This is a genomic window from Zunongwangia atlantica 22II14-10F7 (assembly GCF_002094855.1).
GTDB classification, from domain to species: Bacteria; Bacteroidota; Bacteroidia; order Flavobacteriales; family Flavobacteriaceae; genus Zunongwangia; species Zunongwangia atlantica.
On the sequence record NZ_ARYN01000024.1, the window covers coordinates 1 to 43,333 of the forward strand.

A 43,333-nucleotide genomic window follows, 5' to 3' on the forward strand; every position below is an offset into this window, starting at 1 on the left:
GTTCACTTTGACCGGCTCATCCACTCGATGGCTAGCTGACTGCGTTCTTCTCTGTTGTAGACAATTTTTGTTAAAGAATGATCTTGATTTTTTAAACTTGGTTGATAGTAATAACCTGCAACAGAATTGGCATTATAAATTTCGGGTCTATAAATCTTCTGGAAGCTTTCCATTGTGCTAATGGTACTGATTAACTCAAGGTTCGAATAATCAGCTAGTAAGTCACCAAAGAAAAAAAATGCTAAGGGTGCAACACTCTGGACAGGCATAAAATACCGAACCTGTAAGCCCATCTTTTTGAAATATTGCTCGGTTAAAGAGGCTTTGTCTGGCTTGTATTCAAAACCTAATATTGGATGATGGTTTCCAGTACGATGATAGATTTTATTATCGGAAACACTCAAACATATAACAGGTGGTTTGCTAAAATGTTCTTTGTACGTTTCTGAGTTCACAAAACATTTGAATATATTACCATGTAATTCACCAAAGTTTTCAGGAACGCTGAAGCTGTCTTTAGCTTTATTATGTTCTAAAAGCAGTACGCTAAAATCGTAATCACGTAGATAAGAAGAAAAGTTATTTCCGACGATACCTTCAATACGTTTACCACTTTTATGATCTATAATATTGGTTTTTAAAATTTCAATTGAAGGGAATGTTGTACCACTTCCATCAACATCAATATCTACAGAAATGATTTCTACTTCCAACGAATAGCGATCCTTGTTAGAATTATCCCAGTTCGCCAGACTATTAAAACGATTGTTAATCATAGTAATCGTATTGCGCAGGTTTTCCTGACGACTTTCCCCTCTGGCCAGATTGGCAAAATTTGTTGTCGTTCTTGTATTGTTGGATGGAATATAATGTTCATCGAAATAAATACTCTTCAGTTCAAAAGCAAAATCTACTTTGGTTGTTTGCTGCGTGATGTCAATTCCTTTGTTATCGCTTATTTCTGAATCTTCCAATTTCCTTGTTTTCATTTGATGATGTTTCGGTGTTTTATTCCTACAAAGTTTGTAATAATAGATCAATAAATTTGTATTTGTGTAAAATTCAGAAGGATTGTCTTTTATGAGTGTTTGTATTGGAAAAAAAATCTTTTTATGAGTGTGAAAGGATATAAAACAGATTATTTTTCTTTAGAATTTTTATCTGTTAGTGTAAATAAATTGACTTTTCGATGTAAAAGCAGGATCAATTACTAAATAATATCTTTCCGAAATTGAAGAACATTGGGTTAATTTAGGGATCAAAATGATTATTATTCTTTTAATAGAAAAAGTAATATATTTTTGATAAAACCCTGATGTAATTCAAATGTGCTGATTCGAAAACATGCTTACAAGAGAGGATTTCAGGTTTAACTGCAACTCTGAATTATATTAAGAATTTAATTTTTTGATAAAGAATTTATGCAGAATTCAATGGTTTAGTATAAAGGAATTATACTTTTGGTTTGTATCTTTAGATTACATAATCATCAATTGATTTACCGATAATCGTTTAATAACCTTATTGATCTTAATTCCGATTAATTTTGAATTGGATTTCCATTTGGGATTTGATTGTTATTTAGGAATTAGTGGGGAAGGTTGTGATGGACTTTCCCTTTTTTTTGTTTTTCATCCAATGGGTATACTCCTTATTCTTGGCCCGTTTAATTCGAATTTTGCTATTAAATGAATTTGAGAGAATGCTTTTGTCGATCGGTCCTGAAGAAAAGACAACCTGATTTTTCGAAGGTTCAATATTATTTTTATAAGTTCAGTTTTGTTTTGGGAAAGATCGGGGAAGGAGTAATTGAAGATGAGGCTTTGCATAAGGTTTTTTAGCTGTTCGCCCTTTTAGTGTTTCGTTATTCTGTTGGAGTTCGACCAAATTCATTTTTAAAAGAGTAATAAAAATGTGATAAACTTTCAAATCCCATGTCCAAGTAAGTATCTAAATGTTTTATTTTTTTTGTTAGAGAAGAAGTTAAAATAATTAATTAGTTTTATTTTGTAAACTAAGTCCTTACTTATCGATGATATAGGACGAAATAGTCTGGGAAGTTACAAGGAGATGGCTTCATTGAATTAGTGCCGAATTATGATACTTTTTAATTCCTTTGTTTTTTGTATAAAATCTGATTTAAGCAGAACTAATTCCTGCCTTTTATTTTTTGCTTTGTTTGCAGTAGTACGTGATTGGTTTGGCAAAGTAACTTTTCTTCCAAATTAATCACTGTTTTCATTACATAAAATCTACCATTTTCTGTAATGTAAGAATGGTATTGGAGAGTGCTACTTCATCGATATTACGATGAGGATAAGAACGGCTAAATGTTGAGTTTAATTCCTTAAGACAACTAAGCGTATGTCTTTTATGTTGTTTAAATAGTTTTTAAAATATTTGTTTGGAAGCTCGTTGGGCTTTTACAAGGAATCGAATGTTATTTTCGAGAAGACTATAAAGCTCAGACATCGGATTGGCGTCCATTTCGTTTGCTAAAATTTTTTGTAAAATAAGATAACTTGTAATTAAAGGCTTGTTATGAGAGCCATATTTTCAATGCTTCAAATAGTTCTTTATTTGATGTTGAGAAATGATTATAATTACATATTAGATAAATGAAATCGAGTTGGTCTTTGCTTTCATTTTGATATTGTATTCTAATTGGCTGCCAGAAAAAAGAAGACCGAACTTGAAAATGAGAATATGTTTTATCGTAACCTAAATATACTTGTGTAATTAAATGTCTATATAATATTATTTCAGCATTTTCATTTTTCTTTTTATCGTAGCCTTTAAAGATGAATTGATCTGCTTCAATTAACGCCCTTCCAGAAAATCGATGCGTAGGAGGAGCAAACATAACATGTGAAATTATCCAATCCAACCAATTTCTTTTTTCGAAATCAGTATCATAAATAATCAAAAGATTCTCGATCGTCATGTGAGGTATTTGACAAGTAAACTAAGGTTTGAATTTAGTAAATTCTTGTTGACCCTATGCATTCATTTAATAGATAAAATCGATAAAATGAATAGTAAGAGACTAACAAGCAATGCGGTGATGTTTGTATGAAATATTAATTTTCAGATTTTTTTAAAATATATTTTTAACATAAATAACGAAAATTTCTTCAAGGGCTCTTGGAAGCCCTTTATAAAGTAAAGAGTTTTTTGTAGCAAATTTGAAGTAAAATGGAAAACTCAGTTATAGTTTTGATAGTGCTCACCATATTTCCTTTCACTATGTTGTAGTCAACTCGCTTAATCAAAATGTTTATGAACACAATTCAAAAGCAAACAAAAATACTACTGGATTGATGCGGAAGAGTTGCTTTTGCCTTACGTTGGCTTTAGCTAAATTTAGGAAATCTTGACCTATCCATATTTCACCGTTATTAGTTTACTTTGAATATTACAACCTTGCCTTTTTATTCTCAAAAGAAAAGGATTTAGCATTAGCGGGTGAATAAACCGGTAAACTTCGCTTTTCTATTTATAGCCCTTTTCATATTTCTAAAACCGATTTCATTTGATTTTTGGGAGTGTTATAATGAAACTGAAAAGCCAAATACCCTGTATAAAAAAATATAATTTAATTGATAAATAAGTAGATATCAGATTCCGATAAAATTAAAATTGTAGGAAAAACATTAATAATTAAATCTTAAGGAATATTAATATTTGTTAATTTTGTTGCTGTATTAAATCCTATTTTTGTCAAATCTTGTTATCTATATCGTTTTAATTGCAACAGCTATTGTAGCTATCGGGATTATTTTTTTATTAATAAAAAATGATGGTTTCTGGTTTTCTACTAAAAAAAGAAATCGCAGTTAGATGAATTTTAAATATGAATAATTGTTATGGATGAATTTGCTCGACTTAACGATCTTTACAATCTTCAAATTTTAGACAGCAATCCAGAGAAGAAATTTGATGAATTGACTCATTTAGCTTCATTAATCTGTGGCATGCCTATTTCCTTAGTGAGTCTCATTGATAAAGATCGGCAATGGTTTAAGTCCGTTTATGGCATGGAAATCAGAGAAACCTTAAGAGCAGATGGTTTCTGTCATTATTTATTAGATGGAACGCCTTTTTTTGAAATAAAAAATGCTGAAAAGGATAAACGTTTTAAAAATAGTCCACTTGTAACCGGATACCCTTTTATTTCTTACTATGCAGGAGCACCAATCATGAGTACATCAGGACAGATCCTTGGAGCCTTATGCGTGATTGATCAAAAGGAAAACAGCCTAAATAAAAATCAGAAAGAAGCCTTACAGATTTTAGCCCGAAAAGCGACAAGCTATTTAAGTACACGTAAAGTCTTTATTGATCAGCAAAAGCATATAGAGTTAAGTGCGAATCGATTAAAACAAATACTTGATAATACCCCCGGTGTCATTTTTCAATTAAGAATTCAGGATAATTTTGAGATCAGTTTTGATTTTATAAGCAAAGGAATACAAGAAGTACATCCGCATCTTTCTGATGAAAAAATGAAAGCACAGCCAAAAATTTTTCTAAATTATATTCATCCGGACGATGTAGAAGAGTTTAGAAAAAGTATGCGAAAATCTGCCTCCACTCTAAGTCCATACAAATATAATTTTCGGGTTAAATTAAATGGGGATAATATCAAATGGTTTAAAGTCCGCGTAACACCAAAACGTATTGATGATGAAACTGTGGTATGGTTTGGTACACTCATGGATGTTTCCAGTATTATGGAATATGAAACGATTCTGGAACAAATTACCTTTGATATCTCCCATGTCATCCGTAAACCACTAACGACGCTATTAGGTCTTAATTCGACCCTCCGAGATCATACCGAATTAAGTGAAGCTGATCTTAGAGAATATTCGGATATGATCAATATTGTTATTAAAGAGTTAGACGTGTTTACCAGGAAGCTTGATCAATTTTACCAATTGAAAGTTGTTGATCATCATAAAAGAGTATAACAACTTATCCCGTTAATTTCTCTGTTTTAGTTTCCAGATTCTATTCCCATTTTTAGATAAAAAGGAAAGTTTATAATTTCTATAATTGATCAATATGAGATCAAGTTTTGTGATATTATGATGTAAATAAGAGCTGAATATTACTCAAGTTTGCGATTTATAGTAGTGCTAATAAATAACGTTAAAACTTGTATATTAAACTATTCAATAGTTATAATTCAGCTAAAAATGTTATTATTTATCTAATAAGGATTTTGTTATGAATAAATGTATCTACATTTATTCTATAACCAATCTAATCCTGTTGAAGATGAACGTGAGCTTGAGAGATAGACTTCAGGTTTCTAATTCTATTTTAGAAACTATAGGCGATACACCGATTGTACGATTACAACATATTTCTTCTACTTCTAGAGTGGAAGTTTTTGCCAAATTAGAAAGCTTTAATCCAAGTGGAAGTGTCAAGGCAAGAACCTCTTTTAATATTCTCCAAAAAGCCATGGAGGCTGGTGATTTACGAAAAGGAGATACAGTCATCGAATCCAGTTCTGGAAATATGGCTATTGGCCTGGCTCAGGCTTGTTTAGTAATGGGTTTAAAATTGATCGTTGTTGTAGACCCGAAAATTAACAAACTTACTTCTCAGTTACTAGAAACTTATGGAGCCACTATCGAAATGGTAACTGAACCTTTGGAAGAAGGTGGATTTTTAGGTGCTCGACTGGCAAAAGTAAAAGAATTGCTCAAGATCACTAAAAATAGTTTTTGGAGTAATCAATATGGAAATTTGGACAATCCCAAAACACATTATCAAACCACCAAGGAAATTTACGAAGCTTTAAATGGAAGATTAGATTATCTATTTGTTGCCACAAGTACGTGCGGAACTTTAATGGGATGTGCAGATTATATAAAAGCGAATCATCCTAATACCAAAATTATAGCTGTAGATGCAGTTGGAAGCGTGCTTTTTGGCGGTGAAGCTGGCACAAGAAAAATTCCCGGTCATGGTGCAGGGGTAGATTCTCAATTTCTGGATCAAGGTTACATCCATGATTTTGTTAAGGTGAGTGATCTGGAATGTGCTGTAGGCTGTTGGGAACTGCTTGAGAAAGAAAGTATTCTTGCCGGAGGTTCCTCGGGAGCGATCATAAAAGCATTTCAGAAATACGAGGATCAAATAGAAGAAGGTTCACGTTGCGCTTTTATACTAAGCGATGGTGGAAGCAGATACCTTGATACTATTTATAATCAGGAATGGCTAATAAAAAACATTCCTGGGGTTTATGATGCATTAACACCTATCGGAGGATGGAAAATTAAACCTTCATTCGAATTTAACGTCGCTATTGTTGGTCTTGGTCCTAAAGGTTTATACGGTCTGGAACGTTTGTTAGCTCAGCTGAAAAATAAAAAAGTTCAGGAGATAGTAAATATTCATCTTTATAATAAAAACGAATATTTTGGTGCTGGTGATGTGTATCGCTTCGATCAGCCCAATTATTTGAAAATGAATTTTACGAATCAGAAAATTGATATTCGGTCTCAAAAACAACCAAAATCGATAGTTAAATTAAAGAGTTATACTTCATGGCTTAGCGATAGTACTGGAATTGATGAAAGTTTGTTAAAAGATCAATTTTCTTCACGGAAGATGGTTGGTAAATATCTTTGTAAAAGTTTTGAAGATTTGATTTCTTCAGCTCCAGAGAACATTAAGATATATCAACATCACGAAGAAGTTGTAAATATTACAGAAAATGAAGACGTGCTGCAGCTGGAAACATTTTTAGAAGGAAAATCAAAAAAGCTAGTAGAGGTTCATAATCTATTATTAACCACAGGTCATGCGGGAAATCGTTCCGAAATTTTAGAAAATAAAGAGTCAATTTCTTCGAATATTGACTTTGTGTATCCTGTTGAAAAAAAATTAACCAATATTGATTCTAATTCTTCCGTAGCGATAAAGGGAATGGGCTTAACATTTATTGATGCTGTTTTAGCTTTAACTGAAGGAAAAGGAGGAAGTTTTAGTGGTGAATGCGAGAATATGGAATATTTCGCTTCAGGAAACGAGCCTGCTGTAATTTATCCTTATTCCAGGTCTGGTGCTTTAATGATCCCTAGAGTAGGAGAGATGCCGAATGTTCCGGAGCTACGTTTTTTTACTGCTGAAAAACTGAATGAAATTAGAAAGAATTCGGCCTATAAATTCGATTTTTCAGGAGAATTACTATCATTGATCAAAAAGGAATTTATATATCGATATTACAGTGTAGCTTTCAGAAATTCAGGGGAAGACATAATTGAAAATTTATCATTTTCTGAAATACTGAATGAAATTGAAAACTTTCACAAGAAATATCCATTTGAACAGCGGTTTTCTTTTGAAGCACTCAAATCACCATTTATTCAGTATAAAAGCTATGATACTTCAGCTGTAAAACATCTTCTGGAAAAAACTTTAGCGCAGGTGTCGGAGGGTAGAAAAAGTCCGTTACTCGCGGCGATTAGCGCGTGGCATGATATAAGTCCGATTTTTAATGATCTCTATAGTTTTGGAGGTTTGACAGCCAGATCTCATCAAATTTTTGATACTGAGTATTTTTCTTTTTTCAACCGCATTAGTTACGGGCCGCCATTAGAAAATATGTATAAAATTTTAGCCATATTAAAAGCTGGAATTTTAGATTTCAGTTATGGTAAATCCCCGAAGATAGCTCAACTACCCAATGGAAAATTTGAATTAAAAAATTCCTATTCGGAAACTAGTAAAAAGGCACTTACCGACTATCACATCGATGCACGTATCCCCAAAATGAAATTACCTGAACAATCCTCTTTACTTTATAAAAATCTTTTCAAGGAAATAAAAATGCAAGTTTTTCAGAATATAGATGAAACAGGGATTTACGAGACGGGAGGTATGGATCTTAGCAAAGAAGGACATCCAATTAGCAAAGAAGGAAAGGAATTACATAATATCACCATATACGGCACCCCTACCGAGGGTGTTACTTTCGATAATGATACGCTATCCAGAAGCCGTAACGATTTTTCATCAGTTTGGGCGAATGGCGTAGTAGATCACTTAAATAAGATTATTTCAAATTCTAAAAATATTAAATGAGCAATAGTAAGTATACAAAAGGAAATCAGGAAAAAGGTCTTACCCCAATAACTTCGCAATGGATGCACGATGTTATGGAGCATCCGGGAGTAGTTAATGAGCTTTTTGCTAAGTATGGTTCTCCATTAAATATTCTTAATCCTGCCTCTTTTACCCAAAATTGTAAGAAATTTAAAGAAGTTTTTGAACGTAATAATGTAAAATCTGGAATCTTCTATGCTCGAAAAGCTAATAAGGCAAAGGCATTTGTAAAGCAGGCTTTTGAAGATAATATAGGTGTAGATACTGCGAGTGAGCGCGAGCTGTTGCAATCGCTTCAGCTTGGTGGAGATGGTGATCATTTAGTATTAACTTCAGCTATAAAAACAAATAAGCAGATCGAAATTGCTATTCAGAATAATGTACCAATTGTCTTAGACAACGATGATGAATGTATTCTGGTTAATGATCTTGCCGAAAAGCATAATAAAAAAGCTATTGTTGCTTTTCGTATAAGTGGTTTTCATGTCGATGGAAACAAACTCTACAGCCGTTTTGGCTTCGATATCGACGAAATTGAAGATTATTTAATTAACAAAGTTGGTGAAGATAAAGCCTATAGTAATCTTAATGCAGTGGGGCTACATTTTCATTTAGATGGCTATTCTACGCACCAAAGAAGTGAAGCTTTGTTGCAATGCATCAAATTGATTCAAAATTTAAAAGAGCATGATTTTTCACTTCGATTTATCGATATGGGCGGTGGAATTTTAATTAATTATCTAAAGCATAAAGATGAATGGTTGGATTTTGATGAAAGATTAAAACAAAGTCTGAAAGATGAAATTTCACCGGTGACATTCAATAAAAACGGACTTGGATATAGATTCGAAGACGGAAAAATAAAAGGGGAGAGGAAAACCTATCCTTATTTTAATGAAATCCATTCAGATAAATTTTTGAACGAAGTTCTACAATATCAGGATCAAAATAGTGATTCTGTTGCTTCTTTACTTCAAAAGGAAAATGTTGAAATTCGTATAGAACCGGGTAGATCTTTAGTGAATCAATCTGGGATTACTATGGCGAAAGTTGTTCATCGAAAAAAAGATGCAAAAGGCCAATGCCTAATTGGTTTAGAAATGAATATGAGCCAGATGATGAGTTCTAGCGCAGATTTTATGCTGGATCCTTACGTAATGTATGCAGATTTGGATGAAGACCAAACAGAAAATGACTCTGTCGATGTTTATTTTACCGGGGCTTATTGTTTAGAAAGAGATGTACTATTGAAAAGGAAAGTAAGCTTACCTAAACTTCCTGAAATTGGTGATGTTGTGGTTTTTGTAAATACTGCCGGCTATATGATGCATTTCTTTGAAACTCAGGCACATCTTTTTGAGCTGGCACCTAATTTAGTTTATACTGAAAAATCAAATTCCGTCGAGCTTTCTAATTTTTATTTAGACGAAGATTAGAATTTAACTTATTTATCAATTTTCATTAATCTTTATCATAAAATTGATAACTAAAAGTACATATATGTGTAAGCTTCACTGTAAAATATTAGTTTGAGTATATAAGAATATTAATGTAATAGTTTTTCTACCTGAGTCTTGCATTACTATAAATAATCAGAATCTATTGTTGTAAAAGCTATGGTTCCTAAGATTTTCAATATTTCCCAATCTTGTATTTCCCGGTTCCAGCCCGGTTTGACCACCAATTGACTTAACTTTTCAATTTATTCACTTTCTGGTATAAATAGTACTTATGAAGTTATTTATTTTAAAAGCTTGCCTTTTAGTAATACTGTTGCCATTCTTCTTCTTTTTGATGTAATTTGTTATTTGTTAAAGATCAAGTTTCCTATTTTAAAAAAAACTTAGTGAAGATAGAACTCGCCTGGTACGCGTAATTAAATGAAGAAATATAGGATATATAGACAGTAAATACGAATTGAAACAAAATTTATAAATGACATTAATAGGTTTAGTTGGTTGGTGTGGGGCCTTAATCTTTATAATTGCATATTTTCTTCTTAGTGCAGGACACCTGTCTGCAAAGAAGCCGACATATCATATTTTAAATATTATCGGAGGTTTGTGCTTAGTTATAAATGCAGCAACTTTAGATGATTTTCCCAATATATTAGTCAATATTGTATGGGCGCTTATCGCGATTTTTGCATTATATAGAATTATGACGGACCGGAAGAAAAATCCAAAAGCTTGATCGCATAAATAATATAGAGTTCTTCTTTTTCCCGATAATTAATCTCTTTCTGATTAAACATTCCCAGATAATAATACGAGCCGTCGATAAGTGCAAAAATGATCTCAGTTATTTCGGATATGTTAGAATTGAATATTACACCACAGGATTTTGCTTCCAATAATTTTTCCTGTAATACCTGATGAAGTTTTTCCAGATAATTTCTGAAACTGGTATTAAAATCTTTTTTACGGTATATCAGGGCATAGCAACTATAAAAAACACCATCATCGAAGTATTTATTCCATTTTCTTGAGAAGAGGTCAGTGATGAAATTCACCAAACTTTCTTTATTATCCATCATTCCATATTCTATAGAATTCACCATATTCAAGTGTCTTTCCAGAATATACTCATTAAGGCCAATTAAAAGTTCATCACGGGTTTTAAAATAGTGCATCACCAAACCGTTACTAATCTGCATATCTTCCGCAACTTTAGCAATCGAGGTATTTTCTAAACCAATTTTTTTTGCAATCCTGTAAAAAGATTGAATGATTTCCCTGCGCCTTTTCGAACTTAAACTTTTACGCCCCACAAATTTTTTTCGGTAAATATACCAAATTGATTTACAAAAGCTAATGTCCCATAATTAGTAACATACAGGGAACATTAAAGTAAACTTTTATTAATTGACTGTTCATTCAATTTATTCAATCTTCACTATACATTTGGAGTGCAAAACTCTAACTTAAAATAATCTTAATGAAATTTAAATTCACATCTGTGGTCATGATGCTATTTCTGTTAAGCTATCAGCTATCCGCACAGGAAGAGCGTCAAAAAGAAAAGAAGCTCGTTTTTATTATTGTAGATGGAATCGCAGCTGATATGATTCCAAAGGCGAAAACCCCAAATCTCGACTTGATTGCACGAGATGGAGATTTTACCGAAGCTTATGTGGGCGGAGTAAAGGGCTCGTATTCAGAAACCCCGACAATTTCTGCGGTAGGTTATAATAGCTTATTAACCGGCACATGGGTAAATAAGCATAATGTTTATGGTAACGAAATTAAGCAGCCCAATTACAACTACCCAACTATTTTTAGGCTTTTTTCCAATGATTTCCCCGAGAAAGAAACTGCAATATTTTCCACATGGGAAGATAATCGAACCAAACTTTTGGGAGAACATTTAGTAGGATCAAATTTTCTGAAGATAGGATATGCTTTTGATGGTTTTGAAAAGGATACCATAAATTTTCCACATGATCCTTATCGGGAGTATATTAAGAATATCGATATAAAAGTGGCTGCCGAAGCAGCGGCATATATTAAGTCTGATGCCCCGGATTTAAGCTGGGTTTACCTTGAGTTTTCAGATGATATGGGACATGGTTACGGAGATAGTCCTCAACTCTACGATGCAATAGCTTTTGAAGACCAATTAATAGGTCAGATTTATAATTCTGTGAAATACAGACAAGCTAATTTTAATGAAGACTGGCTTTTTATCGTAACTACGGATCATGGGCGCTCTCCCCAGGATGGTAAACATCATGGAGGTCAATCCGATCGTGAGCGAAGTACCTGGATTGCCATGAATAAAAAGGCTAATCAATATTTTAAAAAACAAATTCCAGCTATTGTTGATATCCTGCCAACAATGGTTTCATTCCTGGATATTGATGTGGAAAATTCTGTTCAACAGGAATGGGATGGTATCTCATTAATCGATAAAGTAGATGCCATGTACCTTTCAGCTAAACTCAATGGGGAAAGTATCAAGTTGTCCTGGAAGGCCCTTACAGAGAAGGATGCAGAAGCTAAATTATATATAGCCAGAACCAATAATGTAAAATACGGGGCTAATGATGACTATGAACTTTTGGGAACCGCATTGATAAAAGATGGAGGCGCAAAATTTCCATTAATTAAAAAATCCGAAAACTATAAAATACTAATGGTCACTCCAAATCACCAATTGAATACCTGGATCATCAATTAAAATAAATCACTAAGGAACATGACAAAAACAATTACACTATTATTGTTGTTATTAACAACGACAATTGGTTTTTCTCAACAACAAATTAATGGAGAAATTACCGACAATAATGGAATTCCACTGGGAGGGGTAAATGTACTTATCCGGAATTCTTCGAAAGGAACCATTTCAGACTTTGATGGAAAATATAGTTTGGAAGCTACTGCTCAGGATACTTTGGAATTCTCTTTTATGGGATTTAGAACACAGCTAATTCCGGTTAATGACCAGTCTGTAATTAATATAATTTTAATTGAAGATTCTTCTCAGTTAAATGAAGTTGTAGTTACCGCATTAGGAATTAAAAAAGAGAAAAAAGCTTTAGGTTATGCCATTCAGGAGGTTGATGGACAAAAACTGGAAAAAGCAAAAGAGCCAAATTTTGTAAGTTCACTTACCGGAAGAGTTGCCGGATTAAATATCCAAAATTCGACTGATTTATTTCAAGATCCACAGATAAGTCTTAGAGGAGCGAGCCCTCTGTTAGTAATTGATGGTATCCCCGATCGAACTACAGATTTATGGAAAGTTAATTCTGATGATATTGAAAGTATCAGCGTATTGAAAGGAGCTACAGCTTCAGCTCTATACGGTTCAGTGGGGCGTAATGGAGCCATAATGATTACCACCAAGAAAGGGAAAAAAGGAAAACTTACCGTAACTGTAAATAATTCTACAATGTTCCAGACTTCTTTCATCAAGGTTCCCGATGTTCAAACTACCTATGGAAACGGAAATCAGGGAGTATATGCTTATGTGAATGGAAGTGGATCGGGTACCGAAGGTGGTGGTTGGATTTGGGGGCCACGCCTGGATCAAACAGATTCCAGTACACCTAGTGGTTATTTCGAAACACCGCAGTATAATAGTGAGGTGGATCCGGCTACCGGAGAACTAATTCCATTGCCTTATATATCAAGAGGAGCAGATAATATTGAAAACTTTTTTAGAACAGGCTTGATTCAGACTAATAATGTAAGTGTTGATTGGGGGAGTGAAAAAGCCAGTTTCAGAACTTCAATATCAAATGTTTATCAAAAAGGAATTGTTCCCAATACAGATCTGAATAACACCTCTTTCAATCTTGGCGGGAGTCTGAATCCATCTGAGAATTTATCCATAAATTCATCACTTACATATAACAAGCAATATACTGACAATTTTCCGGAAGTAGGCTATGGCCCAACGAATTACCTTTATAATCTTATCCTTTGGACGGGAGTGGATGTCGATATCCGGGACTTAAGGAATTATTGGAGAGAAGGAGAAGTTGGTTACCAACAAAGACACTTTAATATTTCTTATTATAATAATCCCTATTTTCAGGCTTATGAATATCAAAGAGGATATAATAAAGACAATATTTTCGGAAATCTTAATGTCGAGTATAAATTAACCCCTCATTTAAGCTTAAAAGGTCGTGGAGGAGCTAATGTATACAGTCTGAACAGAACTTATAAAGAGCCTAAAAGCTATATCGGATACGGAGATCGTTCACGAGGAGATTTTACGGTTGCAGATGCTACTTATTTCGATATTACCACTGATGTTGGTTTGAAATATGATAATCATATTGCAGACCAAATTGGTATCTCCGGAGAATTGGCTTATGTTAATTATTATCGTCAATCGACCAGTCATACCACCGGAACAGATGGCTTAAATATTCCTGGGTTTTATAATCTTGATAATAATGCAGGTGCAACATTTATAGCAAGTAATAGGGAGGAAAAGGAAACAATACATAGTTTCTATGGTTTTGTTGATTTTGATTTTTACGATACCTTTTATTTGTCACTTTCAGGAAGAAACGATCAGGTTTCAACCTTACCGGAAGCAAATAACTCTTTCTTTTATCCTTCGGTTTCCGCCTCTTTAGTATTTACGGAATTACTTGATACGCCTAAATGGATAACATTTGGGAAGATCAGAGGTTCCTGGTCTCAGGTTTCTGAAGGCAAGATAGGGAACAATCCATATAGTCACATTCAGGCTTATGAAAAAGGAACCAGTTGGAATGGTGTTCCTTCAACCTTTTTCGGGAATGAGCTTTTATCATCTGATTTAAAACCCGAAACTTCGGATACCTGGGAAATAGGATTGAATACCCGCTTTCTCAATAGTCGCTTAGGCTTAGATATAGCTTATTACCAAACCAAGGATTATAATAACCTAATTTATAGTTCTATTTCTCAAAGTAGTGGATATAATAGTATATTATTGAATGGAGATGAATATAAGCGTAGAGGGATTGAGGTTGTTTTAGATGGAACCCCCATAAAAACCAAGGATTTCAGATGGGATGCACAGGTTAATTTAAGCCAGTACCGCAGGTATCAGGAAGAGATTTACGGTGATAGAGAGCAAACCGATGCTTTCATTCGTGTCGGTGATCGTACGGACAAAATTTATGCAGGAGTTTATCAAACTAATGAACAGGGACAAGTCATATTTGAAAATGGCTATCCTGTTTCTGATCCTTATTCCAGATTTATTGGATATAACGAGCCGGATCTTACCTATGGCGTTTCAAATACTTTAAGTTATAAAAATATATCCTTATCATTTCTTTTTGACGGTCGTTTAGGCGGATTAATGTATTCAGATACTAATCAAAAAATGTGGTGGGGAGGGACTTCTCCCGGAACAGTAAATCAGTTCCGTGATGATGCTAATAATGGAGAGAGTACCTTTATCGGGAATGGGGTTAAAATCGTAGGTGGAAGTGTTGAATATGATGTTAATGGTAATATATTAAACGATACCAGAACATACGCTCCAAATGATGTACCGGTAAACTATATAAATTTTATGCAGACTACCAGTAATGGGTATAATAAGAATTACCATTACTATAAGGAAGATTTTATCAAACTTAGAGAAGTAACCTTAAGTTATAATTTCACCGAAAAAATCATATCGAAACTACCATTTAGTGATTTAAGTCTGTCTTTTATCGGTCGTAATTTATGGTTGTCATCTAAAATTCCCAATGTTGATCCTGATCCGGGACGTGATAACTTACAGGCACCAGCCACAAGAAACATCGGTATTAACCTAAACGCAAAATTTTAAATCATGAATCGATTTATTTCAGTACTATTAATATTTATATTTCCGATCTGCTTTAATAGTTGTAGTAAAATAGAGGATTTACAAGAAGATCCTAATCGCGCCACTTCGGTTAGCCCGGAATTATTATTGACCAATATAGAAACCAGAGCATTTGATAATGTGAGTTTATCCAGTGCATTGGCCAGTAGATATTTATCCTATACCAATGGAGTTAATTCCAATCAATATTATAATTGGCAGCGCTCTGACTTTGGAGGATATAATGACCTGAAACAGGTTAAAAAAATGGTAGAAGAATCTGAGAATGCTGGAATAGAAGTATATCAAATACTTGCTGATTTTTTTAACTCCTATTTTATCATTGATCTAACTCAGACCTTTGGTGATGTTCCTTATACTGAGGCTATTTTGGCTGATGAAGATATCTATCAACCTGTTTATGACTCTCAGAAAAGTATTTATTTAAAGGTATTAAATGATTTGAAATCAGCATCAGATGCTCTTGCCGTAAATCAGGAACCAATTGCTGGAGATATTATATATAATGGAGATAAGTTACAATGGCGAAAGCTTATTAATGCTTATTATCTTAGGGTTTTGATGAGTTTATCAAAGAAGGTGGGAGATACTGATTTAAACGTAAGATCAAGATTTCAGGAAATTATCAATAATCCGTCTCAATATCCTTTAATGACTTCAAATTCAGATAATGGGGCCTTGGCATACCATAATATACAGAATAATAGATACCCGTATTTCAATGATAATGATTTACAAACCGCTTATTATATGGAGCAAAATTTCGTCGAGCGATTACAGGAATTTGAGGATCCCCGATTATTTGCTTTTGCGGAGCGTAAACCTAATGCAGCAAACGCACCCGTAAATGATTTTAATTCCTATGGAGGCCTAAAGGGAAGTGAAGACCTTAATGCGAATACCTCAAAGGCGGTCTCCGGAGAAGCCAGCAGGATTGCAGAGCGATATTTTTTCGATCCCGTTAATGAACCTAGCATTTTAATGAGTTACTGGGAGCAGGAATTTATTATTGCCGAAGCTGCCGTACGTTCCTGGATTTCGATTGATCCACAGGTACATTATAGAAATGGAGTAGAGGCATCATTTGATTTTTTTACAACTCAAATTCCAGAAGATTATTTTGATAATGACCAAATCTCATTAAATGGAGATGATGAAATTCAAAAAATTCTTGAACAGAAATATATTTCCATGTTTATGAATACCGGATGGCAAATATTTTATGAACAACGTCGCACAGGTTTTCCTGAATTTAATACGGATGGGGCGGGTATTTTAAATAATGGAAGAATTCCAAAACGTTGGATGTATCCAATGGATGAAGCAACAAATAACAGTGCAAATCTACAAGATGCTATAAGTAGACAATTTGCACAGGGAGATAATATCAATGCCGAGATGTGGATACTTCAATAAGTTATATATTTAATTGCTTATTAAAAAAACCAGGTAAAGTTTATTACCTGGTTTTTTGTACTTTAGGAACAATTCCTTTTTGAGTTACCAGTTCAAATTATCTTGAAAATCAGTAATCGGGATACCAATTCTGATAAATCAGTTTCTATTATAAATTTAGCTCTCAACTTTGTGCCATAATCTTAAAATTGAATGAGAGCAATTTCATTTTTTGAGCATTGAGATAATGAATTCTAAAATAGAAAATTCAAAAGCCTTAAGGTGGATGACCCCCAAGATTTAAAATGAATACGTTCCTGGTATTATTCAAAAACAATTAAATGTTAATTTAAAATGTCAAGTATTTTGTTTGGTTTACTTGACCAATAGCTAATGTTTACTGCTTTTGCAGTAATGGGAGTTACACAGAATATACAGCATCAAATCAGTATGTTAGCTGATGGGACCAACTGCCTAACGACAAAGCATTTTACCACCTATATCTTCGTTTAAAAAAAGAGGATAGCCTTTATTCCCTGGCATTATTTATTTACGAACAGAAGTCTGATTATTTACTGCTTACGCATATAAATATTACCGGAAATGGTTTCAAGTTTGGTTTTTTGATCACCATTACTAACAATTCCCTGAACCCGACTGGAAACGGTCGGTTTGTTAGTATCGTTATTCATGTCTATGTCAAGATCAGAATAGATAGTTCCGGTAAGTGTTTTAGCATCTATTTTGGCTTTTTTCAAGGTCACATCTAAATTCCCGCTAATCGTCTTTAAAGCGAGCTCTCCCTCATATTTTTTCAATTCTACACTTCCAGAGATCAGATCGGTTTCCAGTTTGCCTGAAAAATTTTCAGAAATAACATTACCCGTGATGCTTTTTATTTTGAGTTCACTGTTTACAGGTACATAAACCAAATAATTGATTTCAGTTTTTTGATCACTATTATTGAGCATGATATTGTTCCTTTTCTTGAAGTAATCTCCGAAATCTGACGAGATATACATCTCTCCGGAAGATTCTTCCGTTTTCAAATTATAAGCTTCATTACCTTTCCCATTCTCAACAAGAACACTGGCCTTGATGTTGACCTCCTTTTTAACCCATTGGACGATTTTTATATCAGAAGCAAATTTGAAGTTTAAACTGATCTTTTGGATTTCAGATACGTTATAACTTTCTTCGACTTCCCGTTGTGCCTGGATAACCGAAGTAAAAAGAATGATGAGTGTACATGCGATAAACTGTTTCATAATGTTCATTTTTTGATTGATTTAAAATTTTACTTTTTTCTTAGATAGATATTACCAACGGAAGCTTTCAAAGCTATTTTTACACCTCCTTTATTGATATTTCCAGTAATTGATTTTTGACCACCTACGGCTTTAAGACCATCCTCTCTGGGTTTAATCAGGTCAAAATTGGTAAATACCGATCCCATAGTGGAACCTAATTCCACGGAGGCTTTGGTATTTGATGGTAAGCTTACATCGATCATCCCGGTAGAGGAGGTGATGGAAATCGGAGCGCTTTGATCAACACTACTAAAGATGGCATCAATATTACCGGTAGAGCTATGTGCTGTTATAGGGCCTGTCACATTAGTTAATTTAATATAGCCTACAACAGTATTAATCTCCAGTTCGTTAGTTAGATCTTCAATGATCACATTGCCTAAATTCCCGGTTTGTAGTTTTATAGCTACGGAAGCAGGTATGGTAAGTGTTAAGCCCTTACGCTTATAGAATGATTTAAGGTCGTTAATTCTTAAGACTTCTCCGTTAATTTCTATATACATACCTAGTCCGGTATTGTCCTCGCCACCGGCATAAATGGCCTTTAGACCTTTGGCTTTTTCATCGATTGAAACATCTTCATCTTCCCATGTAGATTCTGTTTCTTCAGAATCAGCGCAGTTATAACAACCCTCTTTAAGGATCAGTTGATCGGTTGTTCCCTTTTTAATAGCGATAGAGGTATTACTTTCGATTTCAATTCTTGAAATTCCTTTTAGTGATTTTTTGAACTCCGTCTGGGCATTAGCTACTAAACCTACCATAAGCATAAAGGCAAGGTATAATACATTTGATTTTTTCATTTTTTTTTTATGTTTTGATTGATTATAAAAGTTGTGCAAGTCCCTGGTTTACCTGATATTTTACGTATTCTGGTACCTCAGGCTGATTTAATAGTTTTTTCATCGGAGTCACCGAACGTTCATCTTTTACATGGGCAAGAAATTGTATGACCGCAATTTGAACTTCAGGATTTTCTTCGGTTTCCAAAGCAGCAATAAAAGCATCTCTTACCAACTGATTCTCTTGAAATCTCGAAAGGGAAGCAGCTGCAGCCAGTCTAACATTGATGTTGTCATCTTTTTGTAATCTTTCGATGATCGCTTTCAATACCTGATTATCTGGCATATTAATTTCTTCCGTATAATTGACCGCCTGTATTCTTTTGCTCGCAGAGCGATTGTCGAGCATGGCTAAAGTCATATTCGTCTTAAGCTGCTGCGACTGTTCCTGTAGCTGGACGATTTGCGTTTGAGCTGATACTGTTCCGCGATATTCTCCATAAATATAGCCGGCAAGTAAGAGTAGGATGGAAGCGGCAATTTGAAAAGCTGTCTTCCAGGACAGTGACTTTACATTGAGTTCCCGATTTTTTAATTCCTTCTTTTCCTTTTGTAGCATATCCTCAAAGGAGGAGAAGTGTCCTGGCTGTGGTGTTTTTTCTGGGAATTTATTGATCGTCTTGTCAAGAATTTTGATTTGATCAATCTCTTTTCTACAGGATTCACATTTTGCCAGATGCTCTTCGAAGTCCTGGGTTTCCGCTATCGAAAGTTCTCCTTCCAGATAATCGAAGATTCGTAGTTCTATTTCTGTACAATTCATATTTCAACAGATTCAAAAAACAATTTTTTTAATTTCTTTAAAGCTCGGTGTGCTTTTATTTTAACCGCATTTTCGGTACTCCCTAAAATTTCAGCTATCTGCAGATAGCGCATTTCCTGAAAGCGACTGAGCACTATGATCTCTCGTTCTTCAGGATTCAATTTTTTCATTACCAACTGCAATTTGAGGATATCATCATGCTTGTCCTCATCTTCTTTAAGTAGATGAACTTCCGTCCGCTCCTCATGATCATATCGCTTTTTTTGAGTTTTAAAATGATCATAGCTAAGATTACGAGCGATCCGGAATATCCAGGAATTAAACTTTCCTCCCTGATATGATTTCCGATACTTAATGGCTTTATAAAAAGTGGTCTGCATTAAATCCTCACAAGTATCACTATCATGAATCATCTGAATGAAAAAATTATAGATCCACTGATGATAACGTTCGTAAAGTATCCGCATATAATCCAGTTCATCCTTAGCAACCATGCTCATCAATTCTTCGTCGGTTAGGTTTTTCAAGTTTTTGATGGTGTTGTTTACTATAAAGACTTTGGTTTTATAAAAAGGTTTCAGGCAAGCTATTTTTTATATTCAAATAAATATAAAGAGGCATAAAAAAACTGATGAAATAAAGCATCAAAAGCACCGCTTTGCAGGAAGTAATATAGAATTTTGATTTTCGCTGAAAACGTCAAATATTTTATAAAGCCCTGCTAAAAATTGTCTTCATTCTTTTTCTATAGTATCTTAAATCAAAAAGAATGAAAAGGATGGGAACAAAAAATGTGGTAAGGATATTAATGGGATCGGCAATGCTTTTTGCCGGAATAGCACATCTTACTTTTAAAAGAAAAGAATTTCAGGCTCAGGTTCCAAGGTGGTTGCCAACCAATCAAAAAGTAATGGATCTCACCGTGCTTTCTTCTGGAATTGTAGAGATCACTTTAGGCTTGTTGATGATACTTTGGAAGCAAAAGCGCATAAGCACTGGCTTGATGTTGGCCTTGTTTTATGTTCTTATTTTTCCGGGGAACCTATCCCAGTATATGAATAAAATCGATGCTTTTGGGCTGGATACAGATACCAAGCGCTTTATCCGTTTGCTATTTCAACCAGTATTAGTATATGGAGCTTTATGGTCAACAGGAGCTGATAGGTATCTGGTTGAAAAATGTAGTAAATAGAAAACAAATTAAGATTTAACCTAAAAATACTTGCTCTTGGTGCCAGGTTAAAGACTCCATTGCAGGATACCATTTTTCTTTTTCCGGTAGATAGATCGACTGATTCTCAAATTGGGATAATGTAAACTTAGAAGCCTTGTCATTTACTAGCTTAGATACTTTTACTTTGTAATCACTGGTAATACTTATAAGCCCACGGTCAAAAGCACGATGCAGAGTAGGGGATAGAGCAATTCCGTTAGGAACAGTGTCATCATTGGAAAGGCTGAACGGATGGATATGGCAGGCATCAATCATCTGGATATTTGGTGTAGCCATAATGCGCATACCCGAGATGCAGCAACGATGATTATAAATTTTAGGAATACTTCGCTTAAACAAACCACCACGGATAAAAAGTTCTTCCTGGTACCGACTTTCATCTATTGTTTTTCTTAGTTGAAGCAATCTCTCGCGGTATACTGTTCCGGATGAATTTAGTATCTGGTATTCTAATTGCGATTCCTCAATAGAGTTATACTGCGTAAAATAATTTGTTCGAGTAGTATAAAAATACTGATGCAATAGTTGTTCTTCCAGTATACGACTGGTTTCAGGTTCTTGCAATAACAAAAATAATTCGGGATCAATCTGTGCATAAGCCACTGTTTCCCGTAGGTTCTTAAAACTTTTGATGCTTCCCGATCTTGTAATTCCCGGTTCCATCCCCGGTCTAGCCACCAGCTGCCAAAAAGGTTCCGACCTTAAATGGAAAAAAGGAAGGGTAAGATTTTCTATATGCTCGGTATCGACCAGATGACTCCAGATTTTCCTAAAATTTAATAGTAGTTCAGGAGTAATAAAGATTCGGTTGTCCATAATTTCTTTTTGCTTGATCCCACGAATTACACCTAAAAGCATTACTGGTTTATGCGGCGCTTTTCCCAAGTGTTTACTCACTCCACGTTTTAATTTTTTAAAACAGCGGGAGTAATGATCTAGTATATGATGAGAAGGAGGAAAATCTCTCTGCATTGGCTGGTATTTTAAAGAAGTGCTTTGATCGGAATAAATAGACCCACCGCTTTCGATGTAATAGGCTTCTGAAACAGCCTTGCTCCCATAGCTAGTTCAGGAACATTTTGTCAAGAAAACTATATATCAAAATTAGCTTAAAAGGACTTACATTTTACTATAGTTCGTTGTTGGTATTAGCTATTTTTAGCTTTATTCTACTAAAATATTCTTGTTTAGTGAAAGCTGATTAATATTGAAATCGATATACATTAATACTTAATAACGATCAAAAAAACTTGATTTTACAGTAGCTAATATAGAATACTCTAATATTATACTATTCTTTTTTATAATTAATTATTTTTATCAATTCTATGGTTTTCAGAAATTTGGATTGCAGTTTTTAAAAATATAAACATTCCAATTGCGAAGATTATTACGCCAACAGATATCTTAATTAAGATTTCAACCTGAGAGAAGTAACCAAATAATCCAAGAATTTGGAAAAATAGAATCTGTAAACATATTAGAATAATAAGATATAGTAAGTAATTTATGTAATGAAAAAATAATCTAAAATTCATATTTTATTAAGGTAATAATGAATTTTGCATCTGATTCGATTACCGCAAGTAGTATATTAGAATTAAGGTCTGTTGGCTCAAATTTATCTTGATTGTTTTCTGAAATTACATTTTTTTTATTCAAAAACCACTATTTACAATTAATCGCTGTTCGCAACAATTTTAATCAAACATGGCTTTAATTTGGTCCTTATATCGATCATCGCTAACCTTTAGAATAACTTCTAATAAATCGGTCGAAGTAGGCTTAGTATTAGGATAAGCATGTTGTTCTAAAAATCTACGTAAAGCCATATTTAACCGTTCTTCTCCTAGTAGTTCACTCAATTCTACAAAAACAATTGCACCTTTTGAATAAGATATAAACGCATTATTTTTTGTAGCTTTCATTAATGATAAATCGTCCGTAAATCCCTTTTCAGCATCATATATTTGTTTATGTATTGCCAAACGTTCTAGCATTTTAGCTTTACCGTACATGTTTTTATATAGCATCATTTCGGTATACATAGCCAAGCTTTCAGTCAGCATCGCATAGCCTTCACGATCATCAGGATCAATTTGATTGGTTCCCCACCAAAAATGAGCAACTTCGTGCCCAGCAAGTTCATTAATCACATCTTGATTATGATTGCCTGCTAAGTTAGTATGAAACGTCATATGTTCAGTCATAAATATAACACCAGGATAAGCTGTACCTGCAAAACCTTGTGTAAACGATGAAATTTCGGCGAACTGAATGGTCGAAAATGGATAAGTACCGAAATATTTCGTACAATAATCTAATGACAGTTTGGTGTTCTCAATTAGTCGATTCACATTGTTTTTATGTAAAGGATGATATAAAACCTCTATAGAAACATCTTTATGTTGTACTTTTTTAACCTCGTAGGCAGCAGATGAAATCGCAAACCTAAATGGTATGGCATCGGCTTGATAGGTATAGTAGTTTCTATTAGAATCTTGCCATTGCGATTTTAATGAACCAGTACCAACAGCAATTTGATTATTATCTGTTGAAATTTGCATGTTCAGTTCAATAAAATCGTCTACATTGCTTTTCATGGCATCAAATGGTTTCATGACTGTGGCTTCACCCAATGCATGTTGTTTTCTAATAGTCTTGTCTAAAACTTCTTTATTAGAATCATAACCAAATTGAGGAAAATAACGGCTGATTCGCATAAAGGAACCGTCCTTTACAATAGCATTAAAAGGGCTATGACCGTTTACAGCATACCATTTGTAATTCAAGTGAAATGTAAGTTTTGCCGAATCTTGGGCTTGTAATGCCTGCTTTAAATATATTTCTGAAATAGAGCTGTCTAGTTTTATGGTATCACTGTTATAACTAAATAAAAGTGATTGTATCCCAAAGTTCTTCGGTACACTTATAAGTATAGAATCTATAGCCTGATTGTATTGGTTTACCAACCAATAAGTGCCTTTTATCTGGTAAGCATGTTCTTCAGGAAACAAATCTACTTCTGTACTAACTTTTTTTATTGTTGGCTGCGGATGGTTTTGGTATGTTCGGTAATCCTTTTCATAAGCAACGCGTTCTAATATTTCAACTTCTTTATCTTTTGGAACATAACCATCTAAAAACAAATAACCACTCACTATGCCTATACATACACAACTACTGGTAATAATGAGGAAACGATATTTTTTGGCTTTGGTTTTTATTAAAAAGTATAGCGTAAATACAAGGCCAACAAGAGCAAATCCAAAAATTAGTCGGTAAATAAACGGCATTAAATATGCACCATAACCTATAAAATTGCTATAAGCACCTTTGTAACCAGATAAAAAACGAAACAATGGGGTAGTGATAATATTTTTTGAAATAGGAGTCACAAACAATAAGAAAAATAAGATGGATATACCTAATGCGACCGATTTACTTTTGCTAATGTTGTTAATAAAAAGCAGTAGTAATGCAAAGAGTATAAGTGGTAAAGTATTAAAAACAAAAACACCAAAATACGCCTGCCAATCAATATGAATATATTGAAAATTAAGTTGATAAATAATTGCTTCCAAGAGCATTAAACTAGTAAGAAAAATGATTAAGAGTATCATGCTTATACCATGGCCTACTAGTCGTTCTTTGGCATAATAAGTAGTATTTTGAATAATTGAAAACCCACTGGCATTGGCGCGCCAAAATACATCGTTTGTAAAGTACACTACAACCAATGCACCTATAAAGTAAAATGTTTCATTAATAGTTTTAGCCAGTAAACCAGAGCTAGCGTACTGTTGCGGCAACCTAATGCCCATATCAATATCACCATACATTTCTACACCTACATAAAATAATAGTAGAGTAGCAACCGAAATAAGCGGAATACTTTTAAATAAATAAATAAGATCAATTTTTATAAAAGAGCTTAGGGCTCCCTGTTTTGTTTTTGATGTAAAAAAAGTGTCTACCTTTGTAAACGGAACCTCTAGTTGTTTTCTCTTTTTAGACGTTTGTTTATGCTCTTTCTTATATGACTTTTGTTTGAAATTTGGCAAAAATGAGAACGAATCAATGGCTAATTTTACTCCAATTAAAGAGAGTAGGACAACACCAACACGATTTATTAGTAGGAAATTGCTAAGAGCTACTGTGTTGTGGTTTCTTTGAAAAACATTAAAGTCTTTGGCGTTATAAAAATAAGGCGACAACCCAAAAATATCAGTTATAGCAGATATTTTTTGAGCCAATAGCGACTGCGGTAACGATTGTGCCATAAAAGGTGCGTTTGAAAACATAAGTACAATCATATAAGTGATGTACAGCATTAAACCCGCAATAGCCACCAATAATTTATTCTGAAATTTTTTAGCAAAGAAAAACAGTACGCTACATACCAATAAACTATTTATTACGCCAAATATCAAAAAAGGATATACATAATGCCACAGATGAAATTCTGAAAGCATTTCAGAATCTGTTTGCACATACAACCCGATAATATAACCAAGCATTAAAATAAAAAAGCTGAAGGTAGTAAGCAAAAAGAAGGATAAAAATCGTGCTATGGCAAAGTCTCGCTTCTTTATAGGTGTGGTGAAAACGATTAAATCAAAATTGGCATCACGTTCCTTAAATAACCCAGAAAAGGCTAGGAGTGTGGCTATTAAAATAATAATAAGGCTTAACAAACCAGTCATAAACCCAACCGAGTAGGCTGCATTGGCTGCAATGCCATCCCCTACATTAAGATGAAACTTAAAACCAGTAAAAAAACCAATTACCAGATATGCCACCAAGGCAAATTGTGTTGCTATATGTTTTAAAGCATAGTATATATCGTTTAGTAAAATAGTTTTCATGTGGCACTGTTTAAATAAGTGAAATAGGCATGTTCTAAATTTGGTGTTACAGGTATAAACTCTGTTGGGCAAACATCAGAAAGAACCGTTACATGCATTGCCCTTTCAATAAATTGCTTACTTATTATGTTGTGGTTTTGATCAAGCTTAAGTAGCTCATTTTTACTTGTTGCTTTTTGCCATAATTTCCCTTGTAATGCCTCAATAAATTGAGTTGGATTACCTTGTGCCACAATAGTTCCTTGCTTAATAATTGCCATATTAGAACAAAGATTTCGTACATCTTCTACCAAATGTGTGGATAATAAAATGATAATATCTTCACCTATTTCGCTCAATAACGCATTAAACCTATTACGCTCTTCTGGGTCTAAGCCTGCTGTAGGTTCATCTACAATCACAATTTTAGGATCTCCTAATAGAGCTTGAGCGACACCAAAACGTTGTTTCATACCACCAGAAAACGTATGTACTTCTTTATTTTTGGCATCAATTAGATTCACTTTATCCAGAAGATTCATAATTTGTTCATGACGTTTTTTCTTATCATGAATACCTTTTAGTTTTGCCAAATGTTGCAATAAATTATAAGCGGAAACTTTAGGATAAACACCAAAATACTGAGGTAAAAAACCTAACTGTTTTTGTATTTCTAGTGGGTTTTTTACAACATCAGTTCCATTAAAAAAAATCTGTCCTTGAGTTGGCTTTTGCAATCCTACTAGCGTTTTCATGAGTGAAGATTTGCCTGCACCATTAGGCCCAAGTAAACCAAAAATACCGTTATTTATGTCTAAATTTATGGCATGAAGTGCCTGGTGTCCGTTGTTATATACAAGGGACACATTGTTAATATTCAATGTATTCATAGGATAATATTTAAGGAAGCGTTAGTCTACATAATCAATAATGTCTCCAGGTTTACAGTCTAAGGCTTTGCATATTTTCTCCAGAGTATCGAAGCGAATACCCTTGGCTTTTCCATTCTTTAATATCGATAAATTTGCTCCTGTAATGCCAATTTCTTCTACCAACTTTTTACTCTTCATTTTTCGTTTGGCAAGCATTACGTCTATGTTTATTATAATTGGCATAGTTTAGATATATAAGTCTTGTTCGTTTTGTAAATGCAATCCTTGATTAAATATTTCTGACATAAAAAATACAAAGACTCCTAGAACCAGATGTAGCGAAATGATTAAATACATTTCATGTTCTATGGGCATAAAAAACGATGTGAATATAGAGAGTACAGTAGGTAGAAATATATTGACTAAGTAAAACCGTCTCAAATGCAAAATATTTTGCAGGGTAAACAATTTGTTCTGGTAAAATACTCTAAAGACTTTAGATAACAAACAAAAAAATAGACCATACCCTATAACCGGAATTAAAAATGAAAAGATTAGATACGTTGTGTTATTGTCTAAAATTAAAAACGACTTTTCTGTAAAAGGATAGGTGATAATTGCTTGCTTATCTTTTACTAGCAAATGGGTGTTTGTTACCCAACTAAATACCCCGTAAACACCGGTAATTAAATACAATCCACTCAATATACTTGAGATATAGTATAAAACTTTGGAAATAATAATTGATTTTCGCATAGAATAAAAAAAATTATATTGTAAATATATAAAAAAATATCGTTTTACGATAAAAAAAATATTTTTTAGGATAATTTTATTCTTGCAATATCCGTGAAAATGATTTGAAAAACATTTACTTTTATTCAAATAAAAAAAACAATAGCTTCCCCTGGTGTTTAGATTAATATTATAATTTAAGAAGTTTCATATTTTAATGATTAGTTAGTTTTTTTGAATGCATTCAACTCTTTCATTTATAATTGGTTGTGTAAGATTTCCCTAATTATAAATGCCTGATTGTCTAAAATTCCTGTTTTTCATAGTTCTGGCGATACAGCCAGAACTATGAAATTAGACATAGGCTATAGGTATCATTTTCTCGAAGGCATTATATGGTCGAACGTTATTATAATCTTCCGTTCAAATTTGGGTTTATTACTTGACTTGGTTTAAATCTTTGAAGATATACTTATTAGGTATTCCTCTTCGGAAACTTCCGTTAAGCGTTCAATAAATGCATTTTTGTCGGCTTCCTGTTTGAATATATTGAAAAATAATGCCTTGCATCTGTCTCCACGCCGAGGCGATCTTAACTGCAAATTCAGAACCATTATCCATCCTTATTTTTTGAAGTTCCCTTTGCAATTATTTAAACGGTTTATACCTAAATGACACGATTGCTAGGTTATGATTTGAAGCTACTGGAGCTTCTAAGGGTTGTTTGATCCTGGCTACTAATCGCTTTTTTAAACTTAAGCCGAATTTCTTATAGACTCTATATACCCGTTTATGGTTCCAAGGCGTACCTTCATTGCGTAATCCATCATAAGCCATCCAAAGTCCTATTCCGAGTGTTCTTTACCCTTTTGTTACAAAGCTGTTTTGATCGCAGTGTCGTTATTAAGCAAAGGACTATAGTAATAAACACTCTTACTCATATTCAAAACGCAACATTCCTTACTAATAACTTAACGAATAAGTTCCTTTATGATATCTTGTCTAAGGCATGGTTTTAAAGCTTTCCTGCCTGCCTACCGGTTTTCAACGATCTCTTTGACCATTTGATGATCCAGTGATAAATTGGCATTTATCTGTTTGAGCCTTCGATTTTCTTCCTCAAGGTCTTTAAAATGCTTAAGTTCTTCAGTGATTATCCCGCCGTAGTAGCGTTCACGCCACTTGTAAAAAGCAGCTGTTCTGATTTTGTACTCCCGGCTGATCTCAGCGGCCGTTTTACCGTAATCAAATTCCTTGCGATTTGTTGTGGTAATTATTTACTCGTCTTCAAAATTACTGTTTAAAATTAAGCAAAATAGTGTAATTTTAAACAGTTCGGTCTTAAGAAAAGCTTACAAAGCGATTAATTCTTTACTCAGGGGGATTTTTTTAAATATGGTAATAATGGGTAATTTTCGTTTTGCTGTTTATTTGTTTTTCAAATTTTTTGTGGAAGTAGAATATATTAATAAAGAGAATAAAATAATTGGTCTTAAAAGTTTTGTGACCGGTTAAATTATGGATAAGTATTGTAAACTGAAAATTTAATTTTTTAATAGCTAATCAACTTTTCTTTAGACTCTTTTTAAATTCCAAATAAGTAGGAGCTTTACTTTGAGACCAATCACTTTTATTCAAAAGATTTCGAATATCTTCTCTTAGTAATTCTGCAATCTTTAGAAGATCAAAAATAGATGGCTGTCTTTTATTATTTCGCCACCTAGATACCGTCTCTTCTGATTTGTTGAGATATTTAGCAATAACTCGATTGGTAATTTTTCTATCGGTAAATATCACATCTAATCTATTAGTATCTTTCATTGAATCAAATTCTTATAATAAAAGTTTGATTTTATGTGTCAAACAATTATATTTGTATTGTTATTAAAGCGACTTTAGTTTAAGAGTGTTAAAACACTCTACTATGATGTCACTCATACAAGAAAACCGTCATTTTCCCTATGAGTTGATCATGAGCTCGCTATCTATTGGATTTTGTATCTTCGCGATAAAAACCAATAGGGCGGGTTTCATGTCAGTCTTTGGGGAACCAAGTTTTTACTTGGTGGTTCTTGACGGTACCACTTGCAAAGCATTGAGACTCGCTTTATTGGTTTACAATAAAAAGTCTTAGCTTCTTGAGTATACATCGTTTGCATAATAAATTATTATATGAAAACGAGAAACACATATCCTACTGAACTCCTTTGCGGCATATTGCTGCATAAGGTTTTTTTCTCTTTTCATAACAAAGAACCACAGCCCCAATCCTTACAATCTATTTCAAAAAACAAAATTTGCGCCCCGGAATAATACAGATTAGCCGGTAGTAAAAGCCCTAACTTTTGCCCGGTATAACCGGTTCCCTGCCTTTCTAAAATACAAAAGGCATTACCGCAGTCTAAAGACCGCTGCATTATTTGAGTACTCGCAATGCTCTAAGTTAGTAGCTTTTATTTAGTCGTGCAAGTCCAAATTTGATTTTGGAGGCTAGTGGAGCCGGTTTCTTTTAAATAAATCATCATAACTGATTTAATTTCTGTGATATAGTACATCACTGAGGAGAGTATAACTTTGAATTTTTTTGTTAAAAAGAAAAAACAGGCGCGTCTTGTTGTACTCTCAGAAGACCTAATTGAGTAGAAACCTTAAAAATAAACGTTATAAGATTAGATAAACAAAACAACACCATCAGAGTTAGCCTGGATAAGGGCTTTAAAGCCTAAAAAAAGCCTTTCCCCACATTCTAAGATTGCCGTCCGAATAGTGGGGAAGGCTATGGCTTTATTAACTAATAAATTAAAACAAAACCACAACTAAATTATGAAAAATAATTACAGGTGCTGCAATCTTGTAGTGCTAATACCCCTTTTATGTTCATTTTTCTTCTTAGGAAGAATGAATGCTGCTCCTAATTTATTGATGTCGAGTAGTGAACTATTAAAATTTGCCCCCTTTTTTCAACAACAAATATCCGGAACAGTAAGGGATCAGGATAGTGTTCCTATTCCCGGAGTGAATGTAATCGTTCAGGGATCTTCTACCGGAACCATGACCAACCTCGATGGTGTGTATAGTATTTATGCTAGAGTAGGGGATACACTGGTATTTTCTTATATAGGCTTTAAAGAATTTAAAATTGAGGTTAGTGATTCGTTCTCGGGAGATATTACTTTAGAAACTTCAGTAGATGCCCTTGATGAGGTCGTTATCAATGCTGGTTATTATAATACTACACAGCGCGAACGTACCGGCAATATAGTAAAAGTGAGTGCTGCTGAAATTGAAAATCAGCCATTGATAAATCCTCTGCAGGCGCTTCAGGGTAGAATGGCTGGGGTAGAGATTGTTCCCAGAAATAGTCTGCCCGGAACAGCACCTTCCATAAGAATCCGTGGGACAAATAGCCTTAGGGATGAAGGAAATTATCCGCTCTATATTATCGATGGCATTCCTATTAATTCAACACCTGTTGTGAGTCGATCTCTATCTGCCGGAGTAGATCCTTTAAATACTATTGGTTTGGAAAATATTAAAAGTATTGAAGTATTAAAAGATGCAGATGCTACGGCTATCTATGGATCCAGAGGAGCTAATGGAGTTATCTTGGTCACGACTAAGAAAGGAATACCTTCAACAGGTACACTTGAAGCAAGAGTTTATTCCGGTATATCGACCATGCCAAATCGAATAGATTTGCTAAATACAGAACAGTACCTTCAGTTAAGAAAAGCGGCCTTTGAAAATGATGGTATAGAGCCTAATAATTCCAATGCTTACGACCTTCTGGTTTGGGATCAGAATCGATATACAGATTGGCAGGATTATTTTATTGGCGGTACTTCCACTATGACAGATATGAATCTTCAATATTCTGGAGGAGATGAAAGAACATATTTTAGGCTCGGAGGTTCATATCAAAATCAGGGGACTATTTATCCAACAGATTTTAATTATCAGAAAATTACTGGAAATTTTAATTTAAATCATACCGATGTTTCGGATAAACTGAATCTTAATTTATCCATTACTTATGGTGTCGATATTAATGACCTGATAGGAAATACAATTTTGCTTAACCAGCCATTTAGTATTCCACCAAATGCACCGGAACTTTTCACTGAAGAAGGTAGACTTAATTGGGAAGACTGGATTGCTGTAGGACAAAATAACCCATTGTCTGGTTACTTTAATGAGAGTAGAGCCCAAACTAATAACCTTAATTCCAATTTGGTGCTTAATTACAAGATTTTGGAAGGGCTTTCATTAAAAGCTAATGCAGGATATACCTATCTGGATAGGGAAGAAAATGTAAAGATCCCTACTTATTCCTATCGTCCATCGGTTAATAGGGTACACGAATCTGACCATACTAATGTTAAGCGGTTGTCTTGGATACTAGAACCTCAGTTAATTTATGATACCAAATTATTGGATGGGCATTTAAATGCCATTGTAGGAGTAAGTTTTCAAAAAAGTAGTGAAATACTCAAAGAACAATCAGGAATTGGTTACGTCAATGAAGCGCTTATAGGTAATCTGGAAGCCGCACAAACAATAAATAATGATGATTATTTTAATAGAGAATATAAGTACAATGCTGTATTTGGACGTATAGGTTACAATTATAAAGATAAATATTTTTTGAATTTAACCGGAAGGCGTGATGGCTCTTCTCGTTTTGGTCCAGGAAATAGATTTGCAAATTTTGGAGCAATAGGGGCTGCCTGGATTTTTTCGGAGGAAGGTTTTTTGACAGATGGAACTTCAATATTAAGCTTTGGAAAGCTAAGGGGAAGTTATGGAATTACCGGAAATGATCAAATTGGAGATTATGGGTATCTGGATACTTATGAAGTTACTAGAGGTCCATCAGGTTTATATCCTACTCAATTAAACAATTCATCTTATTCATGGGAAACTAATCGAAAATTTGAATTGGCTCTGGAACTCGGTTTCTTTGACGATAAACTTAGTATAGCTGGAAGCTGGTATAGAAATCGTTCTTCAAATCAATTAGTAGGTTTTGCACTGCCCTCAATGACCGGTTTTACCTCAGTACAGGCCAATCTCCCAGCTACAGTAGAAAATAAAGGCTTAGAATTGGAACTAAATGCTCAACCAATCAAAAATAACCATTTTGTCTGGGAGGCATCAATCAACTTTAGCCTGCCAAATAATGCTTTGGTAAGTTATCCTCAATTAAAGAGTTCTCCTTATAGCAATACCTATCAGATTGGCAAGCCTCTTAATATCGTCTGGCTATATCAATACGGCGGTCTGGATCCGGAAACAGGTATTTATACCATTGTGGATGTGAATGATGACGGACGATTCGATTTTAATGATCGAACAGAAATAGAAGAATTGGGAAGAGAATATTTTGGAGGATTTAATAATTCATTTTCTTTTAAGAATCTCAATATTCAATTTCTATGGCAATTTGTTAAACAACGAGGGACTTTGTTTAGTATGGATGTTGGGAGAATAGGAAATCAAAGGGAAGCGGCAATAGAGGCTCTAAATCCTAATAGTGTCTATCAAATACCTACTCAGGGAGTTCAGGGACTTATAGGCTATGCTTATGCTCAAAGCACCTCTTTTTTCTATACTGACGCTTCCTTTCTGCGTCTCAAAACCTTGTCGTTAAATTATAGCCTTCCTTCCAATTGGATAGAAAGTTTAAAAGTTAAAAAGGCAAGTCTTTTTATTCAGGGACAGAACTTATTTACCATAACACCTTATAAAGGTTTAGATCCTGAGGTGCCTCAGGCAGGTACCTCCTTCGCTAATTTACGAAGCCTAACCGCTGGGATTCAATTAAATTTTTAATTATGAACAAGAATAATACTTATAGTAAATCAATATTAATTTTTGCCATACTGGGACTAATCTTTTCATGCGAAGATTTTGTTGAAGTAGCACCACCAAATGACAGGTTGATTAGCCAGAGCGTATTTGATAATGAAAACTCGGCAAGAAGCGCCATACAAGGTATATACAATCAACTAATGATTATTTATTTTAGTAATGGAGGCGAGAATAGCGTAACAAATTTAGCAGGATTATCTGCTGATAATTTGGAAACTATCCGACCTACCAATGCGACCTTTCTGGAGTTTCAGGAAAATGAGATATTACCCGATAACAATAGAAATTTAGGACTTTGGTCTGGCGTTTATAATATAATTTATTTGACCAATAGTCTTCTGGAAGGAATTTCAAGCTCTGATTTAAATGAGGATTTTATAAATGAATTGGCAGCTCAGGCAAGATTTATAAGGGCTTTCTCTTATTTTTATTTAGTCAATCTTTATGGGGAAGTACCGCTATTACTTTCAACCGATTATGTTACTAATGCTGTGGCGGAGAGAGAACCTGTAGAGGAGGTTTATGCGCAAATCGTAAATGATCTACAACTGGCAATACCGCTATTAAACGAGAATTATACAGATGGAGAACGTACTACTATAGTTCGATCAGCTGGTAAGGCATTGTTAGCGAGAGTTCAACTTTATCGGAAAAATTGGATTCAGGCCGCAGAATTGAGTACTCAGGTCATTTCAAATCAACAATTATTTACACTATTGGATGACTTAAATCAAGTTTTTTTAAAGAATAGTAGGGAAGCTATATGGCAGTTATCTCCTTTGGGTAGAGGAAACAGTACTACTCAAACCGAAGAAGGTGCCTTGTATGTTATTGATCCCACTCTGCCAGGTATCTATAACCTTCAATTAACAGCTGATCTTATAACTAATTTTTCGGAGGAGGATCAACGTGCCGAATTCTGGATAGGCTATTTTGAGGATAACAATGTTTACTATCCCTATAAATATAAAGACGGATATAGTACCAATAATTTGACGGAGTATTCCATGGTACTTCGATTAGCGGAACAATACCTAATTAGGGCTGAAGCCCGAGTGATGATGGGACAATATAATTTAGCTGTAGAGGATATTAATAGGATCAAACAAAGGGCAGGAATAGAATTGTTAGATGCTGATCAGCAATGGAGTGAAGAAGATTTATTAGAAATCCTTATAGAGGAAAAACGTAAGGAGTTTTTTACGGAATGGGGACATAGATGGCTAGATTTAAAAAGGCTCCATCTAGCAACAAGTATCTTATCTAGCCATACTAGTGAATGGCAGCCTACCGATGTTTTGTATCCCATACCTGAAGAAGAAAGAATGAGCAATATAAACTTAAGTCAGAATGAAGGATACTAGTTTCCTTATACGCAGCATTTCAGGCTCTCGACTTTTACTATTGACTATAATAGCTATTTATGTTATGGGGTTCAGTACGACAAGTCTATATTCACAAAGTGAGAAAACAAATGAATCTGATTTGATTCAAGGTAAATTATCGAATGGTTTTCGATATTTAATTAAACCAATTCCTGGTGAAAATTCATTGAAAATGCGATTTTATGTAAGGGCTGAGGAATCTGAAGAAGATTTTCAACTTGCTCATTTGATAGAACATTTGGCTTTTAGAAAAAGTGAAGCCTTTCCTAATGGAATCTATAATATTGATAGTGTTTTTAATTCTGTTGGCATGAAAGGTCCAGGTCGAGATATTTATGCCTATAGCGGAACACAACTGACGGAGTATATTTTCAATCCGAACCCAGAAAATGAAAAAAGTTTGCGATTAGGATTGTCATGGTTTTTTGATATTTCCAGTGGTTTAAAATTAGATGATGAAGATATTTTAATTGAAAAGAAGACATTACATCAAGAACATAAACTAAGAACATCAGGACAAGAGCATGTATTTGTAAACCAAAGTATTATTGATGCTGCTATTATTCCATGTGAGACTTCTTTTGATAATTACACTCGTAAAATCGACAATTTGAAGACATCACAAATCAGGAAATTTTATGAAGCCCAGTACGAACCAAGTAATATGGTCTTAATGGTAGTTGGTTCGATAGTGAACGTGGAAGAACTGAAAATAGAAATAGAGAACACCTTTAAAAAGCTAAAGCCGGCAAACAACGATAAGGAATTTGAACTTGAATCCGAATGTAAACTTGCATATTTAGACCAGAAAGATCAATTCATTGTAAAAATGAAACGGAATTTGGATCAAGAAAGTAGGGATGGAATTAATTTCAACTTCTATTATAAGGATAAAGTTCTGTTGAAGAATGTGAAGACTAAGAAAGAGTCACTTAAAAGAAGGAAACAGATCATTTTATGGGATATAGTAGCGGATGCAATGCGCCATCAACTGAATAATCTTACTGAGGTATATAATCCTAGCTATACCATAAGTATAGAAGAAACAGCCGCAAAATCTAATGCAACTGTGGCCTTGCATTTACGTGTCAATATTCCTAGCGATAGTAAAGACTCTGAGGTTACATTGGCAAAAGTTTTTCAGCAACTTGGTCTACTAATATTCAATGGATATGAAAAAAAGCAATGGCAGGAAATAAAAGAAATGAAGCTCAATGAGATTAATTCTAAATTTAATGACTCTTTGAGTTATTGGGAAGATGAACTAAAAAATCATATCATTAATGGGGATCTTCTTAATGGTAATAAAAATAACGCTATTGAATCCTGGTTATCCGATATTTCGGTTGATGAATTCAATAGTTATCTGAAGGAATTTATTGGGCATGCCCCTAATGATATAGGAATTCTCATACCTTCAGATTTTGAAAATAAGTTTCAGAATAAAAAGTTGCGAGTTCTTATTGATAATAATCTGATGAAAACAGATCAATTAACATATAAAAAATCACCAAATGTATTGATGACAAAAAATGAGGTGAATAATCTTGAACCCGTCAGTTATGAAAAAGTTTCTGATTCTGTTTCACTGCATTATAGACTTAATAATGGAATACATTTAGTTTTGGTTAAAGATACCACTCGGAAAAATAGCATAAAACTTCAAGGTTTTAGTCCTATTGGAGCTTTGGATTTAAACCCATTAGATTTTTACTCGGCTACATATGCACCTCGTATCGTGAGGAATTCAGGTGTGGGAGAAATGAATAAATTTGAACTTAGAAGCATTCTTAAAAACCATTCTTATTTAAGTGTTGTTCCCTATGTGACAGCAACCGAAACAGGTGTGAAAGCGGAAACATCGACTGAGAATACTGAAGTCATGATGCAGTTAATTTATTTGTACATATCGAATCCCAGATATGACTCTATTGCCTATTTAGATTGGAAAAACAATGCTAAAAAAAGTATAGAAAGTCCCCATTATAATATAGAAAGGACAAACTTTGAAAATTATATAAAGGAGTATTTCAATCCTCAGAAGATTTTCTTTGCCTCTGGGGTTAAATACTTTGAATATTCAGCAATGGTAGATTTTGATCGAGCCATGAAAAGTTATCATAAATTGTTCGCTATGAGTGATCAATTTACCTATATAATCACTGGAGATTTTCAGGAGGAATTTATTCTGCAACTGGCGCAAAAATACTTAGGGAATCTTACTTCTGAATATTCTAGTTTAAATGAAGATTCTGGGTTTGCAAAGCAGAAAAAAAGCGAAGATCGATATGTTCACTTTGAAAATAAATTATCTGTGTCGACCAAACAAAATGATATTTGGTATTCTTTACAATTTTTAAGAGAACCAGATAATCACTCATGGCAAGAGCATTTAAAATTCGAGTTTTTAAAGGAAGTGATAACTGAAATGATTTGGAAATTACGTTTCGAAGAAGGTTTTTCAATATATCATATCAATGTTAAAGGGGAGTACCATCTGAATCTGTCCAAATACTTGCTAAGCATTATGTTACAATGTAAGCCAGAAGAGTTTGATGCTATTAGGAATAAAAGTAACGAGATTTTGGAAGATATCACAAGAGGAAAGATACCTAATCTTGTTTATGAAAAAGTATTGGATCGGATGAAAATGAAATATGAAAATAGTTCGAAACAATTAAAATCTTTAGAGAGGCTTTATCTTAACTATAGCTTAAATAAAAAAGATAAGAATGAAAATTTTAGTTTTCCGAAATCTGGAGAATTAGACGATTTTTTTCAGACTTTAAACGAAAATCGGATAATGCAATACGCCAGAGAATTTTTAGAAGAAGATCAGTTTTTTGAGTTTTCAATGTAGTTCATTATTTAATGATAAAGGCACACGAAAATTTCGTGTGCCTTAAAAACTACTCACTATGGTACAATGATAAGTGTTCCGCTACCTTCTTTAGGTGTGTCAGTATCTTGTTCATCATATACCTGAAATGGTCCATTGCCATCAACCATAGCTTGACATGCTTGTTCCCCCTGGCCGCAATCAACTTCAGAGAATGCTCTCCAGGTGTCGTTAGGTAGCAAAACATAATCACTGGCTTGCTCTTTAGTGTTTGCTGTCGTAAACGACATTCCGATAGCACTGACAAAGGCTAGTGCTGGAATTAAAAAATTTTTCATAACATTTAAGTTTATAATTTATAAAACAGTCCTAGTTTAAACAGATAGACCTTCTCGCTGCAATCACGCGTGAAATTCTTTATATGGTAAATCTTTATTTAATTATATCGTTGTGGGATTCGCCTTAATCGGTCGCTGGGTAAGATACCAGCCAATTAGACTTAGTATAAGATTAAGCAGGTTAAATACCACATGTTGCTTCCAACTCAGCAAGGAAATCAGCCCGCCACAACTACAGGGCTTATTCGGTAAAAACCAGGTAATCCAGCCGGCATAAACGCTTAGAAGGATGAATAACAAAGCAACACCTATATAACCGATTTTTCTGGTGGTTTTAAAGCTGATACTTATCGCTAATACAAGTTCTGTTATGGGAATAAACCATTGCCCAAAACCTGCCAGTTCAGTGCTCAAAAATAATGGGGCATTAATAAGGCTGATATATAAGCTATTCCCTTCGGTAATTTTACTCAATGCCGCATAGCTCAGTAACAGAATGAAGTAAAATAATAATGCTTTAGAAATAGAAGCACTCAAGGTTTTTTCATATTTGCTTTTTGCTCGGTGCCCGGTTTTAATATGCTGATTCATATGCTATAATTTTAAAATAGGTTTTCACCTTATTTGTAGTGCTATAGCATAAAATTCAAAATTATAAATTATTAAAACTGAACCATCTTCTATTAAAAAGTGCAGGGAATCCGGTACATTTTATGGAGTAATAACGTAATTATAGTAACAAACTAGTAGAGCATTACTATTGCTGGTAATCCGATGGGTTTCTGCCAAAATATGCCTTAAAGGCCGCACTAAAATGCGTATAACTTTTAAAATTCAGTTCATCGGATATAAGCTTTAAGGGCTGATGAGTATGCTCTATTCTAGCTTTCGCTTCCTCAAGCCTTACTTTATTATAAAACATAGAAGGACTCATGCCATAGACCTCCTTAAAGCCTTTTTTTAATTTGTTCGTGGATAATTTAAACATTTCAGCGAGCTCCGAATCTGATTGTTTTGGCTGCCCTACATTTTTAAGAATATAATCATAGGTTTCCTGAAGTGCTAAAACATCCCATTTGGAGATGGAATATCGGGATGCTCTTTGTTCCAGCGGTTGGATATATGGGGCCGTTTCAAAGAAGCTAATACTTAAGAAACATTCTTTTGTTATGGTCCTTAAAGGTTTGAAAAAGCAGTTGATCCTGTTACCTGCAGTTTTCGTTTTTTTGAATTTTAATAGTATCGAAGATTTTGTGCTCTTTCGGGTTTTGATGTCATCAAAGAGAACTTTAAAATCTTTACGGGAACTTTTCCTCAGATGATCCATGAACGATGTTCCTAAAATTTCCTGTTGATTATCATTGATAATGTCTGCCGAAGGGGTGCTGGCCGCAATCAAACCCTGCTGGTCTAAAATGATATTGGAATGGGTGATAAATTTATAGGCCAGGTGCGGGTTTACATAAGCGAAATGTTTGAAATTCTCTTTTAATTCCTGTGCCATAAGGTTCAGCTGTTCGCAGATCGTGCTTAATAAATCACGCTCTTTTCCCGTAGAAATTTGATAATTAAAATTTCCTGAGGCCACCTGGTTGATCATTTCAAAAATCTCTTTGGTGTTTTTGGTGTCGAGATGCCTTTCTTTCATAATATTACTTTTTATAACGACGTAAATAATTGATTTCATGAAACTTGTGACGAAAGACTTTACTGGGAATCCGAGGTTTACTATTGCGAATAAAAAAACTGATCATTCTATAAGAGTAATGATCGGAGGCCAAATAAGCGACGGCTGTGGTTAGCATTGAACCGTGCTTTGCTAAATATTCTCTGGCCTCCTTATGTGAGTGGCGAAGACCATTAATGTCGCAATACACAGGATAGTATTTATCCTTCTGTACTTCCAGACGCTGCATAACAATTTCCTGGGCTTTTTCTAATGTAAGAATGGTATCTGAATGATAATTACAATATAAGATGTCCTCTTGAATCCAAATATCAGCTACCCTTCCCTTTCCTGATCTTTTCATAGGGGTACTTTTTTTATTATTATGTCAGAGTAGGGTCGTGGGTAAAATTAGAAGCTATTTTACTAAGGATGTTATTAAAAATAGAAAATTACTTATTAAAAATGAAAGAAATATCTAAAAAATACAATTAGTTGAAGCTATTTGCAAATGTTTGAGCTAGTTTGAATTTCTTAAATAGAATAGCATGGCGAAAATAAAACACAACAATTTTTTGGATACTGTCGATACTTATTTCTCACAGGCAAAAAAGAAAAGAATACTTCATTTACATGCAGAAGATACTAGCTTTTCGGGGAGGTTTATTACAATCAATACCCTGGAATTTTATCATTTTGGTACCACGGGATATCTGGGCTTAGAACAGGACCAAAGGCTTAAAGATGCAGCGATCGATGCGATTCAAAGATATGGTACCCAGTTCCCTTTGAGTAAAACCTATATTTCGCATCCGCTATACGCTAGTTTAGAGAATGAACTTGAACAGCTTTTTAATGCCCCCGTTATTATTACCAAAAATAGTACGCTGGGACACCTTGGCGTAATTCCCGGACTGGTAAAGGATCAGGATGCAGTCATTCTGGATCATCAGGTTCATTGGAGCGTTCATAATGCTATTCAATTACTCAAACCACGAGGCATAAGTGTCAATATGATTCCTCATAATGATCTTACCGCATTAGAAGACCTCATTAGAGAGCTTAAAGGAAAGCACGATAAGATATGGTTTTTTGCGGATGGCGTATATTCTATGTTTGGTGACTATGCACCAGTACAGGACTTATTGGTATTATTAGATATTTATCCGCAGTTACATCTGTATTTTGATGATGTCCATGGAATGAGTTGGACAGGAATTCACGGTTCCGGATATGTATTGAGCCAATGTAGGCGCTTGGGATTTGATCGTTTACCTGAACGTGTTATGCTTATGGCTACCTTAAGTAAAACTTTTGGAGCGAATGGATCCGTATTTGTCTGTTCTAACAAAAAGATACATAGAAAACTAAAACTCTATGGTGGACCATTAACTTTTTCCGCTCAGTTAGATCCTGCATCTGTTGCGACAGCAATTGCTTCCGCAAAGATTCACCGCTCTGAAGAAATCCTAATACTGCAAAATGAATTGAAGGAGAAAATAGTTTTTTGTAATGACTTACTTAAAACGCAGGAACTGCCTGTTATAGCCTATAACGAAACGCCAGTGTTTTACATTCCTTGCGGATTACCGGTAACCGGTTATGAAATGTTTCGGCATTTATACTTGCATGGGATATATGCTAATCTGGGCTTATTTCCTGCAGTGCCTCTAAAAAATACGGGGATTCGATTTACTATTTCAAGACATAATGAAAAGGAAGATATCGAAAGGCTAGTGAATGGACTTTCAAAAGCTTTTGAAAAGACCTTACTGAGCAGTGATAGTAGTAGAGAACAGATTTCAGATCTGTTTGGAAATCCGGATTGGGGACCAGGCTATGCCAATCGCATACTACAGGAACATAAGGAAAAGAGGTCTTCAAATTTAAAAATGGAATGCTATAATACAATTACTAAACTGGATCAAAAAGAATGGAAGGATTCGATGTTTCCAGGTCTTTATGATTACCAAGGACAACAATGGTTGGAGGAAAGTCTTGCTAAAGTCTATACTGATGAGCACGGAATTACCCATCGCACAAAATTTTATTATTTCCGTGTAACGGATGCTGCTGGTGATTTGGTCTTATTATGCTTTTTCTCACTATCACTGCAAAAGGACGATATGCTGGCTCCGGAATCTGTATCAAAAACCTTTGAACAAAAAAGACTTAAAGCCCCAACTTATATGACCTCAAATGTGATGAGCATGGGAAGTACTTTTACTGAAGGGCAACATTTCCATGCTGAGCATTTACATCCCGAGATTAACAATGCTTGGAAATTAGTTTTTAGGCAAGTTGAAGTATTGAATAAAGAAAACCATGTAGAAATGACCATGCTTCGCGATTTCTACAATGAAGGTGCTTTTCAGGGCGTGTTTCAAAATCAAGGTTTTATTCAAATAAGTATGCCTAAGTCCTGTAAATTGTGTTTTATGCAGCCTACAACTAAAGAGGAATGGTTTTCAAGCTTGTCTAAGCGTAATCGTCGGCATTTTCGAACTGAAATTGAACCCTATCTGGAATTATGTACACTTAGTATAAACCAAGAAGTTTCCAAGGCCAGGATAGAAGAATATTATGTGATGTATCAGAATGTTCAAAAACAGAATTTAGGTATTAATATGTTTCCGTGGCCTAAACAATTATTTCTGGATATGAATATCAACGCTGGCTGGGAATTTCTAGAGCTATGTACTAAAGATCAGGAGAGCAAATGTGTTGGTGTGATATTTTGCTATTATTCAACATCAAATTTTACGTATACACCGGCACTAATCGGATTTGATTATACTTATAATACCACTTATGCAGTATATCGTCAGTTATTATATTACAGTATTTTACGAGGACTTGAAAAAAATGCACCTATAATTGATTTGGGGTTTAGTGCTGCTTTTGAAAAGAAAAAATTAGGAGCTGAACTTTGGGATACCTATGCCTACCTGCAAAGCAATGATAATTTTAAATTGGATATGCTGGAATTGACTAAAAATGAGTCTTAATACAATATATGCTTATGGAAAAATTTAAAGACTATCTGAAGACATTTCATGAGGAGGTAAGAAAAGAACAGGAGGGGACAGAGGATTATTTAAAACGTGCTATCGAAATGATCCGTTTTTGCCGCGAAATACTGGTAGATATGAAGTCTAGGATTGAAGAGCATGATTTTGAGAGTGTGCCGGAGGAAATCCATTTCTTTAAGCAGATTAAACCTCAACCCATGAGCTACTTGATATACTATACCTACGTACGAAGCTGTGAGCTCCATAAACCTAAAGCAGGAAAACAATATAAAATCAGGTTTTTGGAAAAGGAAATGCGAAAAGTTAATAAGTTCTTTTCTAAGAATACCGACTTTACTTATTATATGGAGCAGGGCTATACTTATCTGGATCATAGCTTTTTTACCAGACGCGGAATTGAAAAATTTCCCATGGATCCGACGGAGTACCAGTATTTTGATCCAGATTTTGCGACCTCTCATGATTTGCTATGGGCTAAAATTCAAGCTGTATATCGCTATATCCATTACCTACGGGAACAACTCCAAAAATTACATGGGAAAGAACTAGAATTTTCTATTGATAAACGGCATCAGGTTCTGGTATGGACTAATAGTAAAACGGCGCTGGTAGAGCTGATCTATGCACTCCATAATAATGAGGCTTTTAACTACGGAAAATCTGATTTGAATACCATAACTCATGCCTTGGAAGAAGTATTTAATATCAAATTGGATAATGTTTCTAAAACCTATATGGAAATTAAAGC

30 protein-coding genes and 1 pseudogene are annotated in these 43,333 nt (G+C 34.2%); 13 read left to right on the forward strand and 18 right to left on the reverse strand.

Going from position 1 to position 43,333, the window contains the following annotated elements:
• Nucleotides 1-2: 2 nt before the first annotated feature.
• Together IIF7_RS18760 and IIF7_RS18765 are read right to left on the reverse strand one after the other, a co-directional pair.
• Nucleotides 3-989: a putative oxygenase MesX gene (locus IIF7_RS18760; protein WP_084843222.1), complete on the reverse strand. Its 987-nt coding sequence runs from the start codon at nucleotides 987-989 to the stop codon at nucleotides 3-5.
• Between the two features lie 1,550 nt (nucleotides 990-2,539).
• The gene (locus IIF7_RS18765) at nucleotides 2,540-2,944 is read right to left on the reverse strand and encodes a hypothetical protein (protein WP_084843223.1); all 405 of its coding nucleotides are present in this window, start codon (nucleotides 2,942-2,944) and stop codon (nucleotides 2,540-2,542) included.
• Nucleotides 2,945-3,866: 922 nt separating this feature from the next.
• Here IIF7_RS18765 and IIF7_RS18770 point away from each other — a divergent pair.
• The 4 genes from IIF7_RS18770 to IIF7_RS21280 all read left to right on the forward strand — a co-directional run bounded on the left by IIF7_RS18770 (nucleotide 3,867) and on the right by IIF7_RS21280 (nucleotide 10,317).
• A complete protein-coding gene (locus tag IIF7_RS18770) occupies nucleotides 3,867-4,973 on the forward strand; it encodes a GAF domain-containing protein (RefSeq protein WP_084843224.1) in 1,107 nt (368 codons plus the stop codon).
• Nucleotides 4,974-5,283: 310 nt separating this feature from the next.
• Nucleotides 5,284-8,103: a 2,3-diaminopropionate biosynthesis protein SbnA gene (gene sbnA / locus IIF7_RS20915; RefSeq protein ID WP_176219009.1), complete on the forward strand. Its 2,820-nt coding sequence runs from the start codon at nucleotides 5,284-5,286 to the stop codon at nucleotides 8,101-8,103.
• Complete coding sequence (locus IIF7_RS18780) at nucleotides 8,100-9,560, forward strand: type III PLP-dependent enzyme domain-containing protein (protein WP_084843225.1); 1,461 nt, start codon at nucleotides 8,100-8,102, stop codon at nucleotides 9,558-9,560. The genes sbnA and IIF7_RS18780 overlap by 4 nt, the downstream gene beginning before the upstream one ends.
• A gap of 499 nt (nucleotides 9,561-10,059) precedes the next feature.
• The gene (locus tag IIF7_RS21280; RefSeq protein ID WP_084843226.1) at nucleotides 10,060-10,317 is read left to right on the forward strand and encodes a CBU_0592 family membrane protein; all 258 of its coding nucleotides are present in this window, start codon (nucleotides 10,060-10,062) and stop codon (nucleotides 10,315-10,317) included.
• Here IIF7_RS21280 and IIF7_RS18790 read toward each other — a convergent pair.
• Nucleotides 10,283-10,780 (reverse strand): TetR/AcrR family transcriptional regulator, encoded by a 498-nt coding sequence (locus IIF7_RS18790; protein WP_245801678.1) that lies wholly within the window; start codon nucleotides 10,778-10,780, stop codon nucleotides 10,283-10,285. The two genes, IIF7_RS21280 and IIF7_RS18790, sit on opposite strands and share 35 nt — an antisense overlap.
• Before the next feature lie 281 nt (nucleotides 10,781-11,061).
• On the opposite strand from IIF7_RS18790, the gene IIF7_RS18795 reads away from it, so the two are divergent.
• Genes IIF7_RS18795 through IIF7_RS18805 form a run of 3 tightly spaced genes read left to right on the forward strand, consistent with a single transcriptional unit; the run spans nucleotide 11,062 to nucleotide 16,872 of the window.
• Nucleotides 11,062-12,303: an alkaline phosphatase family protein gene (locus tag IIF7_RS18795; protein ID WP_084843228.1), complete on the forward strand. Its 1,242-nt coding sequence runs from the start codon at nucleotides 11,062-11,064 to the stop codon at nucleotides 12,301-12,303.
• 18 nt (nucleotides 12,304-12,321) lie between these two features.
• Entirely contained in the window at nucleotides 12,322-15,417 is a 3,096-nt protein-coding gene (locus tag IIF7_RS18800; RefSeq protein ID WP_084843229.1) for a SusC/RagA family TonB-linked outer membrane protein, read from the forward strand.
• 3 nt (nucleotides 15,418-15,420) lie between these two features.
• Nucleotides 15,421-16,872 (forward strand): SusD/RagB family nutrient-binding outer membrane lipoprotein, encoded by a 1,452-nt coding sequence (locus IIF7_RS18805; RefSeq protein WP_084843230.1) that lies wholly within the window; start codon nucleotides 15,421-15,423, stop codon nucleotides 16,870-16,872.
• A gap of 551 nt (nucleotides 16,873-17,423) precedes the next feature.
• On the opposite strand, the gene IIF7_RS18810 is transcribed toward IIF7_RS18805, so the two are convergent.
• From IIF7_RS18810 to IIF7_RS18825, 4 genes are read right to left on the reverse strand one after another with little or no spacing between them, the layout of a single operon-like run.
• Nucleotides 17,424-18,119: a DUF4097 family beta strand repeat-containing protein gene (locus IIF7_RS18810; RefSeq protein WP_084843231.1), complete on the reverse strand. Its 696-nt coding sequence runs from the start codon at nucleotides 18,117-18,119 to the stop codon at nucleotides 17,424-17,426.
• Between the two features lie 29 nt (nucleotides 18,120-18,148).
• The gene (locus IIF7_RS18815; RefSeq protein ID WP_084843232.1) at nucleotides 18,149-18,964 is read right to left on the reverse strand and encodes a DUF4097 family beta strand repeat-containing protein; all 816 of its coding nucleotides are present in this window, start codon (nucleotides 18,962-18,964) and stop codon (nucleotides 18,149-18,151) included.
• A gap of 22 nt (nucleotides 18,965-18,986) precedes the next feature.
• Nucleotides 18,987-19,766, reverse strand: coding sequence for a HEAT repeat domain-containing protein (locus IIF7_RS18820; RefSeq protein WP_084843233.1), 780 nt, complete (start codon nucleotides 19,764-19,766; stop codon nucleotides 18,987-18,989).
• Nucleotides 19,763-20,293, reverse strand: a complete 531-nt coding sequence (locus tag IIF7_RS18825; RefSeq protein WP_139801369.1) for an RNA polymerase sigma factor — start codon at nucleotides 20,291-20,293, stop codon at nucleotides 19,763-19,765. Before IIF7_RS18825 ends, IIF7_RS18820 begins: the two co-directional genes overlap by 4 nt.
• Before the next feature lie 242 nt (nucleotides 20,294-20,535).
• On the opposite strand from IIF7_RS18825, the gene IIF7_RS18830 reads away from it, so the two are divergent.
• Nucleotides 20,536-20,958 (forward strand): DoxX family protein, encoded by a 423-nt coding sequence (locus IIF7_RS18830; RefSeq protein WP_084843235.1) that lies wholly within the window; start codon nucleotides 20,536-20,538, stop codon nucleotides 20,956-20,958.
• Between the two features lie 15 nt (nucleotides 20,959-20,973).
• Here IIF7_RS18830 and IIF7_RS18835 read toward each other — a convergent pair whose 3' ends face one another.
• The 7 genes and pseudogenes from IIF7_RS18835 to IIF7_RS18875 form a co-directional block, all read right to left on the reverse strand.
• Nucleotides 20,974-21,972, reverse strand: a complete 999-nt coding sequence (locus IIF7_RS18835) for an HNH endonuclease (protein WP_084843236.1) — start codon at nucleotides 21,970-21,972, stop codon at nucleotides 20,974-20,976.
• A 728-nt stretch (nucleotides 21,973-22,700) separates the two neighbouring features.
• Complete coding sequence (locus IIF7_RS18845) at nucleotides 22,701-25,868, reverse strand: M1 family aminopeptidase (protein ID WP_084843238.1); 3,168 nt, start codon at nucleotides 25,866-25,868, stop codon at nucleotides 22,701-22,703.
• Complete coding sequence (locus IIF7_RS18850) at nucleotides 25,865-26,737, reverse strand: ABC transporter ATP-binding protein (protein ID WP_084843239.1); 873 nt, start codon at nucleotides 26,735-26,737, stop codon at nucleotides 25,865-25,867. Before IIF7_RS18850 ends, IIF7_RS18845 begins: the two co-directional genes overlap by 4 nt.
• Nucleotides 26,738-26,758: 21 nt before the next feature.
• Nucleotides 26,759-26,962 carry a helix-turn-helix domain-containing protein gene (locus IIF7_RS18855; RefSeq protein WP_084843240.1) on the reverse strand — a complete coding sequence of 68 codons (204 nt, stop codon included), beginning with the start codon at nucleotides 26,960-26,962 and terminating at the stop codon, nucleotides 26,759-26,761.
• 3 nt (nucleotides 26,963-26,965) lie between these two features.
• Entirely contained in the window at nucleotides 26,966-27,475 is a 510-nt protein-coding gene (locus tag IIF7_RS21245; protein ID WP_084843241.1) for a DUF2975 domain-containing protein, read from the reverse strand.
• Nucleotides 27,476-27,811: 336 nt separating this feature from the next.
• Nucleotides 27,812-28,731, reverse strand: a pseudogene (locus IIF7_RS21120) (integrase core domain-containing protein); the annotation flags it as partial.
• 286 nt (nucleotides 28,732-29,017) lie between these two features.
• Nucleotides 29,018-29,275, reverse strand: coding sequence for a helix-turn-helix domain-containing protein (locus IIF7_RS18875; protein WP_084843243.1), 258 nt, complete (start codon nucleotides 29,273-29,275; stop codon nucleotides 29,018-29,020).
• Between the two features lie 1,002 nt (nucleotides 29,276-30,277).
• On the opposite strand from IIF7_RS18875, the gene IIF7_RS18880 reads away from it, so the two are divergent.
• From IIF7_RS18880 to IIF7_RS18890, 3 genes are read left to right on the forward strand one after another with little or no spacing between them, the layout of a single operon-like run.
• Nucleotides 30,278-33,286, forward strand: coding sequence for a SusC/RagA family TonB-linked outer membrane protein (locus IIF7_RS18880; protein ID WP_084843244.1), 3,009 nt, complete (start codon nucleotides 30,278-30,280; stop codon nucleotides 33,284-33,286).
• A gap of 2 nt (nucleotides 33,287-33,288) precedes the next feature.
• Nucleotides 33,289-34,689 (forward strand): RagB/SusD family nutrient uptake outer membrane protein, encoded by a 1,401-nt coding sequence (locus IIF7_RS18885; RefSeq protein ID WP_084843245.1) that lies wholly within the window; start codon nucleotides 33,289-33,291, stop codon nucleotides 34,687-34,689.
• Nucleotides 34,676-37,570 (forward strand): insulinase family protein, encoded by a 2,895-nt coding sequence (locus IIF7_RS18890; RefSeq protein ID WP_084843246.1) that lies wholly within the window; start codon nucleotides 34,676-34,678, stop codon nucleotides 37,568-37,570. The genes IIF7_RS18885 and IIF7_RS18890 overlap by 14 nt, the downstream gene beginning before the upstream one ends.
• 56 nt (nucleotides 37,571-37,626) lie before the next feature.
• Here the strand turns inward: IIF7_RS18890 and IIF7_RS18895 are convergent, their stop codons facing one another.
• The 4 genes from IIF7_RS18895 to IIF7_RS18910 all read right to left on the reverse strand — a co-directional run bounded on the left by IIF7_RS18895 (nucleotide 37,627) and on the right by IIF7_RS18910 (nucleotide 39,917).
• Nucleotides 37,627-37,887 carry a DUF6520 family protein gene (locus IIF7_RS18895; protein WP_084843247.1) on the reverse strand — a complete coding sequence of 87 codons (261 nt, stop codon included), beginning with the start codon at nucleotides 37,885-37,887 and terminating at the stop codon, nucleotides 37,627-37,629.
• Between the two features lie 102 nt (nucleotides 37,888-37,989).
• On the reverse strand, nucleotides 37,990-38,478 hold the full coding sequence (locus IIF7_RS18900; RefSeq protein ID WP_084843248.1) for a MauE/DoxX family redox-associated membrane protein: 489 nt from the start codon (nucleotides 38,476-38,478) through the stop codon (nucleotides 37,990-37,992).
• 166 nt (nucleotides 38,479-38,644) lie between these two features.
• Nucleotides 38,645-39,535, reverse strand: coding sequence for a helix-turn-helix domain-containing protein (locus IIF7_RS18905; protein WP_176219010.1), 891 nt, complete (start codon nucleotides 39,533-39,535; stop codon nucleotides 38,645-38,647).
• Nucleotides 39,536-39,539: 4 nt separating this feature from the next.
• The gene (locus IIF7_RS18910) at nucleotides 39,540-39,917 is read right to left on the reverse strand and encodes a DUF7793 family protein (protein WP_084843250.1); all 378 of its coding nucleotides are present in this window, start codon (nucleotides 39,915-39,917) and stop codon (nucleotides 39,540-39,542) included.
• A gap of 184 nt (nucleotides 39,918-40,101) precedes the next feature.
• On the opposite strand from IIF7_RS18910, the gene IIF7_RS18915 reads away from it, so the two are divergent.
• Entirely contained in the window at nucleotides 40,102-42,561 is a 2,460-nt protein-coding gene (locus IIF7_RS18915) for an aminotransferase class I/II-fold pyridoxal phosphate-dependent enzyme (protein WP_084843251.1), read from the forward strand.
• An 8-nt stretch (nucleotides 42,562-42,569) separates the two neighbouring features.
• Nucleotides 42,570-43,333 (forward strand): RteC domain-containing protein (locus IIF7_RS18920; protein ID WP_084843252.1); only part of this gene is annotated, 764 nt, incomplete at its 3' end.

Bases quoted from the DNA above. Each gene is read 5' to 3' on its own strand.
- IIF7_RS18760 (WP_084843222.1), bottom strand. From the start codon at position 989: ATGAAAACAAGGAAATTGGAAGATTCAGAAATAAGCGATAACAAAGGA.
- IIF7_RS18765 (WP_084843223.1), bottom strand. From the start codon at position 2,944: ATGACGATCGAGAATCTTTTGATTATTTATGATACTGATTTCGAAAAA.
- IIF7_RS18770 (WP_084843224.1), top strand. From the start codon at position 3,867: ATGGATGAATTTGCTCGACTTAACGATCTTTACAATCTTCAAATTTTA.
- sbnA (WP_176219009.1), top strand. From the start codon at position 5,284: ATGAACGTGAGCTTGAGAGATAGACTTCAGGTTTCTAATTCTATTTTA.
- IIF7_RS18780 (WP_084843225.1), top strand. From the start codon at position 8,100: ATGAGCAATAGTAAGTATACAAAAGGAAATCAGGAAAAAGGTCTTACC.
- IIF7_RS21280 (WP_084843226.1), top strand. From the start codon at position 10,060: ATGACATTAATAGGTTTAGTTGGTTGGTGTGGGGCCTTAATCTTTATA.
- IIF7_RS18790 (WP_245801678.1), bottom strand. From the start codon at position 10,780: ATGCAGATTAGTAACGGTTTGGTGATGCACTATTTTAAAACCCGTGAT.
- IIF7_RS18795 (WP_084843228.1), top strand. From the start codon at position 11,062: ATGAAATTTAAATTCACATCTGTGGTCATGATGCTATTTCTGTTAAGC.
- IIF7_RS18800 (WP_084843229.1), top strand. From the start codon at position 12,322: ATGACAAAAACAATTACACTATTATTGTTGTTATTAACAACGACAATT.
- IIF7_RS18805 (WP_084843230.1), top strand. From the start codon at position 15,421: ATGAATCGATTTATTTCAGTACTATTAATATTTATATTTCCGATCTGC.
- IIF7_RS18810 (WP_084843231.1), bottom strand. From the start codon at position 18,119: ATGAAACAGTTTATCGCATGTACACTCATCATTCTTTTTACTTCGGTT.
- IIF7_RS18815 (WP_084843232.1), bottom strand. From the start codon at position 18,964: ATGAAAAAATCAAATGTATTATACCTTGCCTTTATGCTTATGGTAGGT.
- IIF7_RS18820 (WP_084843233.1), bottom strand. From the start codon at position 19,766: ATGAATTGTACAGAAATAGAACTACGAATCTTCGATTATCTGGAAGGA.
- IIF7_RS18830 (WP_084843235.1), top strand. From the start codon at position 20,536: ATGAAAAGGATGGGAACAAAAAATGTGGTAAGGATATTAATGGGATCG.
- IIF7_RS18835 (WP_084843236.1), bottom strand. From the start codon at position 21,972: ATGCAGAGAGATTTTCCTCCTTCTCATCATATACTAGATCATTACTCC.
- IIF7_RS18845 (WP_084843238.1), bottom strand. From the start codon at position 25,868: ATGAAAACTATTTTACTAAACGATATATACTATGCTTTAAAACATATA.
- IIF7_RS18850 (WP_084843239.1), bottom strand. From the start codon at position 26,737: ATGAATACATTGAATATTAACAATGTGTCCCTTGTATATAACAACGGA.
- IIF7_RS18855 (WP_084843240.1), bottom strand. From the start codon at position 26,962: ATGCCAATTATAATAAACATAGACGTAATGCTTGCCAAACGAAAAATG.
- IIF7_RS21245 (WP_084843241.1), bottom strand. From the start codon at position 27,475: ATGCGAAAATCAATTATTATTTCCAAAGTTTTATACTATATCTCAAGT.
- IIF7_RS18875 (WP_084843243.1), bottom strand. From the start codon at position 29,275: ATGAAAGATACTAATAGATTAGATGTGATATTTACCGATAGAAAAATT.
- IIF7_RS18880 (WP_084843244.1), top strand. From the start codon at position 30,278: ATGAAAAATAATTACAGGTGCTGCAATCTTGTAGTGCTAATACCCCTT.
- IIF7_RS18885 (WP_084843245.1), top strand. From the start codon at position 33,289: ATGAACAAGAATAATACTTATAGTAAATCAATATTAATTTTTGCCATA.
- IIF7_RS18890 (WP_084843246.1), top strand. From the start codon at position 34,676: ATGAAGGATACTAGTTTCCTTATACGCAGCATTTCAGGCTCTCGACTT.
- IIF7_RS18895 (WP_084843247.1), bottom strand. From the start codon at position 37,887: ATGAAAAATTTTTTAATTCCAGCACTAGCCTTTGTCAGTGCTATCGGA.
- IIF7_RS18900 (WP_084843248.1), bottom strand. From the start codon at position 38,478: ATGAATCAGCATATTAAAACCGGGCACCGAGCAAAAAGCAAATATGAA.
- IIF7_RS18905 (WP_176219010.1), bottom strand. From the start codon at position 39,535: ATGAAAGAAAGGCATCTCGACACCAAAAACACCAAAGAGATTTTTGAA.
- IIF7_RS18910 (WP_084843250.1), bottom strand. From the start codon at position 39,917: ATGAAAAGATCAGGAAAGGGAAGGGTAGCTGATATTTGGATTCAAGAG.
- IIF7_RS18915 (WP_084843251.1), top strand. From the start codon at position 40,102: ATGGCGAAAATAAAACACAACAATTTTTTGGATACTGTCGATACTTAT.